The following is a 54,780-nucleotide window of genomic DNA, read 5'->3' as shown; positions in this document are numbered from 1 at the left end:
CTGGCCGACGCCTATTACGCCTCGCGTCCCTTGCAGTCGCGCATCGGCGCCTGGGCCTCGCGGCAAAGCCGGCCGCTGGCCAGCCGCGGCGCGCTGATGGGCGATGTGGCGCGGCTGGGAATCAACCTGGGATTGAATCCGCCACGCCCGCCGCATTGGGGCGGCTATCGAATCCACCCGGTCCAGATCGAGTTCTGGGCCGATGGCGCCTTCCGCCTGCATGACCGTTTTCGTTGGACAAAACGAGGTTTTTCCGGCGAAAACTGCGAGGCAGAGGACAATAGTCAAGAAATTATTCAAAGTTTATGGCAAGTCTGCCGTCTTAGCCCTTGATGCGGGTTCGCGATTTATCCATGGTATGGAAAACCTGACCAATCCGGCTCCACCTTCGTTCAGACGGGATCGAAGGGCGCGGGACCGGAGTTTCGGGTGGTTTCTGGTTTTCTAACGGGTGACAGGACGACATGGAAGAAGACGACGAGCAACAGCGCAAGATTGCGGGCGTCGTGAAATGGTTCGATGGCAGCAAGGGCTTCGGTTTCCTGACCGATCCCGAGGGTGGTGCCGACATTCTTCTGCACGCCAACGTGCTGAGGAATTTCGGCCAGAGCTCGGTTGCCGAGGGCTCTCATGTGGTTGCCATCATCCAGAAGACGCCGCGCGGCATGCAGGCGGTCGAGGTGCTGGAGATCACGCCGCCCGCCAGCGAGCCGATGCCCGCCATCGCCGATCTGTGTTCGGCCACGCCGGAAGAGATCGCGCAGCTGCCGCTGCTGCCGGCGCGGGTGAAATGGTTCGACAAGGCCAAGGGCTTCGGCTTTGCCAATATCTTCGCCGAAAAGGCCGACGTGTTCCTGCATGTCGAGGTCTTGCGCCATTCCGGCTTTGCCGATCTGGCCGTGGGCGAGGCGATCGCGCTGCGCGTGGTCGATGGCCGGCGGGGGATGATGGCCGCACAAATCCTGTCCTGGGAGAAAGCCGCGATCGAGGCGCGGCAGACACAGCCGGGGGGAGCGGCCGCGCTCGCTAAATTGCGGCTGGTCGCGGGCGCGGTATGAAGTTGCGGGCCGTTTCGGTTGTTCTTGCTCTTCTTGTCATAAATCAATCACCGGCCCTTGCGGCCACCTGCCACCCCGACCGGGCGCTGTTCCAGGGTCGGGGGAAGCCGGTCGAGATCGCGGTCGAGATCGCGGACAGCGACGAGGAACGCGCACGGGGCCTGATGTTCCGCCGCGACCTGCCGGCGGGGCAGGGCATGCTGTTCATCTACGAATCGCCGCAGCCGGTCAGCTTCTGGATGCGCAACACGCAGATCGCGCTGGACATGATCTTCATCGATGCGCGGGGCGAGGTGCGCCACGTCCATCCCATGGCCCGGCCGCTGGACGAGACGGCGATTCCCGGCGCCGCGCCCGGCGATCCCGCGCCCGAGCGGCTGATGGTGCTGGAGGTGCGCGGCGGCGACGCGGCGCGGCTGGGCATCCATCCCGGCATGGTGCTGTCGCATCCGCGCCTGCCGCAGCAGGATGCGCTGGCGCCCTGCGACTGAAGGCGCGGGCGGCGCGTCAGTTTTCCCTTTCCCCCCGCGCGGTCAGCCGCTAGACAGCGCGGCAGGTCCGGGGCGTAGCGCAGCCTGGTAGCGCGACGGTTTTGGGTACCGTAGGCCGGAGGTTCGAATCCTCTCGCCCCGACCACTTCCTGCTTTCCCGCACGGGTCCGGCGGCCGCCTCGGCGGATTCCTGCCGAAAAAGCCAGCGTGACTTTGCCGCATCAGCGCCGCTTCATGACTGGATGGGCGTCCCGTTGTTTTCAGGGCGTCACATTCGTCTGATCGAAGGTGTTTTGATGAGTATGCGAGGTTCTCATGAACGCTTGGTGGAGCGCGTCCGTCTGCATCAACCGGACACTTGGGGGACAGCAATCAGAGCCGCTTTGCTCGCGCGTCTATCGTCAGCCGCCGTCGCCCTGGCGCAGCGCCTTCATGGCGCTGATGGACTGCATCTTTTCCGAAACGGCCCATTGCGAGACCATCCATAGCCGCTGGCGCGACCGCCGCGGTGCCTAGCTTTTGGCGGCAAGCTGCCGCTCCAGCTGCTCCAGCGCGGCGATGGTGGCGTCGTAGCTGTTGCCGGCCTTGGGAAAGCGCGCCTTGCGGCCGCGATAGAAGGCCAGCCATTTCGGCAGCTCGTCCAGCGGATAGGTGGCCGACCAGATCTTGCCGGTCAGCGTAAAGGTGGATTCGTCATGCGTCACTTTCATGCCGCCCTTTTGCGGCCCCGCGCCCGCCGCTTCAAGATCCCGGCCGCGCTGGCGGCGGGACGGGCAAAATAATGCACCGGAAAGTTCGGGAAACGCCTGCCGCCCCTTGTTCTTTTCCCGTCCCGACCCTAGAAGGCCCCCCTGAAAACTGGTGATGCTGGGGGCAAGGGAATGCCGCTTCTGGTGATGAAATTCGGCGGCACCTCGGTTGCCGACCTGGACCGCATCAAGAACGCAGCGCTGAAGGTTCAGCGCGAGGTCGAGCGTGGCTATGACGTGATCGTCATCGTCAGCGCCATGTCGGGCAAGACGAACGAGCTGGTCGGCTGGGTCGAGGCCACCTCGCCGCTGTTCGACGCGCGCGAATACGACGCCGTCGTCGCCTCGGGCGAGAATGTCACCGCCGGGCTGATGGCGCTGACCCTGCAGGAGCTGGGCGTGCCCGCGCGCAGCTGGCAGGGCTGGCAGGTGCCGATCAACACCACCTCGCAGCATTCGGCGGCGCGCTTCGTCAGCATCCCGCGCCAGAACATCGACCAGAAATTCGCCGAAGGCATGCGCGTGGCCGTGGTCGCGGGCTTCCAGGGGCTTGGCACCGACAACCGCATCACCACCCTAGGCCGGGGCGGCTCGGACACCACCGCCGTCGCCTTCGCCGCCGCCTTCGGGGCCGAGCGCTGCGACATCTATACCGACGTGGACGGGGTCTATACCACCGATCCGCGCATCACCTCCAAGGCGCGCAAGCTGAAGAAGATCGCCTTCGAGGAGATGCTGGAACTGGCCAGCCTGGGGGCCAAGGTTCTGCAAACCCGCTCGGTCGAGCTGGCGATGCGCTACAAGGTCCGCCTGCGGGTGCTGTCCTCGTTCGAGGAAACCGACGAGAACAGCGGCACCCTGGTCTGCGATGAGGATGAAATCATGGAATCGAAAGTCGTCAACGGCGTCGCCTATTCCCGCGAAGAGGCCAAGATCACCCTGGTCACGGTCGAGGACCGCCCCGGCATCTCGGCCGCGATCTTCGCGCCCCTGGCCGAGGCCGGCGTGAACGTGGACATGATCGTCCAGAACATCTCGGAAAAGGATTATGAGGATCACCCCGGCTCGGTGACCGACATGACCTTTTCCTGCCCGGTGAACCAGGTCGCCCGCGCCCGCAAGGCGATGGAGGATGCCAAGGCCGCCGGCCATATCGCCTATGACGACCTGGTCGTGGACACCGAGGTCGCCAAGGTCTCGGTCGTGGGCATCGGCATGCGCAGCCATGCCGGGGTCGCCGCGCGCATGTTCAAGGCGCTGGCCGATGAAAACATCAACATCAAGGTGATCTCCACCAGCGAGATCAAGATTTCGGTGCTGATCGACCGCAAGTATATGGAACTGGCGGTTCAGGCGCTGCATGATGCCTTCGAACTGGAAAAGCCCTGAATCCGGGCCGATAGGCTGAAGCGGGAGGATTATGCCCGAACGCAAGGACAGCGACTCGCGCAAGCTGCTGCGGCGGCTGCGCGAAACCTTGGCCGCCCCTGGGGGCGGCCAGGACCGTCTGGACCAGATCACCCATCACATCGCCGATTCGATGGGGACCGAGGTCTGCTCGATCTATCTTTTCCGCGACCCCGCCACGCTGGAGCTTTGCGCCACCGAGGGTCTGAAGCCCGAATCGGTCCACAAGACCCGGCTGCGCCTGGGTGAGGGGCTGGTCGGCCGCGTCGCCCGCTCGGGCCGGCACGTGAACACCGCCAATGCCCCGGCCGAGCCCGGTTTCCGCTACATGCCCGAGACCGGCGAAGAGGTCTATTCCAGCTTCCTGGGCGTGCCGATCCAGCGCGTGGGCGAGCGGCTGGGCGTCCTGGTGGTGCAGTCCCGCGATGCCCGCCAGTTCAACGAGGACGAGGTTTACGGCCTGGAGGTCGTCGCCATGGTGCTGGCCGAGATGGCCGAGCTGGGCGCCTTCCTGGGCTCGCAGGCGGACAGCCTGCCGCTCCAGCACCGCTTTCCGGTCATGTTCCGCGGCTCGACCGCGCAGGAGGGCGCGGCCGAGGGCCGTGTCTGGCTGCACGAGCCGCGCGTCGTGGTCACGAACCCGGTCGCCGACGATCCGCTGAAGGAAAAGGCCCGGCTGATCGAGGCGGTGGCCATGCTGCGCACCACGGTCGATTCCATGCTGGCCGCCTCGGACATGGGCTCGGGCGATTCGGCCGAGGTCATGGAAACCTATCGCATGTTCGCCCATTCCCGCAGCTGGCTGCGCCGGATGGAAGAGGCCATCGAGCTGGGGCTTTCGGCCGAGGCGGCGGTGGAAAAGGAACAAAGCCAGGCCCGTGCCCGGCTGGAAAGCGCCGCCGATCCCTATCTGCGCGACCGGCTGCACGATCTGGACGACCTGTCGAACCGGCTCTTGCGCATCCTGACCGGGCAGGGCCGCGACACCGGGGCCGAGATGCCCGACGACCCGATCCTGGTCGCCCGCAACATCGGCCCGGCCGAGCTGCTGGATTACGGCCGGCGCCTCAGGGGCGTGGTGCTGGAGGAGGGCTCGGTCGGCAGCCATGCCGCCATCGTGGCGCGGGCGCTGGCGATCCCGCTGGTGATCCATGCCGAGCGCGTCACCTCCGAGGCGCTGAACGGCGACCTGATCCTGGTGGACGGCGACATGGGCACCGTGCATCTGCGCCCCGAGGAATCGGTCGCCAAGGCGTTCCGCGACAAGATGGCGATGCAGGCCGAGGCGCAAAAGCGCTATGCCGGGCTGCGCGACCTGCCCGCCACCGCGAAATGCGGCACGACGATCCAGCTTTACATGAATGCCGGGCTGATGGCCGACCTGCCCAGCCTGGAAAGCTCGGGCGCCGAGGGGGTGGGGCTGTTCCGCACCGAGTTGCAGTTCCTGACCCGCACCCGCGTCCCCCGCCGGGGCGAGCTGGCGGCGCTCTATGCGCACGTGCTGGACAATGCCCATGGCAAGCCGGTGATGTTCCGCACGCTGGACATCGGTTCGGACAAGGTGCTGCCCTACATGAAGCCGCAGGACGAGCCGAACCCGGCCATGGGCTGGCGGGCGATCCGCGTGGGCCTCGACAAGCGCGGCGTGTTGCGGATGCAGCTCCAGGCGCTGATCCGCGCCGCGGTGGGGCGGCCGCTTTACGTCATGTTCCCCTTCATCACCGAGATGGGCGAGTTCGAAGAGGCGCACAAGCTGTTGATGGAGCAGCTGGCGCGCGAGCAGCGGCTCGGCCATGCCATGCCCTCGGACATCCGCGTCGGCGCGATGCTCGAGACGCCCTCGCTGGCCTTCGCGCCGAAGAAGTTCTTCGAGATGTGCGATTTCATCTCGGTCGGCGGCAACGACCTCAAGCAGTTCTTCTTTGCCGCCGACCGCGAGAACGAGCGGGTGCGGCGGCGCTATGACACGCTGAACAGCTCGTTCATCTCGCTGCTCGACCAGATCGTGCGGCGCTGCGACGAGGCGCGGGTGCCGGTCTCGTTCTGCGGCGAGGATGCCGGACGCCCGATCGAGGCGGTGACGCTGGCGGCGCTGGGTTTCCGGCGGCTGTCGATGCGCCCGGCCTCGATCGGGCCGGTCAAGCACCTGATCCGGCGCGTGGACCTGGGCGAACTGAAGCGGCTGATCGACGACGCCCGCACCCTGGGCGAGACGAACCTGCGCCGCTGCATCACCGACTGGCTGGCGCGGCAGTAGCCGGCCCGCCGGCCGCGCCGTATCGCGGTCGGAGGGCCGTCGCAGGCCACCGCCGCGGCGCTGCCTGCGCCGAATCGCGATGCCGCAAGGCCGAGGTTTTCGGCGCCCATAGTCTTGCTATGACACCACAGGGAGCCACGGTCCATCGCGACGTCCCGGACCCTGCACCGGCGCGCCCGCCGGACAGGTCCGGGCTTTCAAGCATCTTTGGCAGCCGCGGTCGGTGGGCGCCATGCCGCGCCCTCTTTCGACCGCAAGCACGAACTGGCCGGGCGCCCGGCTTTGGCCGAAGCGCGGGACGCCGATTTGCCGCTGCGTGCTCGCCTGCACAGGCCAAACCTCGAAAGACAAGGCCGCCCGAAAGGGGCAATGATGTCTGGAAATTCAATGGCGGACCCGGAGCGATTCGAACGCCCGACCCCCAGATTCGTAGTCTGGTGCTCTATCCAGCTGAGCTACGGGTCCGCTGTGAGCCGGTGATTTAGAGTGAGCGCCGGGGGGGCGCAAGGCCAAAACGACCCGTGTCGAAAACTTTTTTGGAAAACCCGCGGGTGCGGCCTAGCCCGCCGTCGCCTCGGCCTGCGAGGCCAGGCCCGCCAGCTCGCGCGGCAGGTGCAGGATGAACTGCGTGCCCTCTTCGTCGCTGCGCAAAAGCTCCAGCCGGCCGCCGTGGTTGCGCACCAGGTCGGCGGCGATGGCAAGGCCAAGCCCGGTGCCGCCCTTGCGCGAGCCGCCCGAGAACGGCTGGAACAGGAAATCGCGCGCCTTCTTCGGCAGGCCGGGGCCGGTGTCGCCGATGCGGATCCACCATTCCTGCTCGTCCTCGCCGGCGCCGATCTCGATGGTGCCGGGCCGGCGCGTGGCCTCGATCGCCTGGCGGGCATTGCGCACCAGGTTCGACAGCACCCGGAACAGCTGGTCGCGGTCGGCGCGAATCGTCAGGCTCGATGGCACGTCGGTCAGGAATTCGATCGGCTCGGCGCCCTCGGGATGGTCCGAGGCCAGCGCCTCGCCCTCGGTCACTTCGCCCACCAGCGCCGAAAGGTTGAAGCGCGACAGCGAGGGCGCCGGCTCCTCGGCCTTGCCGAAGGCCAGCGTCGTCTCGCACAGGTTCACCGCCCGGCTGATCGAGTTCACCAGCTTGGGCGCGGCGCGGCGCACGGCCGGGTCGGCGCTGGTTTCCAACCGATCGGCGAATATCTGCGCCGTGGTCAGGATGTTGCGCAGGTCGTGGCTGATGCGCGCCACCGCCTGGCCCAGCTGCGCCAGCCGCTCCTTCTGCTTCAGCGCCGAGGTGACGGTGCGCTGCATGGCGGCAAGCGCGGTCTCGGCCTCGTTCAACTCGGTCAGGCGCGCGTCGGGGGTGATGATCGAGCGCGCGTCCTCGGGGGCGCTGGCATAGGCGGTCATGTGGCTGATGACGCGCCGGATCGGCACCAGCAGCAGCCGCTGCGCCGCCAGGTTCAGAAGCAGCGCGGTCAGGACCGAGAAGGCGGCCGAGATCAGCAGGAGCCGCAGCCCGTAGTCGATCATCTCGTTGCGCAGCCGCTGGGTGTCGGTGGTGATCTCGATCAGCTGCCCGGCCTGGTTCACCGGCGCGCCGATGACCCGGATCACCCGGTTCTGCGGATCGGCCAGCTGTGCCAGCCCGTCGCGGATCGAGGTCCAGAACGGCTGTTCGCGCAGATCGTAGGTCGCCGCGATCGGCCCCGGAATCGGCGAGGACAGCACCAGCTGGCGCACGTCGTTGCGCCGCAGCACGACGTTGAAGACGCCGGCGTTCTCCAGCAGTTCCGATTCGAGGTCCGCGGCCAGCGATTCGTCGGTCGCCAGCAGCGCAAGGCTGGCGATCTGCGCGCGCTCCAGCCGCGATTCCAGGAAATCCAGCCGATAGTTCGCGATCGAGGGCAACAGGATCAGCAATTCGGCCAGAAGCACGAAAATGCCCGTGATCACCGCGAATCGGCCCGATAAGCTATTCAGGGACATGGTCGGTTCTGCTATTCCCCTCGTCGCGGCGCCGTTGCATCACATAGTGGCTGACATTGTGCAGTTCAAACCTGCGTGACATGGTCCCGGTTCCCCCGAACCTGCCGCAGCCGCGAAATCCTTTCAATGTGGTTGACTTGGGCTGCGGGGGCGACTATCCAGCGGGCCTCGAATGACCGGCGCGTCCTGCGTGGGCCGATGGCCCATACCCTGACCCGCCCCGACCCGGAGTTGAAAGATGTCGAAACGCACCTACCAGCCGTCGAACCTGGTTCGCGCCCGCCGCCACGGCTTTCGCGCGCGCATGGCGACCAAGGGCGGCCGCCGCGTGATCAACGCCCGCCGCGCCAAGGGCCGCAAGACCCTCAGCGCGTAAGCCCGCGCGCCGCAGGGCGTGGGCTTGCCGTGATGGACAGCACCCCCAAAGCCGCCGCCGCTGACCGGACCCGCGCAGATGCGATGCCGGACAGGGCGGCTTCTGCTGTTTCGGGGCCGCGGCTGGAAACCCTGCGCAAGCGGGCGGATTTCTTGCGCGCCGCCTCTGCCCGGCGGCAGGGCACGGCCGGCTTTCTGCTCCAGGCCCGCCGCCGCCCCGAGGGCGAGGCGGGGCAGGCGATCCGGGTCGGCTTCACCTGTTCGAAAAAGCTGGGCAATGCCGTGACGCGCAACCGTGCCAAGCGCCGGCTGCGGGCGCTGGCGCGCGAGGTCATGCCGGGCGCGGCGCGGCCGGGCTGGGACTACGTGCTGGTCGGTCGCCCCGGCGCCACGGTCGAGCGCGGCTTTGCCGAGCTGCGCGCCGATCTGGCGGCGGCGCTTTCTCGGGTGCATGGCGCGCGGGGGGATGGCACGTGACCCCGCTGGCGCATCTTCTGGCGCTGCCGGTGCGGGCCTATCGGCTGGTGGCCAGCCCCTGGGTCGGGCATGGCTGCCGCTTCCAGCCGACCTGCTCGGCCTATGCGCTCGAGGCGCTCGAGCGGCATGGCGCGGCCAAGGGCGGCTGGCTGGCGGCCCGGCGGGTCTGCCGTTGCCATCCCTGGGGCGGGCATGGCTTCGACCCGGTGCCGGGCAGCGAGACGACGCCGCAGGACTGAGGCGGCGCTTTCATCAGGGCGCAAGGGCGCGACAAGGATCGACAGATGCGGGACGAGACCGGCGAAACCCAGGACCATGAGGCGGAGGAGATCCATCCGCTGTTTCGCGGGGCGTCCGGCTCGACCGAGTTCCGCAAGCTGCGCAAGCGCCTGGTGCGCGAGACCCGCGCCGCGATCGAGACCTATGACATGATCCGCCCCGGCGACCGCTGGCTGGTCTGCCTGTCGGGCGGCAAGGACAGCTATACGCTGCTGGCCGTGCTGCACGAGCTGAAATGGCGCGGCCTGCTGCCGGTCGAACTGCTGGCCTGCAACCTCGATCAGGGCCAGCCGGGTTTTCCGGCGACGGTGCTGCCGCAGTTCCTGACCGAGCGCGGCGTGCCGCATCGCATCGAATACCAGGACACCTATTCCATCGTGAAGGAAAAGGTGCCCGCGGGCCGGACCTATTGCAGCCTGTGTTCGCGGCTGCGGCGCGGCAATCTCTATCGCATCGCCCGCGAAGAGGGCTGCCAGGCCGTGGTGCTGGGCCATCACCGCGACGACATCCTGGAAACCTTCTTCATGAACCTGTTCCACGGCGGCAGGCTGGCCTCGATGCCGCCGAAGCTGCTGAACGAGGAAGGCGACCTGAACGTGTTGCGCCCGCTGGCCTTCGTGGCCGAGGCCGATTGCGACCGCTTCGCCCGAGCGATGAACTATCCGGTGATTCCCTGCGACCTTTGCGGCAGCCAGGAGGGCTTGCAGCGCATGCAGGTCAAGAAGCTGCTGGACGAATGGGAAACGCGGGCGCCCGGCCGGCGCCAGGTCATGTTCCGGGCGCTGATGAACGTGCGCCCCTCGCATCTGCCGGACCCCAAGCTGTTCGATTTCACGTCGCTGATACCGGACATGTCGGATTTTAGCGAAAAAGACGTGCCGATCCTGCGCGAACATTAACGGAACGAAAAGCTTCGTCGGCCTAGGTTGCGATCCGTGCAACAAGATTCGGATCAGGCAATGGCTTACGGAATCGCTGGGGCTGCCTCGGGGCTGGCAAGGCTGGTCAGGGGGCAGGGTGCGGCGCAGTGCAGAACCCGGCTCGCGCTGGTGCTGCGGGTCGAGAATGTCGAGATGCTGCGCGCCAGCATCGGCCCCGCCCTGCTGGAGCAGATGCTGGACAGGCTCTTGCTGCGGCTGGTGGCGGAGCTGCGGCTTTTGCCGCAGGGCCGCAGCCAGGGCTGTGGCGAGATCCTGGGGCTATTCGCCATCGGCCGCCAGCAGGCGGTGCCGGGCCTGCTGGCGCGGCTGCAGGCCATCTGCGCGGAGGGGATCGTGCTGCCGGACCTGCGCATCTGTCCGGTGATGAACGCCGCCATCGTCAGCGACGAGGCCGGCCGGCAGGAGGCCGCGGCGCTTTACGCCCATGGCCGCATGGCCTTGCAGGGGCTGAGCCCGTTTTCGGCCGCGGGCCAGATCCGCTTCGTCGAGACGGGGGCGCAGGTCGAGCCGGGCGGGCTGGCGGTCTCGGCGCTCGACCGGGTGGGGGTGCTGTTCCAGCCCCAGCTTTGCTGCGACACCGGGCAGGTCCGGGCGCTGCGGGCCTTGCCGCGGATGCGGATGGACGATGGCGAGGGCTGCGATCTGGCCGAGGTGGCGCCTCGGCTCGACGACGCGGTGCTGGGGCAGGTCGTGGCCGAGCTGCTGCGCCAGGCTTTCGCCGGCCTGCGCGGCTGGGATCGCCTGGGCAGGCCGGTGCCGCTGCTGTCCCTGCCGCTGTCCGACCGCATGCTGGGCGATGCCGCCATCGCCGACACGATCCTGTGGGAACTGGACCGCAACGACCTGGCCCCGCAGCGGCTGGAAATCGAGGTGAGCGAGCCGATCGGCCGCGGCGGCGGCCGCATGCCGGTGACCGCCAGCCTGCAGCGCCTGACCGCCGCGGGCTGTTCGCTGGCCCTGGGCGGGTTCGGCACCGGCAGCGCCGGCCTGGACGACCTGCGCCGCTTCGGCATCGGCCGGGTGCGGATCGGGCGCGAGTTCATCGCCGGCTGCGACCTGCGTGCCGACCAGCAACGCATGATCCTGGCCATCCTGGCCCTGGCGGAACACCTGGGCCTGGCGACCGTCGCCGACGGGGTGGCCACGCAGGAAGAGAACGCCTTCCTGGCCCAGATCGGCTTCAACGCGGTGCAGGGACCGGCGGTGGCGCTGCCGCTGGACGCATCGGCGGTGGACGATTTCCTGCTGGACCGCGACCATGCGCTGCCCGCGCCCTTCGAGCTGCGCCGCAAGGCATGAAGGCCGGGGGCGGTCGCGCCGCCGGGGGCAGGCTTGGCCCCGCGGGCGGCATGCGCCGAACGCCATCTGACCGCCCCGCCTCATGCGGGACTGGCAAGCTTCGCCCGCGCGGGGCATGCGCTTCGCTGGCCGGGAGCCGAAGGGCGGCTTCACGCCGGCAAGCTTCGCCCTTACGCACGCCATGCGCCTGGGCGCCAGGACGCGCCTTGGCGGCGGCCCGGCAAGTCAGGGGCCGGACGGACAGACCGGACGGGCCGAGTCGAATAGGGGGTCGGGACAGGCGGGGCGTCGCGTCGGGATGGAAACCGACCCGGTTTTCGGGCAAATTCCCTTGACCTTTGCCAGTCGCTTCTGTTGAAGCGGCCCGAACCCTCAGACTGGGTGACGACGAAGGGCTGGTCCGGCATGCAAGACAACAACCGCAACCTCATCCTGGCGATGGTGCTTTCCGCCCTCGTCATGCTCGTCTGGTCGATCTTCTTCGCCCCCGAGCCGGTGCCGCCCGCGCAGGATACGGTGCCGGCCAGCACCCAAGGCGCAGCCCAGCCCGAGACCGGAGCCCCCGCGACGCCCGGCGCGGTGCCGCAGGGCGCGGCGCCGGAACTGGAAGCCGCGGCAACGAGCAGCGACCCTTCCGCCAATGCCGGGCGGGTCAGGATCGAATCCCCTTCGCTCGCGGGCACGATCTCGCTGGCGGGCGGCCGCGTCGACGACCTGGAACTGACCGGCTATCACGAGACGCTGGATCCCCGCTCGCCCTTTGTCCGCCTACTGTCGCCAACCGCGCAGACCACCGTGCGGGCCGAAGGCAGCCCGGTCGCGCCGGGCGGCAATGCCGAGGTCGCGGTGCAGAAACCCTATTACGCGGTCTATGGCTGGATGCCGGCCGCCGGCACCGATCCCGCCCTGGTCCCCGGCCCGGCCACGGTGTGGGAGGTCGAATCCGGCTCGACCCTGGCCCCCGGCCAGCCGGTCACGCTGCGCTGGGACAATGGCGCCGGCCAGATCTTCCGCCGCACCTATGAACTGGACGACAAGTTCCTGTTCACCGTGACCCAGACGCTGGAAAATACTGCGGCCGCCCCCTTCTCGGCGGCGCCCTATGGCATCCTCGCGCGCCACGGCAAGCCCGACACCCAGAACTTCTTCGTCCTGCACGAGGGCGCGGTCGGCATGACCGACGGCAAGCTGCTGGAAGAAAAATACAAGGACATGGCCAAGCTCGACCCGCTGCCGGGCGAGGGGCCGGCGCAGCTGATCGAGGTGCAGGAAAACGGCTGGATCGGCTTTACCGACAAGTACTGGATGACCACGCTGGCGCCTGCGCCCGGCCAGTCCTTTACCGCGGTGGTGAAATACGCCCCCGGCGCCGACATCTACCAGGCCGAGGCGCGGATGCCGGTGCAGACCGTCGCCCCCGGCGCGACCGCCACCAGCGCGAGCTATCTGTTCGCCGGCGCCAAGGTCTGGGAGGTCATCAACGGCTACCAGGAAGCCCCCGGCATCGACCGTTTCGTCGATTCGATCGACTGGGGCTGGTTCTATTTCCTGACCAAGCCGATCTTCCGCCTGCTGCACTGGCTGCACGGCATGATCGGCAACATGGGCTGGGCGATCATCGCGCTGACCTTCGTGCTGAAGCTGTTGGTCTTCCCGCTGGCGCGCAAGTCCTACATCTCGATGGCCAAGATGAAGGAACTCCAGCCCGAGATGGAGGCCGTCAAGCAGCGCACCGGCGACGACCGCATGAAGTTCCAGAAAGAGGTGATGGAGCTTTACAAGCGCGAAAAGGTGAACCCCGCCGCGGGCTGCCTGCCGGTGCTGCTGCAGATCCCGATCTTCTTTGCGCTCTACAAGGTGATCTTCGTCACCATCGAGCTGCGCCACGCGCCCTGGATCGGCTGGATCCGCGACCTTGCCGCGCCCGACCCGTCCAGCCTGTGGAACCTGTTCGGCCTGTTGCCCTGGGCGGCGCCGGGCCAGGGCAGCTTCCTGCACAGCTTCACCCTGCCGGTGCTGGCGATCCTGCTGGGCATCTCGATGTGGATGCAGCAGAAGCTGAACCCGGCCCCGACCGATCCGGCGCAGAAGATGATCTTCGCCTGGATGCCCTGGGTGTTCATGTTCATGCTGGGCGGCTTTGCCTCGGGGCTGGTGCTGTACTGGATCACCAACAACACCATCACCATCATCCAGCAGTACACCATCATGTCGATGCACGGCCACCGGCCCGACTTCTTCGGCAATATCCGCTCCAGCCTGCCGTCGCGGGCCAAGGCTGGGGACAAGGGCGGGGACAAGGGCGGCAAATGACCGCCCGCGTCGCCCGGATACGCCGGCACCCGATCAAGGCGATCGGCGGCGAGGATCTGCCCCGCACCCGGCTGGATGCGGCGCGGCGCCTGCCGGGCGACCGGCTCTGGGCGCTGCTGACCGAAGGGGGCGAGCGTCACGCCGGCGCGGTGCCGCAGCGTTGGCTGCCGAAATCCTGCTTCCTGCGCGGCGCGGCCTCGGCCGGGCTGCAGGCCGTTTGCGGCGGCTGGGGCGAGGGGGCGGAAGGCGGCCGCATCCGCCTGACCCATCCCGACCTGCCCGACCTGGACTTCGACCCCGAGGCCGAGGGGCCGCGGCTGGTCGAATGGGTGCGCCCGCTCTGGCCCCAGGACAAGCCGGCGCCGACGCGGCTGGTGCGCGGCCCGACCGGCTGGACCGACGTGAGCCAGCCCTGGATCTCGATCCTGTCGCTGTCGAGCCTTGCCGATCTGGAAGGGCGGCTGGGCCAGCCCCTTGGCATCGAGCGCTGGCGCGGGAACCTGTGGCTCGAGGGCTGGGCGCCCTATGCCGAGCGCGAGCTGATCGGCCATGTGCTGACCCTGGGCGGGGTCGAGCTGCGCGTGACCGAGACCATCGGCCGCTGCCCGGCGACCAGTGCCGACCCGACGACCGGCCGCATCGACATCGACATGCCCGAGGCGCTGGAGGCCCAGTTCGGCCATCGCGACTTCGGCATCTATGCCGAGGTGGTGACCGGCGGCGACATTGCCCTGGGTGACGAGGTGCGCGCATGAAGGTTGCCTTTCCCATCGCCCCCGAGCCCGATGCAGAAACCGCCGAGGCAGCGCGCAAGCTGTTCGCCGGCCCGGTCGATTTCCTGAAGGGCGTCGTCGCCATGGACGGGCTGCCGCCCGCCGACCGGCCCGAAGTCTGCTTTGCCGGCCGCTCGAATGTCGGAAAGTCCAGCCTGATCAACGCGCTGACCGGCCGCAACGGCTTGGCCCGCGCCTCGAACACGCCGGGCCGCACGCAAGAGATCAACTATTTCACCCTGGGCGAGCAGGCCTATCTGGTGGACCTGCCGGGCTATGGCTTTGCCAAGGCCCCGGTCGCGGTGGTGGCGAAATGGCAGGCGCTGCTGAAGAACTACCTGGCCGGCCGGCCGACCCTGCGCCGCGCCTTCGCGCTGATCGATTCGCGCCACGGCGTGAAGGACGTGGACCACGAGATCATGAAGCTGCTCGACCGCTCGGCCGTGCCTTTCCAGGTGGTGCTGACCAAGGCCGACAAGATCGGTGCGCAGGCCATGGAGGCGACGGTCGCGCAGGTGCAGGAGGCGCTGCAAAAGCACCCCGCCGCCTATCCCGAACTTGTGATCACAAGCTCGGACAAGGGGCAGGGCATCGCCACCTTGCGCGCCATCATAGCCGCTCTGGACTGATCGGCGCCCGCGTCCTAGGGTCGGGTGCGACGAACAGGGGCCCCTGATGAGAAAGCAGAACATGAACCGTGACTGGATCGCCACCGCCCGCACTCTTTCGGAAGCGCTGCCCTATATGCAGCGGTATTCGGGCGCGGTGGTGGTGGTGAAGTTCGGCGGCAATGCCATGGGCGACGACGAGGCGATGGCCGAGTTCGCCCGCGACATCGTGCTGATGCGGCAGGTGGGCATCCATCCGGTCGTCTGCCACGGCGGCGGGCCGATGATCAACGACCTGCTGGGCCGGCTGGGCATCGAAAGCCGCTTCGTGCGCGGCAAGCGCGTCACCACCCGCGAAACCGTCGAGGTGGTCGAGATGGTGCTGTCGGGCCTGGTCAACAAGCGCATCGTGCAGGCGATCAACGATGCCGGCGGCCGCGCGGTGGGGATTTCCGGCAAGGACGACGACCTGATGGTCTGCGAGCCGGACGACCCGGAGCTGGGCTTCGTCGGCCGCCCGGTCGAGATGAACGTGCAGATCATCCGCGACCTCTACAACGCCGGGCTGATCCCGGTCATCGCCCCGGTGGCGACGGGGATGGAGGATAACGAGACCTTCAACGTCAACGGCGACACCGCCGCGGGCGCGATCGCCGGCGCGCTCAAGGCCGACCGGCTGCTGCTGCTGACCGATGTCTCGGGGGTCAAGGACGCCTCGGGCGAGGTGGTGACGGCCATGCATCCCGACCAGGTGCGGGCGATGATCGCCGAGGGCACCATCGCCGGCGGCATGATCCCCAAGACCGAAACGGCGCTGAAGGCGCTGGAGGAAGGGGTGCGCGCCGTGGTGATTCTGGACGGGCGGGTGCCCAATGCCTGCCTGCTGGAACTGTTCACCGAACATGGCGCCGGCTCGCTGATCCGCTCGACCGAGCCGCGGGTCAAGCCGCGCGGCTTGCGCCAGGGCGACAGCGGCCTGTGAGCGGCGCGACGTTGCGCCCCAAAGAGAAGGCTTGCCCGCCCCGCGGAAGCTATGGCAGGCTCGGCGACGTCGCGTAATCTTAACCGCATGGCCGAAAAGGCAATTCGATGACTCCACTCGGGCACTGCCGTCTGATCCTGACCCGCCATGCGAAATCGTCCTGGGACGATCCGGCGCAGCCCGACCATGATCGGCCGCTGAATGCGCGCGGCCGCCGCTCGGCCCGCGAGCTGGGCGACTGGCTGGCCAGCCGCGGCTACGAGCCCGAGGAAGTGCTGTGCTCGACCGCCGAGCGCACGCGCGAGACCTGGGCCGGCATCGCCATGGCCCCGCTGGAGGTGCGGCCGCATATCCGCTACGAGCCCGGCCTTTACCACGCCGCGCCCGAGAAGATGCTGGAGATCCTCCGCAGCGCCTCGGCGCCGACGGTGATGATGATCGGCCACAATCCCGGCATCGCAGAATTTGCCGGTATGCTGCCGGCGCGCGCGCCGCTGGACCCGGATTTCCGCCGCTATCCGACGGCGGCGACGCTGGTCGTCGATTTCCAGATCGACGACTGGTCGGAACTGGCCCCGGCGCAGGGCAGCGTGCTGGACTTCGTGCGCATGGACGGCCGCGGCTAGCGCGGCCCCCGCATCTGCGTCACCACGCGGGCGGCGAACAGCCGCTCGACATCCTCGCCCCGGCACAGCTCGGTCGCCGGCGTCTGCACCGCGGCCGAGGCGGCGGCGGCCGCCAGCCCCAGCGCCTCGCCGACCGGCCAGCCGCGGGCATGGCCCAGGGTGAAGCCGGCAAGGAAGCTGTCGCCGGCGCCGACCTTGCTGACCACCTGCACCCGCGCGGCCTCGGCATGCCAGATGCCCTGGTCGGTGGCGATGATATTGCCGTCGCGGCCGCGCGCCACGATCACCCCATGCGCCGCCCCCGAGGCGACGAGGCTGGCCGCGAAACCCGCGGTGTCGGCGCGATAGGGCAGGGGATGGCCGGCCAGGCCCGCGGCCTCTTCGTCGTCCATGCGCAGGATCTCGACCCGGCGGTCGGTGGCGGCGGCGACCTCGGCCAGCGCCGGCCCCGAGGTGTCCACGACCAGCCGCGCGCCGGTCCCGCGCAGCCGCTCGGCCAGAAGCGCGGCAAAGCCCGCCGGCACGCCCGGCGGGTTCGAGCCGGACAGCACCACCAGCGCGCCGGGCTTGGCGGCGTCGGCGGCGGCCTCCAGCGCGGCCTCGACATCGGCCGCGGACCATTCCGGGCCGGGCATGACAAAGCGGTATTGCTGGCGGATGGTGCGGTCGTCCACGGTCAGGGACTGCCGCGTCTCGCCCGGTGCGGGCAGGGTCATCAGCGGGACGCCGGTTTCCGCCAGCAGTTCGGCGATGCGCTGCCCGGTGGCGCCGCCAAGCGCGACCAGCGCCGTGCTGTCGCCGCCCATGGCGCGGATCGCGCGGCTGACGTTGATGCCGCCGCCGCCCGGATCAAAGCGCGGCGCTTCGCAGCGCAGCTTGATGTCGGGCACCACCTGCCGCACGCCCGTGGTCACGTCCAGCGCCGGGTTCAGCGTGATGGTCAGGATCGGCGCCTGCTCCATCATTCCCACCAGCGGTCGATCGCGGCGATGTCGTCGTCGGACCAGCCGAAGTGATGGGCGAATTCATGCACCACGACATGGGCGACCAGCTGGCCCAGCGTCACGTCCCCGCGACTGGCCCATTCGTCCAGGATGGCGCGGCGGAACAGCCAGACCGTGTCGGGAAAATGCTGCGGGTCGCTGGGCGATTTCTCGGTCATCGGCACGCCGTCGTAAAGCCCGGTCAGCTCCAGCGGGTCGTCGATCTCCAGCTCGTCCAGGAATTCCTCGCTGGCGAAATCCTCGATGCGCAGCACCACCTGGGCGGCGGGACCGGCGAATGCCGGCGGCAGGCCGGCGATGGCCTCGCGCGCCAGTTCCTCGATCATGGCCGCGTCGGGGGCCTCGGCATTCTTCCAGTCCAGCATCGGCTTACCTCTGTCTTTGGTCCCGATATGGACAAAAACCGCCGTTTGTGAAAGAGCGAAGCCGACAGGAGACCTCCCATGACCACCACCCGTTTCGCCCCTTCGCCCACCGGCCACATCCATGTCGGCAACCTGCGCACGGCGCTGATGAACTATCTGATCGCGCGCAAGGCGGGCGGCACCTTCATCCTGCGCCTGGACGATACCGACCGCGAGCGCAGCAAGCAGGAATATGCCGACGGCATCCAGCGCGACCTGGAATGGCTGGGCCTGACCTGGGACCGGATCGAGCGGCAGTCGGACCGCCTGGACCGCTATGCCCAGGCGGCCGAGGGGCTGCGCGCCGCCGGCCGGCTCTACGAGGTGTTCGAGACCCCGACCGAGCTGGACCTGAAGCGCAAGAAGCAGCTCAACATGGGCAAGCCCCCGGTCTATGACCGCGCCGGGCTGAAGCTTTCGCCCGAGGACAAGGACCGCCTGCGTGCTGAGGGCCGCGCCGGCTATTGGCGCTTCCTGCTGGACCAGGAGCGGATCGAATGGGCCGACGGCATCCTGGGCGAGATCTCGATCGACGCGGCCAGCGTTTCGGACCCGGTGCTGATCCGCGCCGATGGGCAGGTGCTTTACACCTTCGCCAGCTCGGTCGACGACGCCGACATGGGCGTGACCCATATCGTGCGCGGTGCCGACCACGTGACCAATACCGCGACGCAGATCCAGATCATCCGTGCGCTGGGGTCCGAGCCGCCGGCCTTTGCCCACCACAGCCTGCTGACCGGCGCGCAGGGCGAGGAACTGTCCAAGCGCCTGGGCACGCTGTCGATCCGCGACCTGCGCGAAAGCGGCGTGGCGCCCGAGGCGCTGTTGTCGCTGATGGCGCGGCTGGGGTCGTCGCAGCCGGTCGAGCTGCGGATGTCGCTGGACGAACTGGCCGAAGGGTTCGACTTGTCGCAATTCGGCGCCTCGCCCACCAAGTTCGACGCCGAGGATCTGTGGCCGCTGACGCGCGAGGCGAACCAGTCGCGCCCCCTTGCCGAGGTCAGGGACCGCATCGCCGCGCTTGGCGTGCCCGACGAGCTGGCCGAGCGGTTCTGGCGCGTCGCCTCGCAGAACATCACCCGGCTGGACGACCTGGCCGGCTGGTGGCAGATCTTCTCGCAGGGGGCCGAGCCGCAGATCGATCCCGAGGACGCCGATTTCATCGCCGAGGCGATGAAGCTGCTGCCGCCGCCGCCCTATACCGACGCGACCTGGGGCGAGTTCACCAATGCGGTCAAGCAGGCGACCGGCCGCAAGGGCAAGGGCCTGTTCATGCCGCTGCGCAAGGCCCTGACCGGCCAGGCGCATGGGCCGGACATGTCCGAGGTCATGCCGCTGTTGCAGGTCGTGCGCGCGCGCGGCTGAGCCCGCGGCGGACCCCATGCGAAAAGGCCGCCTGCAGGGGCGGCCTTTGCCGTTTCAATGTCGATTCAAGGCCGACCGGACCCTGCTGCGAGAGGGGGCCGGTTTCGACCTTTTTGTCTGATATATCCAGATGCGGGAATCGCCAGGGGCGAGTCGGGCCGAACCATGCCCAATAATGACGCAACCAGGACAGAGGGAATCCCGCAATCCCTTGCCGGCGCACAACCGGGCGGGAACAAGGATGCGCACCCGCCCGGTCAGTTTTGAACACATGACCAAAGAACCGTTTACCGAGGTTAACAAACAACCGCTTACGCAACGATGCCTGTATGCACCGCCGGGGCGGGGAAGGGAATATATCCATAAGTTAGGTTGCGTTTGCTGACCTAATAATGGCAGTCCGTTGATATTCCGGCGGCTGCAACTTGCGGCTGCAAGACGGGCCTCCTGGCGGAAGATCGCTCATCCCGGTTGCCCTTGCGTCAACCGATCCGGGCGCATGGGCTAGGGTGGATGAGGCGATAATGCACAATTCAACCAAGAGGTGTGGCGGCGCTTTTCGCTCTCGCGTCGGGGGCGGGGGGGCTGGGCGGTTTCTGGCAGGATACCTGGCGGCGCGCGGCTTGCGACGGCGCGCGAAACCCGGCGGGAGGGCGGCGATTCCCGCCTTCCTCCTTGCTATGCGGGCCGAAATCCCATAGCTAGCGCGCTGAAACAGGCGGAGGCGCGGGACGGCAGGTTCCGGCGCCGGCGAGGCTGTAATGCCTCGGACCCGCACGATGGTTCGTGGATGAAGGAAGACAAATGCAGGTCAAGGAAACCCAGAACGAAGGGCTGAAGCGGGGCTATGAATTCACCCTGCCTGCGGCCGATCTGGCGGCGCAGGTGGATGCGAAGCTGAAAGAGGCCCAGCCCGAGGTCGAGATGAAGGGCTTCCGCAAGGGCAAGGTGCCGATGGCGCTGCTGAAGAAGCAGTTCGGCCAGCGCATCATGGGCGATGCCATGCAGGAGGCCATCGACAAGGCGCTGCGCGACCACCTGGAGAAATCGGGCGACCGTCCCGCCCTTCAGCCCAAGATCGAAATGGTCAACGGCGAGACCTGGAAAGAGGGCGACGATGTCGTCGTCACCGTCGCCTATGAGGCGCTGCCCGCCATCCCGGAAACCGACCTGTCCGGCGTCGAGCTGGAGCGGCTGGTGGTGGAGGCCAGCGAGGAGCAGGTGACCGAGGCGCTGGAGAACCTGGCCAAGAACGCCCAGAGCTTCGAGGACCGCAAGAAGGGCACCAAGGCCAAGGACGGCGACCAGGTCGTGATCGACTTCAAGGGCATGGTCGACGGCGAAGCCTTCGAGGGCGGCTCGGCCGAGGATTATCCGCTGGTGCTGGGCTCGGGCAGCTTCATCCCCGGCTTCGAAGAACAGCTGGTCGGCGCCAAGGCCGGCGACGAGATCAAGGTCGAGGTGAAATTCCCCGAGGATTACGGCCATCCGGCCCTGGCCGGCAAGGACGCCATCTTCGAGACCACCGTCAAGGCGGTGAAGGCCCCGAAAGCGGCCGAGATCGACGACGAACTGGCCAAGAAATTCGGCGCCGAAAGCCTGGACGCGCTGAAGGGCCAGATCCGCGAGCGGCTGGAGGCGGAATACAAGGGCGCCTCGCGCCAGGTTCTCAAGCGTGCGCTGCTGGACAAGCTGGACGAGCTGGTCAAGTTCGACCTGCCCGATTCGCTGGTCGAGGCCGAGGCGCATCAGATCGCGCACCAGCTCTGGCACGAGGAACACCCCGAGGAGCATGGCCATAACCATGGCGAGATCGAGCCGACGGACGAGCACAAGACGCTTGCCGAGCGCCGCGTCCGCCTGGGCCTGCTCTTGGCCGAGATCGGCCAGAAGGCCGAGATCACCGTCTCGGACCAGGAGATGACCCAGGCCGTGCTGCGCCAGGCGCGTCAGTATCCCGGCCAGGAGCGCGCCTTCTTCGAGTTCATCCAGCAGAACCCGCAGGCGCAGCAGCAGCTGCGCGCGCCGCTCTTCGAGGACAAGGTCGTCGACCATATCGTCGAGGGCGCCAAGGTTTCGGAGAAATCCGTGACCAAGGAAGAGCTGGAAAAGGCCATCGAGGCGCTGGATCAGCTCTGATCCGCTGCCTTGCCGCGAAAAGAAGGGCCGTCCCGCGGGGGCGGCCTTTTTCATTGCCGCGCCCCGCTGGCCAGGGCGGGGCGCGGGGCGCGGTGGCGCAGATGGGTATTTATGCAACGAAGAAGCCGGACAGCCGAGCCGCAGCGCGCTGCTGGCGGCACCGGCTGGTCAAGGGCCGTTCCGCGTCAGAGCCGGTGAAGGCGCGGGTCGTGATCGGCCGGGCCGCCGGGGTCCGGGCCCTCCATCGGGTCGTGCAGCAGCGGGTCGTCGCGCAGGTCCGGCATATGCGCCTCGCGGCGCGGCTTGCGGGGTTGCGGCGCGGGTTTGCGGTCGATGATGTCGCGGATGATCGCCGCGGCATCGCCGAATTCCTGCACGATGGCGCTGGCCTGGCCCGCGACCGAGCGGAAGCCGGTCACGGCGGCGGTCAGCGCCTGCATCACGTTCTCGACGCCGCTGGTCAGGTTGGCGGTATTGGCCTCGACCTCTTGCAGCAGGCTTTGCCGCGGCGGGCGGCGCCGGCCCTGCGGGACAGGCCGGGCGGGTTGCGCCTTGGGCCTGGGCTCGTGCGGGGCTTTCGGGGCCTGGCGCGGGGTGCCTGCGCCGCGCGGGCGGGCGGGGCCGTCGTCGTCCGAGACCAGGTCGATCAGGTGCCGCGCCGCGATCACCGTGCCGGCGGTCAAGGTCGCGGCCACCAGCCCGGTGCCGCCCCAGACCAGCCATTTTGCCCCGCGCGAGGGGCGCGGCCATGGATGGCTGCCGTCGGGCGAGACATCGCCATGCGGCGGGATGCGGCGCGATTCCACCGGGCCCGGTGGCCGGCGATGCCCCTCGGGGACCGGGCGGGGACCGAAGCGGGTCTGGCTGGTCTCGTCGGCCGGGGTACGGGTGATGGGCGGCTGGTCGTCCTGGTGATGCATGCCGGCAAATCCTCTGGCGAAGGGCGCTTTGCGTTTCAACCCCGCAGCCCGGCGAATGTTCCGCCGAACCCGCGGCGCAAGCAAGGGGTGCTGCCATGCGGGCATGAAAAAACGCGCCGGTTGCGGCGCGTTTTCCCTGTTCCGGCAAAGGCGCGATCAGTTCGCGGCTTCGTCCTCGTCGCGGCCGGCCGAGCCGATGTCGTCGAAAAGCTCGGCGATCTCGAATTCGGCGGCGGCTTCCTCTTCGGCGGCCAGTTCCTGGATCGACTTGCCCGAGGCTTGCAGCTCGGCCTCTTCGGGCGAGCGGGCGACGTTCAGCTTGATGATGACATCGACTTCCGGGTGCAGATGCACGCGGACCTCGTGCAGGCCCAGATCCTTGATCGGGGCGGTCAGGACGACCTGGCGGCGCTCGATCGCGAAACCTTCGGCATTAGCGACATCGGCGGCGTCGCGCGGCGTGACCGAGCCATAGAGCGCACCCGCGTCCGAGGCGGAGCGGATGATGACGAAGGTCTGGCCGTCGAGCTTCTGGGCGGTCTTTTCGGCTTCGGCGCGGGTTTCGTCGTTGCGCGAGGCGAGTTCGGCCTTGCGGGCTTCAAACGCCTGGATATTGGCGTCCGAGGCGCGCAGCGCCTTGCCCTGCGGCAAGAGGTAGTTGCGCGCGAAACCGTCCTTGACCTTCACGACTTCGCCCATCTGGCCCAGCTTGGCCACGCGTTCCAGCAGGATGACTTGCATGATCGTCTCTCCTTACTTCACGGCATAGGGCAGCAGGGCGAGGAAGCGGGCGCGCTTGATGGCGCGCGCCAGTTCGCGCTGCTTCTTGGCCGAGACGGCGGTGATGCGCGAGGGCACGATCTTGCCGCGTTCCGAGATGTAACGCTGAAGCAGGCGCGTGTCCTTGTAGTCGATGGCGGGGGCGTTGTCGCCCGAGAAGGGGCAGACTTTCCGGCGGCGGAAGAAGGGTTTGTTGGCCATGATCCTGGTTCCTTTCCCTTAGTTCCGGTCGTCGCGGTCGCGACGCTCGCGACGCTCGCCGCGATCCCCGCGGTCGCCACGATCCCCGCGCTCGCGCTCGTCGCGCTTCTGCATCTGGACCGAGGGGCCGTCCTTGTGCTCGTCCACGCGGACGGTCAGCACGCGCATGACGTCGTCATGCAGGCGGGCCAGGCGCTCCATCTCCTGCACGGCGGCCGAGGGGGCGTTCGAGCGCAGGAAGGCGTAATGGCCCTTGCGGTTCTTGTTGATCTTGTAGGCAAGCGTGCGCACGCCCCAGTATTCGTTGTCCACGACCTTGCCGCCATTGTCGGCGATCACGGTCGAGAAATGTTCGATCAGCCCCTCGGCCTGCGCGTTCGACAGGTCCTGGCGGGCGATCAGCACATGCTCGTAAAGCGGCATGTCTGCACCTTTCATCGGGGCGCACTTCAACGGCGGGACAGCCCTTCCGCGCCCCGCCACGAGAGGCTGCGCCGGTTTCGCATTTGCGGAAGGATGCGGCCTTATAGCGGGCAGGCCGGGGAATGCAAGGATAAATGCCCGGAAACCCCGGAAAGTCGCCCCTGCGGCGATACTGTTTCCGCGCTGCGGCGAAACACGAAAATGTCAGGAAACCCTTGTTGATGCGCGGGCATTTTCTGGCAGAACCATCATGATCTTTTTCAATCGGGAGTTCAGCATGAAATCCATCCTCGCCCCTGTCGCCGCGATCGGCCTGCTTGGCGCCAGTGCCGCGATGGCCGAGCCCGTGGTCTATGACTTCGACCCCTCGCACAGCCAGGTCGTCTTTGAATACAACCACATGGGCTTTTCGAGCAGCACCGGCATCATCAACGGCGTCACCGGCAAGTTGACGCTGGATGCCGAGAACCCGGCCAATTCCAGCGTCGAGGCGACCATCCCGCTGTCCGGGCTGCGCACCGTCTCCGAGGAGCTGGACAAGCACCTGTTCGGGCCGGATTTCTTCAACACCGATGCCAGCGGCGCCGTCGCGACCTTCAAGTCGACCAAGGTCGAGCCCGAGGACGACAAGGAGGCGAAGGTCACCGGCGATCTGACGCTGAACGGCGTGACCAAGCAGGTGGTGCTGGATGTCGACCTGAACCAGATTGCCGCCCATCCCATGACCGGCAAGGAGGCCGCCGGCTTCGATGCCGAGGCCGAGATCAAGCGTTCCGAGTTCAACCTGGGCAAGTTCGCCCCGGCGGTCGAGGACGAGGTCGAGATCAAGATCACCGTCGAGGCCGTCAAGGCCGAGTGATCCGCCGGCCGGACCGCAAGCAAAAGGGGCCCCGCGAGGGCCCCTTTTCGTGTCTCGCCTGCCGCGCCTTACATCGGCGTGGGCAGCGGCGTGGAGTCGGTGCGCACCGGCAGGATCGGGTGGTCGATCACCGGCTGATCGCCGGTCAGCGTGCCCAGGAAGGCGGTGATGTCGTCGGCCTGCTCATCGGTCAGCTCGGTGCCAAGTTGCGCCGAGGACATGATCTGCACCGCTTCCGCCAGATCCCAGACCACGCCCGAGTGGAAATAGGGCGCGGTCAGCGCGACGTTGCGCAACGGCGCGGCGCGGAAGACATATTCGTCGTCAACGGTCTGGCTGATCTCGTAGCGGCCCCTGTCGCCGGCGGGCAGCACCTCGGCGCCGGGCTTGGCGATCAGGCCGAAGGGATGATAGTCCTGCCCGCCGAAGTTCACGCCATAGTGGCAGGCGGTGCAGCCGGTTTCGATGAAGGCTTGCAGCCCGCGTTTTTCCTGGTCGGTCATCGCTGCATCGTCGCCGGCAAGGAAGCGGTCGAAGGCGCTGTTGGGCGTGACCAGCGTGGCCTCGAACTGCTCGATCGCGATGGCGAAATTGTCGAAGGTCACCGGGTCCGCTTCGTCGGGGAAGGCGGCCTTGAAGGATTCGACATATTCCGGCATCGAGTTGATGGTCTTGACCACCTGGTCGGGGGTGTTGCTCATCTCGACCCCGGCCTGGACCGGACCCTTGGCCTGTTCGGCAAGGTCGCCGGCGCGGCCGTCCCAGAATTGCGCGGCGTTGAAGATCGCGTTCAGCATGGTGGGGGCGTTGCGCGGCCCTTTCTGCCAGCCGTGCCCGATCGAGGTCGGCAGGCCGTCCACACCGCCAAGGCCGACGTTGTGGCAGGTCTGGCACGAGATCAGCCCGGAGCTGGACATGCGCGGGTCGAAGAACAGCACCTTGCCCAGTTCGATCTTCTCGGCGGTCAGAGGGATGCCTTCGGGATTGTCCTCGGTCTGCTTGATGGCGGTCATCTTTTCGGGAATCGCCTCGAACACCCCCTTGGCTTCCTCGCGCAGGGCGCCGTTGTCGATGGCTTCAGTCTGCGCCATGACCGGCAGAGCGGACAGGGCAAGACTCGTCGCTGTCAGAAAGGGGACGAGTTTCACGTGGGGCCTCCTTTGGCTTGGTGGGCGCGTCTTGCAGCAATCTGCACCAAGACGGCCGGCCTTGCTTTGATCTGGGTCAGATGCCTGCAAGGTTCCGCCTTGTCGGCCCGCGGCTCAACAGCTAATTGCATCAAATGCTGCCGGAAGACCGCCTTGCCCAGATCGTCGCGCGTTTCGAATATCTCGAAGCGCGGCTGCACGCCGGGCCGGCGGCCGAGGAAATCGCCGCGATCAGCCGCGAATATGCGGAACTGAAGCCCGTGGTCGCGCAGATCGGCGAATGGCGCGCCGCGCAGGACGGCATCCGCGAGGCCGAGGCCCTGCTGGCCGATCCCGAGATGCGCGAGCTGGCGCAGGACGAATTGTCGCGCCTGCGCGCCGCGCTTCCCGAGCTGGAACATGCGCTGCGCATCGCGCTGTTGCCGCGCGACGCCGCCGATGCCCGCCCGGCCATCCTGGAGATTCGCCCCGGCACCGGCGGCGAAGAGGCGGCGCTGTTCGCCGGCGACCTGCTGGCCATGTATCGCCGCTTTGCCGAATCGCAGGGTTGGCAGTTCCAGATGCTCGAGTTGGCCGAATCCGACCTGGGCGGCGTGCGCGAGGCGGTGGCGCGGATCGAGGGCGAGGGGGTCTTCGCCAAGCTGAAATACGAATCGGGCGTCCACCGCGTCCAGCGCGTCCCCGAGACGGAATCGGGTGGCCGCATCCATACCAGCGCCGCCACCGTCGCCGTGCTGCCCGAGGCCGAGGCGGTGGATATCGACATCCCCGCCAGCGACATCCGCATCGACACCATGCGCGCCAGCGGCGCCGGCGGCCAGCACGTCAACACCACCGATTCGGCGGTGCGCATCACCCACCTGCCGACCGGCATCGTCGTGACCAGTTCGGAAAAGTCCCAGCACCAGAACCGCGCCAATGCCATGGCCGTGCTGCGCGCGCGGCTTTACGACATGGAGCGGTCGCGCGCCGATGCCGAGCGCGCCGCCGACCGCAAGAGCCAGGTCGGCTCGGGCGACCGCTCGGAACGCATCCGCACCTACAACTTCCCGCAGGGCCGGATGACCGATCACCGCATCGGCCTGACGCTCTATGCGCTTGACCGCATCATGCAGGGCGAGATCGGCGAGATCGTGGCGGCGCTGACCGCGCACGACCAGGCCGCGCGCCTGGCCGCGCAGGGCGCGTGATTCCATGACCGGGGCCGAGGCCCTGCGGCAAGGCGCCGCACGACTCGCCCAGGCCGGCGTGCCCGGCGCGGCCGAGGATGCCCGGCTGCTCCTGGCCCATGCCCTGGACCTGCCGCGCCACCACCTGGCTGCCGCGCTGGCTGCGCCGCTGCCGCCCGAGGCTCTGCGACGTTTCGACGCAACCCTGGCCGCCCGCGCCGCGCGCCAGCCGGTCAGCCAGATCCTGGGACGCCGCGCCTTCTGGAAGCACGAGTTCCGCGTGACCCGCGACACGCTCGATCCCCGCCCGGAAACCGAGACCCTGGTCGAGGCGGCGCTGGCCGGACCCTTTGCCTCGGTGCTGGACCTGGGCACCGGCACGGGGGCGATCCTGATCTCGCTTCTGGCCGAGCGGCCGGGTGCGCGCGGGCTTGGCACCGACATCTCGGCCGCCGCGCTGGAGGTGGCGCGGGAAAATGCCCGGACCGTGGGGGTTTGTGCGGATTTCCTTGAATCCGACTGGTTCGCCTCGGTCGCGGGGCAGTTCGACCTGATCGTCTCGAACCCGCCCTATATCGCGCTGGACGAGATGGCGCAGCTTGCGCCCGAGGTTCGGGAATGGGAGCCGCGGCAGGCCCTGACCGACGGGGCGGACGGGCTTTCCGCCTATCGCGCCATCGCCGCCGGGGCGCCCGCGCATCTGTCGCCCGGCGGCCGGCTGATGGTCGAGATCGGCCCCACGCAGGGCGCGGCCGTGGCGGCGCTGATGCGCGCAGCCGGGCTGGCCGAGCCCCGGATCCTGCCCGACCTGGATGGGCGCGACCGGGTCGTCGCCGCCCGCAAGCCGCTTTGATCCGGCAAGCTTCCGCGCCTTTCGCGGCTTTTGACGAAATTTTCGCTTGTAAGCGGCGCTGCGGCGTGTTTATTCGCAATTGTGACGGGGGCGCACCGCCCACGCACGGGTCAGTCATACTCAGATAATCCAGTTTTACTGGTGACGCGGGAGCCGGAGCAAACGCTGCGCCTGCGCTGACACCCGCCTTCGGAATGACCCCAACCTTAGCCGGCCCTTGCCGGACATAAACTGACAACAAGCTGATGAGATCATCCAAATCCCGTTCGCGTAACAAGTCGAACCGCCAGCGTTCGCTGGGCAATATCGTCAACCGCGTCTTCGATTCCTCGGGCCCCGAGGGCAAGGTGCGCGGCACGCCCCAGCAGATCATCGAGAAATACCTGACGCTCGCCCGCGACGCCCAGCTTTCCAACGACCGGGTGGCCGAGCAGAGCTTTCTTCAGCACGCAGAACATTACACCCGCATGCTGGGCGAGGCGCAGCGCGAGCAGGCCGAGCGCCAGGGCCACCAGCACCAGGGCCGCGACGACGATGCCCAGGACGGCAATGGCTCGGCTGCGTCCGAGAACGGCAATGGCCAGAACGGCCATCACGGCCACCGCCAGGACCGTCACGACCGGCGCGAGGATCGCCGCGACGAGCGTCGCGATGACCGCCGCGAGGAACGCCAGCAACCCGCCCCCCGCGCGGAAGAACGCGCCCAGCCCGCCGCCGCGCCCGCCGATTCCGGGCTGCCGCCGGTGATCGCTGCCGACGAGGATGCCGCCGGCCCGGTGGAAACCCCGGAAAGCGCCGTCCGGTCCGAAACCCCTGCCGAACCGACCCCGGCCGCACCGGCCCCCGCCGAGAACGCGGCAGCCGGGGAACCGGCCGCCGAGCCCGCCCCTGCGGCGCGCCGGCGCAGCAGCCGCACCACCGGGACGGCCGCGCCGCGCAGCCGCAAGAAACCGGCCGAGGAAGGTGCCAAGCCCCCGGCGAAAACCGGCCGCGGACAGGGTGCCAGGACGGCAAAGACCCAGGCCGAAAGCGCCTCCGGCGAATGATGCTCAGCGCGGCGCGGCGGCCAGGCCCCGCGCCAGCGCGCAGAATTGCTCCAGCCCGACCTCTTCGGCGCGGGCGGTGGGGGCGATGCCGGCCTGGAGCAGCAGCGATTCGATCTCGGGATGCAGCCCCTTCAGCGAGGCGCGCAGCATCTTGCGGCGCTGGTTGAAGCCCGCCGCCACCACCCGGTTCAGCACCGCCGGATCGGCCGGATAGCGCGGCTCGGGCAGGGCGGTCAGGTGGACGACCGCCGAATGCACCTTGGGCGCGGGAACAAAGGCTTCGGGCGGCAGGGTCATCACCACCCGCGCCTCGCTGCGCCATTGCGCCAGCACGGCCAGCCGGCCGTAAGCCTTGCCGCCCGGCTGCGCCACGATGCGCTCGGCCACCTCTTTCTGGAACATCAGCGTCAGCGACTGCCAGAAGGGCGGCCAGGCTGCCGGCGTCAGCCAGCGGATCAGCAATTCGGTGCCGACATTATAGGGCAGGTTCGCGACGATGCGGATCGGCGGCGACAGATGCGCCAGCGGATCGACCTCCAGCGCATCGCCATGGATCACCTCCAGCCGGCCGGGATAGGCGGCGGCGATCTCGGCCAGGGCGGGCAGGGCGCGGGCGTCCTTCTCGATCGCCAGCACATGCCGCGCGCCCTCGGCCAGCAAGCCGCGGGTCAGCCCGCCCGGACCGGGGCCGACCTCGATCACGTCGCAGCCGGTCAGGTCGCCGGCGGCGCGGGCGATCTTGGCGGTCAGGTTCAGGTCCAGCAGGAAATTCTGCCCCAGCTGCTTCTTGGCGCGCAACTCATGGCGCGCGATCACCTCGCGCAGCGGCGGCAGCCCGTCGATGGCGCTCATCGCCGCGCCGCCATCTCATGCGCCATGCGCAGGGCGGCGACGACGCTTTGCGCATCCGCGATGCCCTGGCCGGCGATGTCGAAGGCGGTGCCGTGATCAGGCGAGGTGCGCACGAAGGGCAGGCCCAGGGTCACGTTCACCCCGCCGGCGAAATCCAGCGTCTTGATCGGGATCAGCGCCTGGTCGTGATAGGCGCAGAGCGCTGCGTCGTAACGCGCCCGTGCTGCCGGATGGAACATGGTATCGGCCGGCAGCGGCCCGCGCAGGTCGAACCCCTCGCGCCGCAGCCGCTCGACCAGGGGCACCATCCAGCGTGCTTCCTCGTCGCCCATGACGCCGTTCTCGCCGGCATGGGGGTTCAGCCCGGCGATGGCCAGCCGTGGCTGCGCCAGGCCGAAATCGCGCCGCATCGCGGCATCGGTGGTGCGGATCGCCTGCTCCAGCCGCAGGGGCGTCAGCGCCAGCGGCACCTCGGACAGCGGGATGTGGATCGTCACCGGCACCACCCGGCAGGGCGGCTCGACACGGGTCGAGGCCAGCATCATCACCACCGGCACGTCGCCCGCCAGATGCGCCAGATATTCGGTATGGCCGGGAAAGCCGAAGCCGGCGCCGCGCTTCAGCGCCTCCTTGTTGATCGGCAGGGTGCAGATGCCGCCGGCCGCGCCGGACATGGCCAGGTCGACCGCGCGGGCGATGACCTCGACCACCGCCGGCGCATTGGCGGGATCGGGCCGGCCCGGCACCGCCGGCGCCGGGAAGTCATGGCGCAGCACCGCCAGCACGCCCTCGGCCACCGGCTCGCCCGGCGCCGCGACCTCGGCCCAGGCGGTGCCCTCGGGCAGATGCTGCGGATCGCCCAGGAACACGAAGGGCACGCCCGAGGCCAGCGCCTTGGGCGCAAGCTCCGGCCCGACGCCCGCCGGCTCGCCGCAGGTCAGGATGATGGGGCGGGCTTCAGTCATCTTCTCCGTTTCCCAAATACCCTCTGGGGGTCCGGGGGGCGAAGCGCCCCCGGTGGCTCAACCGGGCTCAAGGCCGCCGGATGATTGCATTGGCCCGCAACTCGGCCAGGTAGTTGTCGGCTGCCTGGCCGACCTTGCGGCTGAAGATCTGGCTGCGCATCTCTTCACGGTCCGGCAGCGTGTCGGGATCGGGCGCGGCGGCCGCCTCGCCCTCGGCCGTCACCGCCACCGCCACCGGCGCCTCCGCCGCGGCGCCGGAGGCCAGCAGCGCGGACTGGCGCTTGCACAGCATCAGCAATTCGGCCGCGCCGCCCTGGCTGACCACCGAGGTCTCATTGTCGTCCAGCACCGCCAGCCGCAGCGCCTCGGCGGCCGGGATCTGGCCTTGCGGCAGGGTCTGGCGCTGGATCTGCTCGGGCGGCAGGCCGCGGGCATGGACGAAAAGATCGGCGCAGCTGTCGGAAAGCGCCGCGATCCGGTTCGCCTCGGCCAGGCTGGCCAGCCGGAAGCGCACGTAGTCCAGCACCTGTTCCCTGGCGCCGGGACGCAGCGCGCCGCGGCTGTCGCGCAGGAAGAACAGCACCACCGCGCCCTCGACGGTCAGGGGCTGGCTGATCTGGCCGGGCTTCATCGACAGGATGATCGGCCGCAGCGAGGGCGGCAGGTTCTCCAGCGGCATCCAGGGCAGCCGCCCGCTTTCCTCGGCCGAGGGCGTCGCGGAATGCTGCCGCGCCGCCGCGGCGAAATCCGCCTCCGAGCGCACGCTCTGCACCAGCGATTCCGCCAGGCCCATGGCCTGCGCCTCCTGGCCGGGCGGCGCGGGGATGATCAGTTCGGACAGCGCGACATGGGTGATGCGCGGCGTCTCGATCAGGCGCTGCATTTCCTGGTCCAGCTCGGCGTCGCTGACCTGGACCTGCGGCACCAGGCGCTGGCGCACCACCTCGCGCCAGACAATGCCGGCGGCGACGAAATCGCGGAAGGTCTGCTGTTCGACCCCGGCCTGGGCCAGGGCGCGGGTGAATTCCTCGACGCCAAGATTGGCGCGGCCGGCGAACTCGGCCAGGCCGGCGTCGATCTGGGCGTCGCTGGCGGTGATGCCCATCTGGTTCGCGGCAAACAGGCGCAGCCGGTCGTCGATCAGCGCCTGCTCGGCCGAGGCGCGGTCGGCATCGGGCGCGCGCAGGATCTGCAGGAAGCGGATGCGCTGTTCCAGCTCATAGCGGGTGACGGCCGAATCGTTGACATAGACCAGCGGCTGGAACGGATTGCCCTGCGCAAAGGCCGGGGCCACCCCGCCTGCTGCCAGCATCGCGGCCATGGCCGCCCCCAGAAGAATTCGCCGCATCAGCTCCCTCGCCGCATGGTTTCGCCGGACATTAGCGCAGGCAGGCGCGGCGCGCCACCGTTCCCGGACCGGGCTTTTGCTGGCCGAAGCCGCCCAGCCGGATGCCCAGGTCCAGCCGGGTGTCCGGCCGCACCTCTTCCGATGAGGTAAAGCGCCGCTCGACCGACATTTCGACGGTTATGCATTCGTTGCGGTATTCCAGGCCCAGCTGCGCCTTTTGCGCGCGATCGGCGGTGAAGTCATACCGCGTCTCGGTCGTGGCCCACCAGCCGGGCGCGACCTGCCAGCCCCCGGCCATGGTCAGTTCCGACACATCCTTGTCGCGGCTTTCGCCTTCATCCGAATCAAGCCAGAGATAGCCGGCCGAGACCTGCAGTCCCGGCCTGAACCAGCCCAGCCGCAGCTCGTTGCGGCTGATCGAGAAACCGTCGTCGAACAGCGCGCGGTTGGCGATGGCAAGCCCGTTCGACCCCGAGTAATGCGCCGCCAGCAGCCAGTCCGAGCGCTTGCCGCCCAAGGGGCCGCCGTCCCAGAACCCCGGATCGGTGGCGCCGCTTTCGAAGGCCGCGTCGGCCTCGTCGCGAAAGACGCGCCCGGCGGTCAGGCCGATGGACCAGCCGGCCGGGTCGATCCGGGTCCAGCCGATGCCCAGGTTGGCGCGCCAGCCCGATTCGCGCGCATCCCAGCCCGGAAAGCGGTTCAGCGCGAACAGGTTGCCCTCGTCGAATTCGATCAGCTGGCTGTCCTCGTTCGGCACCTTGTCCTCGGCGTCGCGTTCGGGCGACCAGACCAGCTGCGCCACCGGCTCGACGATATGGGTGACGCCGCCGGAATGGCGGGCGAAGGGCCAGCGCAGCTCGGCCGCCAGCACCGGATCGGCCCGCACCACCCAGTCGTCATAATCGCTGTCCTGGTTGATGCGGTAGAAATCGGCGTCCAGCCGGGTCTCGACCGTGCCGACCAGCCCGCCAGGCAGGATCGCGCTGCGATACCAGTCCAGCGCGACCGAGCCGCGCGCCATGTCGCGGCCGTCGCGATCCAGCGAGGACGAGCGGCGGTGGGCGTGCAGCGACCATTCCAGGCTGGCGATGCCGCCGATCCGGCCGGGCGTCCAGCGCCGCTTCCACAGCGCATCGGCGACGACCGAGGGGGTGAACTCATCGGCCTCGTCCTCGCGCAGCGATTCGTAATTGCCGATCCGCGCCATCATCATGCGGTCGCGGCGCACGCGGTCCAGCGTCAGCCCGCTCCACAGCCGGTCGGCGCTGGAGATGTCGTAATCCAGCAGATAGGCGCGGTTGCTGGCCATCTGGATCTGCAAGCCCAGCATGTAGCCGCGCGGCAGCTCGAACCGCGCGCCGCCGAACAGATAGCCGCGGGTGCGACCCTGCTCGATGCTGTCGCGCGAGATGGCGCCGTTCCATTCCATCGCGCCGTTGCTGAAGGCCTGGCGATAGCGCAGCTCCAGCGTGCGGGTGCGCGAAACGGCGACATAGGGCGTCAGCGTGATGTCCGCATGATCGCCCAGCGTGACGAAATAGGGCAGCTTGATGCCGAACCCCAGCCCCGAGGTGGTGCGGAACTGCGGCCGCAGGAATCCGGTCATGCGCTCGACGCTGGGATCGGGCGCGGTCAGCCAGGGCAGGCTGGCGATGGGCAGGCCAAGCGCGCGCAGCTGCGGGCGGTCGAAATGCAGCTTGTTCGTGCGCGCATCATGGGTGATGGCCTGGGCGCGGATTTCCCACAGCGGGATCGGGTTCTCGGCGCAGATCTGGCAGCTGGAGGCGACGACATTGTCCAGCCGGGTGACGGCGCCGTTCTCGCTGCGGCGCATCTCGCGCGCGGCCATCTGCATCTCGCGCGCCAGCACCAGCCGGGCGCCGCGCAGGATGCCGTCCTGCATGTTCGGGTCCAGCTGGGCGCTGTCGGCGATCAGGATGGTTTCCTGGGGCGTGCCGGCGCGGGCCGGTTCGGTCAGGTGGATCGGCCCCTCGATCAACGCCGCGCCGGTTTCGTTGTCATAGACCACGCGCGAGGCCACCAGCCGCGCGCCGCGATACCAGATCACCACCCCGCCCGAGGCGGTCAGCCGGTTGTCCGCGCCCAGCGTGACCTGGTCGGCCAGCAGCGTGGCCGGGCTGCCGGTGCCCTCGGCCTCGCTGCCGGTGATGCGCAGGCCGCCGGACCGGGCGGCGACGCGGGGCGTCTGCGACGCCTCGGTGCCGTCGGCGAAGCGGGCGCTGTCATCGGGGCTTTCGGTCGGGGCCAGCGCCGGGCCGGCGGGGCCCTGCGGCACCTCTTCGGGCTGGTCATAGACCGGCAGGGTCTGGCCCTCGGGCGTCAGGCTTTGCCCCAGCGCCATGCCGGGCAGCATGGCCGCCAGCAGCGCCGCGCGCGCCGTTTTCGCAGTCTTGCGTCCCTTGTGCCTGCGCGCCATCAACCGTCCTCCAGCCGCAAGAGTGCCCCGAGGGCGAAAAGCAGCGCCACGACGGGCGGCGCCCAGCCGGCCAGCGCCGGCGGGATGCCGCCGTTGTCGCCCAGCACCTGCGCCAGGTTGCGCAGGAAGAACAGCGCGATGCCGCAGCCGAAGGCGCCCAGCACCAGAAGCCCCATCCGGCGCCCGCGCATGTGGCGCATGGTGAACACCGCCGCGATGGCGATCATGGCCGCCATCAGCAGCGGCCGGGCCAGTTCCATCTGGAACCAGACCTTGTGGCGCTGGGCGGAAAAGCCCGCCCGCTCCAGCCCCTGGATAAAGGTCGGCAACTGCCAGACCGGGATCGCCTCGGGCCGGCCGAAACTGTCGCGGATGCGGGCGGCGGTCAGGTCGGTCGGCAGCTCCAGCCGCGGCGCGGTGCGGGCCATGGCCTCGGGGTTGGGCTGGGTCAGCGGCCATTCCTTGGTGTCCGTCAGCTCCCATGCGCCCTGGGTCAGCCGCGCGGTGGCGGCGTCGATACGGCGGGTCGGCCCGGTCTCGGGCGAATACACCATGAAGGTTGCGTCATACAGCGTCGTGGCATCGGGGCTGGCGCGGCTGGCGCGGATGACGACCTGGCCCGCGGTCTCGGCCCCGTTCGCGTCCAGCTCGGGCAGGGCCTGGCGCAGCCAGACCGCATTGTCGCCGACGCTGACGGTCTGGCCGCCGCCGCTGCGCATCTGCGCGACCGCGTCGTCATAGCGCTTGGTCGTCGCCGCCACCATCGGGTTCAGCACCGCGACCGCCAGCATCCCAGCCAGCGCCGCCGTGATCGCCGGGGCGCAAAGCACCCGGATGCCCGAACGCCCCGAGGCGCGGATCGCCACCAGTTCCGAGCTGCGCGACAGGCCCAGGAACAGCGCGATCCCCGCCAGCACCGTGATCAGCGGCAGGATGGAATAGAAGCTGGCGGTGATGTTCAGCAGCGACAGGCCCGCCGCGCCGGAAAGCCCGATATTCTCGTCCGAGAAGCGGCGGATCTGCTCGACCACGTCGATCAGGAACAGGATGGCGCCGAAGATCGCCGCGATCATCACCAGCATGCGCAGGAAGCGCCGCGCGACATAGGTGGACAGGATCATGCCGCGCCCCCTTTTGCCGCGGTCGCCTTGGCGGCGCCGCGCAGCCGCCGCGGCCGGGCGGCAAGCCACAGCACCGCGGCGCAGATCGCCGCGCCGACCAGGGGCGAGACATAGATCAGCGGCCAGCGCGCGGCGTTGCCGGCGACCTGGTTCTCGGCCGCCGTGCTGAGGAACTGCACCACGATCAGCGCCACCACCGCCCAGATCACCTGCCGCCAGACGCCGAAGCGGCTGAAGCCGCCCAGCAGCAGCATGCCAAAGCCCAGCAGCGCCGCCACCGGCGCCTGGAAGGGCTTGGCCAGCCGTTCATGCGCCTCGGCCAGGGCGCGGTCGGGGGTGGCGCCGGTCGCGGCCAGCAGCTCGGGGTCGGGATCCAGCAGCCGCGGCGTCGAATAGGCGCGCAGGTCGCGCTTGCGGCTGGCGCCCGTGTCGATCAGCGTGCCGAGGTCATAGGCCAGTTCGGAGAACCGCGTCACCGACAGGCTTTGCCGGTCGCCGGCGTGGCGCAGGTCCTGCACCATGCCCTGCATCATCACCAGCCGCGGCCCCTCGTCGGTCCTGACCAGCAGCGCCTCGGCCGCGGTATAGGTGGTCTGGCTGCCCGGGTCGCGGGCGTCCTCGAGGAAGAAGTCCACCAGACGCCCGTCCGCCGCGATGTCGCGGATGTAAAGCGTGACCCCCTGCACCGGATACTGGAAGGCGCCGGCGCGCAGGAATTGCGCGGTGACGTTCTGCGCGATCTCGGCCTGGCGGTCGGCCAGCCGTCCGCGCGCCATCGGCACCACGGCATGGACCAGCAGCGCCACCATCAGCCCGACCAGCACGCCAAAGACCAGCACCGGCCGCGCCAGCCGCCAGGGCGACATGCCCGTCGCCTGCATCGCCACCAGCTCGGATTCCGAGGCCAGCCGGTTGGTGCCATAGGCGCTGGCCGCGAAGGCCGCGATCGGCAGCACGACCGAGATCACCAGCGGCAGGGTCAGCGCGGTGAACTCCAGCACCACCAGCGCCGTCTGCCCGTCCGAGATCAGCTGCTCGAACAGCGAGACGGCGCGGTTGATCCAATAGACCGAGACCAGCACCAGCGCGAAGAACCCGAACAGGGTCAGCAGTTGCGACAGGATGTAGCGGTCGATGCGGGGCATGGGGGCTTTCGCGGGCTCGGACCCCGCCTGATTAGCCGCTGCGCGGCGGTTGGGAAAGCCCCGGCTCTGGTCAAGCCGCGCGGGCGTGACTAGTTTCCGCCAAGACAGAGCAACGCGAGGGGCGGGACCATGACTCATCCGGTCGAAATTTCCTTTACGGCGACGGATGTCGCGGGGCTGGCCGAGCGGCCCGGCCGCGTCGCCATCCTGGTGCCCAAGGCGGGGCGGTTGCCCGCCGGACTGCCGCGCGCCACGCGCGAGGCGCTGGGGCGCGCCTTCGCCTCGGAGGCATGGAAGGCGGTCAAGCCCGGCAAGGCGCTGGAACTGGCCTTTCCCGCTGGGCTGAAGGCCGAATCGCTGCAGCTCGTGCTGTTGCCGGCCGATGCCGACGTGGCGACGGCGCGGGCGGCGGGCGCCAGCATCGGCGCCAAGCTGGGCAAGGCCGAGACGCTGGTGCTGGCCGGCAACCAGGCGCGCGCGGCCGAGGTGGCGCTGGGGCTGGCGCTGCGGGCCTATGACTTCTCGGCCTACAAGACGAAGAAATCCGGCAATGGCGCTGCCGCCGAGGGAGAGGCCCCGGCCGAGCCCGCCGCGACCACCAGCCGCACCGGCGCGCCCCAGGATGCGCGGCTGTCCGATGCGGCAGGCACCGACGATCCGGCATCCGAGCCGACCCAGGGCGCCACGCCGCGCGGCCGGGTGATCTTCATGCACCAGAACCCCGAGGCGCTGGCGCGTGCCGCGGCCGATGGCGCCGCCCTGGCCGAGGGGGTGTTCTTCACCCGCGACCTGGTGAACGAGCCCGCCAACGTCCTGACCACCGGCGATTTCGCCGACCGGCTGCTGGCCATGCGCGAGCTGGGCCTCGAGGTCGAGGTGCTGGAAGAGGACGAGCTGGCCAAGCTGGGGATGCGCGCGCTGCTGGCCGTGGGGCAGGGTTCCGAAAGCCCGTCCAAGGTCGTGGTCATGCGCTGGAACGGCGGCGGCGATGCCGCGCCGCTGGCGCTGGTCGGCAAGGGCGTGGTCTTCGACACCGGCGGCATCTCGATCAAGCCCGCCGCCGGCATGGAAGAGATGACCATGGACATGGGCGGCGCGGGCGTGGTTGCCGGCGTCATGCGGGTGCTGGCGCTGCGCCGGGCCAAGGCCAATGTCGTGGGCCTGGTCGGCCTGGTCGAGAACATGCCCGACGGGCGCGCCCAGCGTCCGGGCGACATCGTCCGCTCGATGAAGGGCGACACGATCGAGGTGATCAACACCGATGCCGAGGGCCGGCTCGTGCTGGCCGATGTGCTTTGGTATGCGCAGCAACGCTTCAAGCCCGCCGCCCTGGTCGACCTGGCGACGCTGACCGGCGCCGTCATCATCGCGCTGGGGCATGAGAATGCCGGCGTGTTTTCCAACGACGACGCCTTCGCCACTGCGGTGCTGGACGCCGCCAAGGCCGAGGGGGAGGGCGCCTGGCGCCTGCCGCTGGGCCCGGCCTATGACAAGCTGATCGATTCGCGCCTGGCCGACATCAAGAACACCGGCGGTCGCGCGGCCGGCTCGATCACCGCGGCGCAGTTCCTGCAGCGTTTCGTGGGCGAGGGCCTGCCCTGGGTGCATCTGGACATTGCCGGGGTGGCGCTGCCGCCCGCCGAGACCGGGCTTGCGCCCAAGGGCGCATCCGGCTGGGGGGTGATGACGCTGGACCGGCTGGTGCGCGACCGTTTCGAAAGGCGGGGCTGATGGGCTCGGCCCTGTTCTATCACCTGACCCGCTCGGGCCCGGTGCAGCTCTTGCCGATGCTGATCGGCAAGAGCCTGCAGGCGGGCTGGCGGGTCGAGCTGCGGGGCAGGGACCGGGCGCGGCAGGTGGCCCTGGACGAACGGCTGTGGCTGGGCGAGGGCTTCCTGCCGCATGGCCTGGCCGGCGGGCCGCATGACGCCCGCCAGCCGGTGCTGCTGACCGTCGAGGGCCAGGCGGCCGCCAATGACCCGCGCTGCCTGATCGCGCTGGACGGGGCCGGGGTGTCGGGTGCCGAATGCCTGGCGCTGGAACGCGCCTGCATCGTCTTCGACGGCAATGACGCAGAGGCGCTGGAGCGCGCCCGGACGCAATGGCGGGCGCTGAAGGCCGAGGATGTCGCCGCGGAATACTGGTCCGAGGCCGGCGGCCGCTGGGAACGCAAGCAGTAGGGCGGGGCGGACGCCTCCGGGCTTCTCGCCGGACCATCCGCCCTGCCGCCGACGCGACGGACAGGGCTCAGGGGCGGGAACAGCATCCCCGCGACCTCGCCGCCACAAGGTCGCGCAAGGGCGAGGCGGCCGTCTTCAAGGGGCTGCGTAACCCACAGGACACGCCGGAAATCGCGGCGCTTTTCCGTCGAGGAGATCGTGGCAGAGGGCCGGGGGCTTCCTGCCCCGGAACCGGCTCGGAAACGGGCCTGCGAGCGGGCACCGCTTGCGTTTCCGGGCCGCCCGTCGGCAGCTGCGACAGGGTCGGCAGGCTTGCACGGCTAATCCGAAAACTGCGCCCCGGCACGCATCAACTGCACCGGCCAGCCGCTGCAATGCAGGAAGTCCCAGGGTCTGCAGGCCAAGATGTGAAGGGATGGGATGGTGCTGCGAGAGAGGATTGAACTCTCGACCTCTCCCTTACCAAGGGAGTGCTCTACCACTGAGCTACCGCAGCGCCGTGGACGGGGCTTTAGACCGACTGTGCCGGGCGTGCAAGGGGGAAGATCGGGAAAAATGCATTTCGCCGATCGTTGCCGATCGCCGCGCGGCCAGGGCGCCGCCGCTGGACGCAAGCCGGCAAGGACGCTAACAGAAAGGCATGACAAGAACACCCCGCGATCCCCAGGACGATACACGCGAAGCGCGGCTCAAGGCCGCGTTGCGGGCCAATCTCGCGCGGCGCAAGGCGCAGGGGCGCGCGCGGGCCGGGACATCGGCGGAAACGACGAACGAGCAGCATGGGCCAGGGATGCCGCCAAGCCGGCAAGCGCCCACGAACGAGGAATAGATGGACCAGATCATTGTAAGGGGGAACGGGCCGCTCAAGGGCGAGATCCCGATCGCCGGCGCCAAGAACGCCTGCCTGGCGCTGATGCCGGCGACCCTGCTGACCGACCAGCCGCTGACGCTGACCAATGCGCCGCGGCTCTCGGACATCCGCACCATGACCGCGCTCCTGCAATCGCTGGGGGCCGAGGTCGCCAGCCTCCAGGACGGGCAGGTGCTGGCGCTGTCGAGCCACGACCTGACCAGCCACCGGGCCGATTACGACATCGTGCGCAAGATGCGCGCCTCGATCCTGGTGCTGGGGCCGATGCTGGCGCGCGACGGCCATGCCGTCGTGTCCCTGCCCGGCGGCTGCGCCATCGGCGCCCGGCCGGTGGACCTGCACCTGCGCGCGCTCGAGGCGATGGGGGCGGAACTCGACCTGCGCGAGGGCTATGTCCATGCCAAGGCGCCCTCGGGCGGCCTCAGGGGCGCGGTGATCGACTTTCCGCTGGTCTCGGTCGGGGCGACCGAGAACGCGCTGATGGCGGCGACGCTGGCGCGGGGCACGACCGTGCTCAACAACGCCGCGCGCGAGCCCGAGATCGTGGACCTGGCCGAATGCCTGCGCCGCATGGGCGCGCAGATCGAGGGTGAAGGCACCTCGACCATCACCGTCGAGGGCGTGCAGGCACTGGGCGGCGCCACGCATCCGGTGGTGACGGACCGGATCGAGCTGGGCACCTACATGCTGGCCCCGGCGATCTGCGGCGGCGAGGTCGAATGCCTGGGCGGCCGCATCGACCTGGTCGCCGCCTTCTGCGAAAAGCTGGACGAGGCCGGCATCGAGGTGGTCGAAACCGGGCGCGGGCTGAAGGTCGCGCGCAAGAACGGCCGGATCCGCGCGGTCGACGTGGTGACCGAACCCTTCCCCGGCTTCCCGACCGACCTTCAGGCGCAGATGATGGCGCTGCTCTGCACCGCCGAGGGCACGTCGGTCCTGGAGGAGCGGATCTTCGAGAACCGCTTCATGCATGCCCCGGAACTGGCGCGCATGGGCGCCCGGATCGAGGTTCACGGCGGCCACGCCACCGTCCACGGCGTCGAAAAGCTGCGCGGCGCCCCGGTGATGGCCACCGACCTGCGCGCCTCGGTCAGCCTGATCCTCGCCGGGCTCGCCGCCGAGGGCGAAACCATCATCAGCCGCGTCTATCACCTGGATCGCGGCTATGAGAAGGTGGTGCGCAAGCTGCGCGGCGTCGGTGCCGATATCGAACGCATCAAGGAGACCCCCGCCGATGGCTGACGCCCGTTTCACCGATGCCGATCCCGCGCCGCTGGTGCTGCTGGCCGGCGATGCCGACGACCTGACCGTGATCTCGACGCTTACGCAGGATGCGATCCTGCCGGTGACCGAGATCGCCTATGACAGCCGCCACCGCCAGCTGGCGCTGCTCCTGAACCGCTTTCGCTGGGAGGATGCCGAACTCGCGCGCCGCGACGGCCGCCCCTATGAGCGGGTGCGCTCCGTGCTGCTGATCTCGGACGTGCAGCGGGTGCTGAGCGACGGCATCGACCGCAAGGACAAGGATCTGGTCCTGGAACTGCTGGCCCTGACATGGCAGGCGGGCGAGGATGGCACCGGCCGTCTGCTGCTGGAGTTCGCCGGCGACGGCACGCTGGCCATCGACGCGGAATGCCTGAACGTCGAGCTGCGCGACGTGACGCGGCCCTATGTCGCCCCCTCGCGCCGCGCGCCCCAGCATTCCGACACTTGATCCGCCGCGCACTTCAGGGTGCGCGTACGCCGGTTTCGCGGCCGGATGGGTATTTGGGGAACGAAGAAGACGAGCGCTTCTCTGTTCCACAAATACTCGAATCCGGCCTTGCATCCCGCGCTGAACCGGCAGGTTCAGCGCTGCCATAGCCGCTTGAGCCCCTTGCCCGCAGCGGCTAACAAGGGCGGGTCATTGAAGGCTCGAGCCATGCCCATCCACCTTTCGACCGCCCAGCCCGATTTCGCCGAACGCTTCGCCGCGCTTCTTTCGATGAAGCGCGAGGATGCGGCCGATGTGAACGATGCGGTGGCGGCGATCATCGCCGATGTGCGCAGCCGGGGCGATGATGCGCTGGTCGAGTTGACCGGGCGTTTCGACCGCCTGGCGCTGACGCCGGAAACGCTGGCCTTCTCGCGCGAGGAGATCGCCGCGCAGACCGCGAAGGTCTCGGCCGAGGATCGCGCCGCCCTGGCCATGGCTGCAAGCCGCATCCGCGCCTATCATGCCCGGCAGATGCCCGACGATCTCAGCTGGACCGATCCCGAGGGCGCGACCCTGGGCTGGCGCTGGACGCCGGTCGCGGCCGCGGGGCTCTATGTGCCGGGCGGGCAGGCGAGCTATCCCTCGTCGGTGCTGATGAATGCCATTCCCGCGCGGGTGGCGGGGGTCGAGCGGCTGGTGGTCTGCGTGCCGACGCCCGGCGGCGTGGTGAACCCGCTGGTGCTGCTGGCGGCCGAACTGGCCGGGGTGGACGAGATCTATCGCATCGGCGGGGCGCAGGCGATCGCCGCCATGGCCTATGGCACCCGGACCATCCGGCCGGTGGACAAGATCACCGGCCCCGGCAATGCCTATGTCGCGGCAGCCAAGCGGCAGGTTTTCGGCCGTGTCGGCATCGACATGATCGCCGGCCCTTCGGAGGTGCTGATCATCGCCCAGGGCGCGCAGAACCCCGAATGGCTGGCGCTGGACCTGTTGGCCCAGGCCGAGCATGATGCCGATGCCCAGTCGATCCTGGTCACTCCCGACGAATCCCTGGCCCGCGCCGTGGTGGCCGAGGTCGAGCGCATCCTGCCGGCCCTGCCGCGCGCCGAGGTGGCGGGCGCCAGCTGGCGCGATTATGGCACGGTGATCGTGACGCGCGACCTCGACGAGGCGGCGGCGCTTTCGGACCGGCTCGCCCCCGAGCACCTGGAGCTTTGCGTCGACGATCCCGAGGCGCTGGCGGAAAAGACCCGCCATGCCGGGGCGATCTTCCTGGGCGGCTGGACGCCCGAGGCGGTGGGCGATTATGTCAGCGGTCCCAACCATGTCCTGCCGACGGCGCGCTCGGCGCGGTTCTCGTCGGGCCTGTCGGTGATGGATTTCCTCAAGCGCAGCACCATCGCCCGGCTCTCGCCCCAGGCGCTAGGGGCGATCGGCCCGGCCGCGGTGCGGCTGGCCGAATCCGAGGGGCTTTCGGCGCATGGCCGCTCGGTCTCGGCGCGGCTGGCGGTTCTGAACGGGGGGCAGCCATGAGCCAGTCCACGAACCGGCTGTGCCGGATCGACATCGACGACAGCGCCCTGCCGCCGCCCACGCCCGAGATCGAGCAGGACCGCCGCGTCGCGGTCTTCGACCTGCTCGAGGACAACAGCTTCATCCTGCCCGGCCGCGAGGGGCAGGAGGTTCCCGCCGGCCCCTATGCCCTGGCGCTGGCGGTGCGCGAACGCCGCCTGGTCTTCGACATCGCCACCGAAGCGGGGGACAAGGTGGCCGAGTTCCACCTGTCGCTGGGTCCGTTCCGGCAGACGGTCAAGGATTACTTCCAGATCTGCACCAGCTATTTCGACGCGGTCAAGCGCCTGCCGCCGGCGCAGATCGAGGCGATCGACATGGCCCGGCGCGGCATCCACAACGAGGGCGCCCGCACCCTGCAAGAGCGGCTGGAGGGCAAGGCCGAGGTCGACATAGACACGGCGCGGCGCCTGTTCACCCTGATCTGCGCGCTCGTTCCGGGGTGATTCGTGGTCGGACCGATTCCCCATTCGGTGCTGTTTTGCTGCGACCACAACGCCATCCGCTCCCCCATGGCCGAGGGGATGATGAAGAAATTCTACGGCCGCGCCGCCTATGTGCAGTCGGCCGGGGTCAAGAACGACATGGAGATCGACGGCTTCGCCATCGCCGTCTGCAAGGAGATCGGGGTCGAGCTTTCGACCCATCGCGCCCGGTCCTTCGAAGAGATGAAGGCCTGGGGCGACGACCTGACCAGCTTTGATCTGGTGATCGCCCTTTCGCCGGCCAGCCAGAGGCAAGCCCTTGAACTGACGCGGGTTTCGCATCTGGACGTGGAGTATTGGCCGATCATGGACCCCAGCGGCCTGGCCGAGGGGCGCGAGGCCAAGCTGGCGCTTTACCGCACCGTGCGCGACCAGATCCGCAAGCGGATGATCGAGCGTTTCGGCCCGCCGACCGAAGGCTGAAGAAAACTTCCGCGCGCTAACGGAATCTTAGCCTATTGGCGCAATGCTGCCGGAAATCCCTTGCAGGAGGTTTCCCGGATGACCGAAATCCAGCGGCTTCACCACGATCTTGAATGGGCCATGCGGGCGATGGGCTCGCATCGCGCGGTGCTGATCCTCGACCTTGCCGGGCATATCGTCGCGGTGAACCAAAGCTACCTGGGCATGTGCGGCTATCGGCGCGAGGAGTTGATCGGCCGGCCGGTGGTGATGCTTCTGGATCCCGTGGACAAGGTGCCGGACCGGCTGTGGCGCATGCTCGAGACGCCGGACGGGCGCGAGGCGCGGCTGCACGACCTGGCGCAGGTGGCCAAGTCGGGGCGGCGCTTCCGGGTCGATGCCCGCATCTGCCCGATTCGCGACGAGGGGGGCCGGGTCTGCCTGACCGTGCTGTTCCTGCGGGAAGCGGCGGACGAGGCGGGGCCGCAGCACCCGGACCTGCCGCGGATCGCGGGCATGGCACAGATCCTTCGCCTGCCGCCGCGCCGGCTGGCCGAGCCGCGGTCGCGGACGGGCCGATGCGGCCGGTCGGGGACCGGCATCGCCCTGTGCGTCCCGGCGCGGCGCGACCATTGACGGATGCCGCGCGGCGGGTGTCTCGCAGGGGGGCGGTCAGACGACGACCGCCGCGCCCTCGGTGGCGGGGCCGACATTGCGGCGGAAGGCGGCGAAAAGCTCGCGCCCCAGCCCTTCGGCCGAATGCGAGGGGTCATGCATGGCCGCCGGCCGGTCCTCGAAGCCGGGGGCAAGGCAGGTCAGCGTGCCGGCCACCGCGTTGAGCCGGACGGGATCGCCGTCGCGCAGCCGCGCCAGCGGCCCGCCATCGGCCGCCTCGGGCGAGATGTGGATCGCCGCGGGAACCTTGCCCGAGGCGCCGGACATGCGGCCATCCGTGACCAGCGCCACCCGCAGCCCGCGATCTTGCAGCACGGCAAGGGTGGGGGTCAGCGAATGCAGCTCGGGCATGCCATTGGCGCGGGGGCCCTGGAAGCGGACGACGACCACCACGTCCTCGGTGAACTCGCCGCGCTTGAAGGCGGCCTTCACCTCTTCCTGGTCGGCAAAGACGCGCGCGGGGGCTTCGATGACATGGCGTTCTGGCGCCACGGCCGAGACCTTGATGACGCCGCGGCCCAGGTTGCCCGACAGCTGCTTCAGCCCGCCGGTCGCGGCAAAGGGATCGGTGGCCGGGCGCAGGATCTTGTCGTTCAGCGTCTCGCGCGCGCCGCCGACCCATTCGATCCGGCCGTCCTTGAGGCGGGGTTCCTGCGCATATTGCCCCAGCCCGCCGCCGGCGATGGTGCGCACGTCCTCGTGCAGCAGCCCCGCCTCCAGCAGCTGGCCGATCATGAAGCCAAGGCCGCCCGCGGCATGGAAATGGTTCACGTCGGCCAGGCCGTTGGGATAGACGCGGGCCATCAGCGGCACGGTCTCGGACAGGTCGTGGAAATCCTCGAGGTCCAGGATCACGCCGGCCGCCCGCGCCATCGCCGGCAGGTGCAGCACCAGGTTGGTCGAGCCGCCGGTCGCCATCAGCCCGACGATGCCGTTGACGAAGGCGCGTTCGTCCAGCACCTCGCCCGCAGGCAGGTAGTCGTTGCCCAGCCGGGTGATCGAGGCCGCGCGCTGCACGGCGGCGCTGGTCAGGGCATCGCGCAGGGGCGTGTTCGGATTGACGAAGCTGGAGCCCGGCAGATGCAGGCCCATGAACTCCATCAGCATCTGGTTGGTGTTCGCCGTGCCGTAGAAGGTGCAGGTGCCCGGCGCGTGATAGCTGGCCATCTCGGCCGCCATCAGCGCCTCGCGGCCGACCTCGCCGGTGGCGAATTGCTGGCGGACCTTGGATTTCTCGTCGTTGGGCAGGCCCGAGGGCATGGGGCCGGCCGGCACGAAGACGGCGGGGATATGGCCGAAGGTGGCGGCGGCGATGATCAGCCCCGGCACGATCTTGTCGCAGACGCCCAGGTAAAGCGCCGCGTCGAAGGTGTCATGCGTCAGCGCCACGCCCGAAGCCAGCGCGATCACATCGCGCGAGAACAGCGACAGCTCCATCCCCGGCCGGCCTTGCGTCACCCCGTCGCACATGGCCGGAACCCCGCCCGCGACCTGGGCCGTGGCACCCGCGGCATGGGCGGCCTGGCGGATCAGGTCGGGATAACGCTCATAGGGCTGGTGGGCCGAAAGCATGTCGTTATAGGCGGTGACGATGCCGATGTTGGGCTTGCGCGTTTCGGCGAAGTCCTGCTTGTCGGGCATGGCGGCATAGGCATGGGCCTGGTTGCCGCAGGACAGGTGGGCGCGGCGCGGCCCTTCCTCGGCGGCGCGGGCGATCTTGGCCAGATAGGCGCTGCGGCTATGGATCGAACGCTCGCGGATACGGTCGGTCACCCGGTCGATGGTGGCGTGCAGGGTCATGGCTGGCATCTCCTTTGGCGCCAATGTAAGCCGTTAGCGTTAACAAGGCAACCGGCCGGCTCTTGCCCGCGGCCGCGCGGCGTGGCAATCCTGCGCCGTTTTGCACGAGGCCGCCATGACCGCCGATCTGCCCATCATCCGACTGCGCCCGAAATCCAAGCCCCAGGCGATCCGCCACGGCTTTCCCTGGGTCTTTGCCGACGAGCTGGTGACGGACCGGCGCACGCGGGCGATCCCGCGGGGCAGCTTCGCCGTGCTGGAGGATGCCGAGCGCCGCCCCCTGGGGCTGGTCACGGTCAACCCCGATTCGCGGATCATCGCCCGCGTGATGGACCCCGACCCGCAGGCGCGGATCACCCGCGACTGGATCGCGGCGCGGCTGGACCGGGCGCTGGCGCTGCGGGCGCGGCTGTTCGACCGGCCCTTTTACCGGCTGGTCCATGCCGAGGCCGACGGGCTGCCCGGCACCATCATCGACCGTTTTGGCGATGCCGCGGTGATCCAGCCCAATGCCGCCTGGGCCGAGCGCATGGTCGGGGAGATCGCCGCGGCGCTGCGCGAGGTCGCGGGCGTCGCGACGGTGATCCTGAACGGGCAGGGCCGGGCGCGGGCGCTGGAGGGGCTGGACGAGCGGACCGAGATCCTGTCGGGCGCCGTCGACGGCCCGGTCGAGGTGCCGATGAACGGCGCGATCTACCTGGCCGACCTGACGCAGGGGCAGAAGACCGGCCTGTTCTATGACCAACGCCCGAACCATGCCTTTGCGCAGCGGCTGGCCCAGGGCCAGCGCGTGCTGGACGTGTTCTCGCATGTCGGCGGCTTCGGCCTTGCCGCCCTGGCGGCCGGCGCCACCCATGCCACCTGCGTCGACGGCTCGGCCGCCGCGCTGGAGCTGGCACGGGGCGGCGCGCGCGCCATGGGCGCCGAATCGCGGCTGACCATCCGCCAGGGCGACGCCTTCGAGCAGATGGAGGCGCTGGCTGCCGAGGGCGCGCAGTTCGATCTGGTGATCTGCGACCCGCCGGCCTTCGCGCCCTCGAAACCGGCGCTGGAGGCGGGCTTGCGTGCCTATGAGCGGGTGGCGAAGCTGGCCGCGCCCCTGGTCGCGCCGGGCGGCTATCTGGGGCTGTGTTCCTGCAGCCATGCCGCCGATCTCAACGCCTTTCGCAATGCCAGCGCCCGCGGCATCGGCCGCGGCGGGCGGCGGATGCAGCTTCTGCATACCGGACAGGCCGGCCCGGACCACCCCACGCTGCCGCAATTGGCCGAGACCGGCTATCTCAAGGCGCTGTTCTTCCGGCTGGACGGATGAAGGCAGTCCTGGACGCCTGCGTGCTGTTTCCGACCGTGCTGCGGGAGATCCTGGCCGACACGGCGGCGGCGGGGCTGTTCCAGCCGCTCTGGTCGCGCCGCATCCTGGACGAATGGCGCCATGCCGCAACCCGCCAGGGCGTCGAGGCCGGGGTCGAGATCGCGCTGCTGGAATCGCGCTTTCCGCAGGCGCTGGTCGAGCCGGGGCAGGAGATCTTCGGGCTGGACCTGCCCGATCCGGCCGACCGGCATGTGGTGGAATGTGCGCTGGCCGCCGGGGCACAGGCGATCGTCACCGCCAATCTGCGCGACTTTCCGCGCAGGGCGCTGGCCCCGGTCGGGCTGCGGGCGATTCATCCCGACGAATTTCTGCGCGACCTCTGCCTGCGGGCCCCCGAAACCGTGCTCGCGGCCGTGCAGGCGACCGAGGCGCGCGCCCGTGCCGCCGGCGGCGACATGACCCGCAAGGAGCTGATGCGCCGCGCCCGCCTGCCGCGCCTGGCCAAGGCGATGGCGCGTCTTGATGCAACCGAAACCGCGCCCTTCCCGTTGCATGGCGCGACCCCGCGGGAACAGGATTGAAAGGGGACGGATTTGAAGGACTTGATGTTATCGCTAACATCCGCTAATCGGCAGAGCAGCGATGAGGAGGCAGCGATGGTTTCACGCGTCATTCCGGTTGAGGATTTCGACCTGGTGATCTTTGGTGCAACCGGCGACCTGGCCCGGCGCAAGATCGTGCCGGGGCTGTATCGCCGCTTTGTGGCCGGGCAGGTTCCGGCCAGCGCGCGCATCATCGGCGCCGCCCGCACCCGCCAGGACGACGAAGCCTTCCGCGCCGAGATGCGCGAGGCGATCGAGGAATTCATCGGCCCCGGCCAGGACCAGGCGCAGCTTTCGGCCTTTCTCGACATGCTGGGCTATGTCGCCATCGACGCGCGCGGCACCGATGGCTGGGCCGAACTCAAGGCGCGGGTGCGTCCCGGCGTGGTCCATGCCTTCTATTTCTCGGTGGCGCCGGCGCTGTTCGGCGACATCGCCGAGCGCCTGGCCGGCAACGGCATCGCCGATGCCGACAGCCGCATCGTTGTCGAAAAGCCCTTCGGCCGCGACCTTGCCACTGCTCGCGCGCTGAACGCCACGCTGGCCCGGCATTTCGACGAGAACCAGATCTATCGCATCGACCATTACCTGGGCAAGGAAACCGTCCAGAACCTGATGGCGGTGCGCTTCGCCAACATCCTGTTCGAGCCGCTGTGGAACGCGCAATACGTGGACCATGTCCAGATCACCGTGGCCGAGACGGTGGGCGTCGGCGGGCGCGGCGAATATTACGACCATTCCGGCGCCATGCGGGACATGGTGCAGAACCACCTGATGCAGCTTCTGTGCCTGATCGCGATGGAGCCGCCCTATCATTTCGACCCCGATGCGGTGCGCGACGAAAAGCTCAAGGTGATCCGGGCGCTGGAGCCGCTTGCGCCCCAGGACATCGTGCGCGGCCAGTATCTGGCCGGCCCCGACGGCCCCGGCTATCTGGAGGATTCCGAGAACCCGCAGTCCCGCACCGAAAGCTTCGTGGCGCTGAAGGTGCGGATCGCCAACTGGCGCTGGACCGGCACGCCTTTCTACCTGCGCACCGGCAAGCGGCTGCGCGCGCGCACCAGCGAGATCGTCGTGACCTTCAAGGAGCCGCCGCATTCGATCTTCGACGACGGCGGCACGCACAAGGCCAACCAGCTTGTCATCAAGCTGCAACCGAACGAAGGCATGCACCTGACCGTGATGATCAAGGAGCCGGGGCCGGGCGGCATGCGCCTGGTGCAGGTGCCGCTGGACATGAGCTTTGCCGATGCGCTGGGGGCCGAGGGCTCCGACATGCCCGATGCCTATGAGCGGCTGATCATGGACGTGATCCGCGGCAACCAGACCCTGTTCATGCGTGGGGACGAGGTCGAGGCCGCCTGGGCCTGGACCGACCCGATCATCGCCGCCTGGGAATCTGGCTCGAAGCGGCCCGAGCCCTATGATGCCGGCTCCAGCGGCCCCGAAGAGGCGCTGCGCCTGCTGCATCGCGACAACCGCCGCTGGAGGGAGATCCGGCCATGACGCTCGAGTTCATCGAATATCCCGACCGCGAGATGCTGTTTTTGTCGCTGGCGGACCGCGTGGCGGGGCAGCTGTCGCAGCATTTGCGGGTGAACGACAGCGCCAGCCTCTGCGTGCCGGGCGGCACCACGCCGGCGCCGCTTTACGACTATCTCTCGGGCAGCGAGATCGACTGGCCGCGCGTCACCGTGCTGCTGAACGACGAGCGCTGGGTGGATGGCGAGCATCTGCGCTCGAACGGCCGGCTGCTGCGCCGCCACCTGCTCAAGGACAAGGCGGCGGGGGCGCATTACATCGACCTCTATACCGGCGACGAGCGCCCCGAGGACGCGGTGCCGGCGCTGGCCGAGGCGATTGCCCCGCACCTGCCGCTGACCGTGCTGCTTCTGGGCATGGGCACCGACATGCATACGGCAAGCCTGTTCCCCGCGGCTTCCGAAACCGTCCTGGCGCTGGCGCCGGACGCGCCGGTGGTGATGGCGATCAACAGCGTCAAGGACGAGCCGCGGATCACCCTGACCGCCTCGGCGCTGAAGGGCGCGATCAACACCCATCTGCTGATCGCCGGGGCCGACAAGCGCGAGGCATTCGAGCGCGCGCAGGGCCTCGACCCGACCGAGGCGCCGATCCGCGCCTTCCTTGGCGACATTACCGTGCATTGGGCAGAGTGACATGACCATCTGGAGCAGGTTGCAAGACCACCGCAAATCCCAGGGCGCGCTACGTATCGAGGCGCTGTTTGACGCCGATCCGACCCGCGCCGCCACCTTCTCGACCCAGGCCGAGGGGCTGGTGCTGGACTGGTCCAAGACCAGCATCGACGCGGGCGCGCGCGAGCTGCTGCTGGAACTGGCCGCGCCGGTGCCCGAGCGCCGCGAGGCCATGTTCGCCGGCCAGCGCATCAACGAGACCGAGGACCGCGCCGTGCTGCACACCGCGCTGCGCAACCTCGAAGGCAGCGTCGCGGTGGACGGCCGGGACGTGATGCCCGAGCTGCGCCGCACCCATCGGCGGATGTGCGATTTCGCCCGCGCCATCCGCGACGGCAGCTTCGCCGGGCAGGGCGGCCGCATCACCGATGTCATCAACATCGGCATCGGCGGCTCGGACCTCGGCCCGGCCATGGCCACGCGGGCTCTGGCGCTCTGGCATGACGGGCCGCGGGTGCATTTCGTCTCGAACGTGGACGGGGCGGACATCGCCGATACGCTCAAGGGGCTCGACCCGGCGACCACGCTGGTCATCGTCGCCTCCAAGACCTTCACCACCATCGAGACCATGACCAATGCCAGGACGGCGCTGGACTGGATGGCCAAGGCCGTGGCGCAGCCGGCGGCGCAATTCGCCGCGCTCTCCTCGGCGACCGACCGCACCGCCGAATGGGGGATCGAGCCCTCGCGCGTCTTCGGCTTCGAGGATTGGGTCGGCGGGCGCTATTCCATGTGGGGGCCCATCGGCCTTTCGCTGATGATCGCCATCGGGCCCGAGAACTTCGACCGCTTCCTTGCCGGCGGCGCGGCCATGGACCGCCATTTCCGCGAGGCGCCGCTGGCCCAGAACCTGCCGGTGATCCTGGCGCTGGTCGGCATCTGGCACCACCAGGTCTGCGGCTACGGCACCCGCGCCGTCTTGCCCTATGACAACCGCCTCGCCCGGCTGCCGGCCTATCTGCAGCAGCTGGAAATGGAATCGAACGGCAAGCGCGTGGCCATGGACGGCAGCGACCTGGTGCTGCCCTCGGGCCCGGTGGTCTGGGGCGAGCCGGGCACCAACGGCCAGCATGCCTTCTACCAGCTGATCCACCAGGGCACGGCGGTGGTGCCCTGCGAATTCATCCTCGCCGCCCGTGGCCACGAGCCCGAGCTTGCGCATCACCACCTGCTGCTGATCGCCAATTGCCTGGCGCAATCCGAGGCGCTGATGCGCGGCCGCTCGCTGGACGAGGCGCGCGCGCTGATGCAGGCCAAGGGCCTGACCGGCGCCGAACTGGAACGCCAGGCCCGCCACCGCGTCTTTCCCGGCAACCGCCCGTCGACCACGCTGCTGATCCCCGAACTCGACCCCTACACGCTGGGCCAGATCGTCGCGCTCTACGAGCACCGCGTCTTTGCCGAGGGGGTGATCCTGGGCATCAACAGCTTCGACCAATGGGGCGTCGAGCTTGGCAAGGAACTGGCGCTGAAGCTGGCGCCGCTGCTTCAGGGCAAGCCCGCGCCCGGCCACGACCCCTCGACCGAGCATCTCGCGGCGCTGATCCGCGACGCGCGCGGCTGAACGCTTCTCTGTTCCCCAAATACTCCAGGGACGGCGCCACCAGCGCCGCCCTCGCCGATTCGATCCCCTTGCGCATTCCGGGATTGACCCCCGGCGCATCCCGGCTAGCCTTGGCCTGCGCAGACGGGAAGGAAAGCGATGGATCTTCTGGCCAGGGCGACAGCCGCCATCGGCGGCGCGATGGTGCTGATGCGGCGGATGGGCGCGCCGCGGACGGCGGCGTTCGGGCCAAGCCCCGCCATCCCCGAGGCGAAGAAACAGGGCATCATGACGCTGAAGATGCCCACCGCCCGCGGCTGGGCGCCGGGCCAGCGGCCCAAGGCCGCGCCGGGCCTGCGCGTCGATGCCTTCGCCCGCGACCTGCAACATCCGCGCTGGATCGAGGTGCTGCCCAATGGCGACGTGCTGGTGGCCGAGGCCCTGCAAGAGGCCAGCCCGCCGCAATCCCTGCTCGACCGCGCCGCCCAGGCCACCATGCGCCGCGCCCGCGCGCTGGGCACCAGCGCCAACCGCATCACGCTGTTGCGCGACGGCGATGGCGATGGCGTCGCCGAGACGCGCGAGGTTTTCCTGGCAGGCCAGCGCCAGCCCTTCGGCATGGCCCTGGTCGGCGACACCTTCTATGCCGGCAATACCGACGGCATCGTCGCCTTTCCCTATGCGCCCGGTGCCACGCGGCTGGACGGGCCGGGCCGCCGGCTGGTCGATTTCAAGCCCGGCGGGCATTGGACGCGCAGCCTGATCGTCTCGCCCGACCGCAAGCGGCTTTATTGCGGCGTCGGCTCGCTGACCAATATCGCCGACGAGGGCATGGAGGCCGAGGAAGGCCGCGCCGCGATCTGGGAACTGGAACTGGAGACCGGCCAGGCCCGCATCTTCGCCTCGGGCCTGCGCAACCCGGTCGGCCTCGCGTGGGAGCCCGCGACCGGCGCGCTCTGGACCGTGGTGAACGAACGCGATGGCTTGGGCGACGAGACGCCGCCGGACTACCTGACCTCGGTGCAGGAGGGCGGCTTCTACGGCTGGCCCTGGTCCTATTGGGGACAGGTGGTGGACGACCGCGTGCCCCAGGACGCGGCCGAGGTCGCCCGCGCCATCACCCCCGATTATGCGCTGGGCGGCCATACCGCCTCGCTTGGCCTGTGCTGGATGCCCGAGGGCACGCTGCCCGGATTCCCCGACGGCATGGCGATCGGCCAGCACGGCTCCTGGAATCGCTCGACGCTGTCGGGCTACAAGCTGATCTTCGTGCCCTTTCGGGACGGCCGGCCCGCCGGGCCGCCGCGCGACATCCTGTCGGGCTTTCTTTCCGAGGACGAGAAATATTCCCATGGTCGCCCGGTCGGCGTTGCCATCGGCCCGGACGGCAAGTCGCTTCTGATGGCCGATGACGTGGGCGACGTGATCTGGCGGGTCAGCGCGGCCTGAACCGGCCCGCTTGCGTCAGAACCACTGGCCCGGCTCCATCAGCCCCAGGTCCATCAGCTGCTGGGCGTTCCAGCGGAAGGGATGCGAGTTGCGCCAGCGGAAGCTGCGGATATGCCCGCGCGAGCCGGGGTTCTTGGCCAGCCCCTTGGCCACCCGGAACGAGGCGACGGCGGCGGTCAGGTTGTTGTGCCAGGGGCAGGCATAGGTGTTGTATTCCTCGGCGTTGAAGCGCAGGTCTGGCAGCAGCCGCAGTCCCGGCTGGCTGCGAAACAGCGCGATGCGGTCGATGCGGCGGCGATCCTGGGGCAGGTGCTCCTCGAATCGCCAGCGCAGCCCGCCGTGGAAATCCAGCTGCCGTTCCTTGTGGCGGCCGTCGCGGTCCACGCGGCCAAGCGCGTAATAGCCGGTGCGGTCGAACATCGCCTCGTCCAGGCTGACCGCATCGGGGAAACGCTCCAGGTCCGGGGCATAGAGGTCGATGACATAGGTCAGCATCGCCCGCCGGCGTTCCTCGGCGTGAAAGGCCAGCATCTCGCCCACGCTGCGGCTTTCCGAGAAGGGATAGAACAGGAACTCGGCATTATAGCCGTAGTAGAGCCAGGTATCGGCGGGCGCGGCCTCGATCACCGCATTGACCGCCTCGACCTGGGCCCGGCTGCGGCGGGAATCGTGGCGCAGGTTGAGGATCCGGTCCGCGCCCTCGCCGGGCAGGACATGGGCGGGCAGCGGCTCGGGCGACAGCGCCAGGATCAGCCGGAAACCGGCCGCAAGGTGATGCGCCAGCGTCCGTTGCACCGCTGCCTCGTCCTCGATCAGCAAAACCGCGACCGGCCCCTTGTCCAGCCGGCCGCCCGGTGCCTTCAGGAAATCCGCCAGGCTGGGAAAGCTCATGGCAGGGCGGCCTTGATCTGTTCCAGCGCCTGCGCCAGCGCCGCCGGGTCAAGCGCCGCGCGATCCAGCAGGGCCAGAAGCTCGGCCTTGCGTTCGGGCGCAAGGGACGAGCCGTCGATCATGGCGCGCACCTTGGCGGCATCGAAGCCCTGCGGGGTCAGGGCGGCATCGATCCCGACCGCCTCGCCGGCCGCGGCGCCGGCTTCGCGCGTGGCGCTGGCCGCCTCGCGGGCGGCGGTGCTTGCGGCGATGGCGGCGGCCTCGGCCTGTTCGGGGGTGG

Annotated in this window: 53 protein-coding genes, 3 tRNA genes and 2 pseudogenes (1 of these 58 only partly in view); 37 read left to right on the top strand and 21 right to left on the bottom strand. The window is 69.1% G+C overall.

The genetic code is table 11. The features are described from left to right. From pdxH to FE811_RS07940, 4 genes are all read left to right on the top strand, one after another. Positions 1-333, top strand: the 3' portion of a protein-coding gene (gene pdxH / locus FE811_RS07955) for a pyridoxamine 5'-phosphate oxidase (protein ID WP_116222903.1). 330 nt of this gene lie to the left of the window's left edge; the window shows 333 of its 663 coding nt (coding positions 331-663); the start codon falls outside the window, past its left edge; the stop codon is at positions 331-333. Positions 334-464: 131 nt separating this feature from the next. After that, positions 465-1,058, top strand: coding sequence for a cold-shock protein (locus tag FE811_RS07950; RefSeq protein ID WP_024844983.1), 594 nt, complete (start codon positions 465-467; stop codon positions 1,056-1,058). Beyond that, positions 1,055-1,549 (top strand): DUF192 domain-containing protein, encoded by a 495-nt coding sequence (locus tag FE811_RS07945; protein WP_036751792.1) that lies wholly within the window; start codon positions 1,055-1,057, stop codon positions 1,547-1,549. The genes FE811_RS07950 and FE811_RS07945 overlap by 4 nt, the downstream gene beginning before the upstream one ends. A 68-nt stretch (positions 1,550-1,617) precedes the next feature. Then, positions 1,618-1,694, top strand: a tRNA-Pro gene (locus tag FE811_RS07940). Between the two features lie 367 nt (positions 1,695-2,061). Here FE811_RS07940 and FE811_RS07935 read toward each other — a convergent pair. After that, positions 2,062-2,259, bottom strand: coding sequence for a hypothetical protein (locus tag FE811_RS07935; RefSeq protein WP_116222902.1), 198 nt, complete (start codon positions 2,257-2,259; stop codon positions 2,062-2,064). A 171-nt stretch (positions 2,260-2,430) separates the two neighbouring features. On the opposite strand from FE811_RS07935, the gene FE811_RS07930 reads away from it, so the two are divergent. Both FE811_RS07930 and ptsP read left to right on the top strand, forming a co-directional pair. Next, positions 2,431-3,687: an aspartate kinase gene (locus FE811_RS07930; protein WP_036751790.1), complete on the top strand. Its 1,257-nt coding sequence runs from the start codon at positions 2,431-2,433 to the stop codon at positions 3,685-3,687. A gap of 31 nt (positions 3,688-3,718) precedes the next feature. Then, positions 3,719-5,962 (top strand): phosphoenolpyruvate--protein phosphotransferase, encoded by a 2,244-nt coding sequence (gene ptsP / locus FE811_RS07925; protein ID WP_036751788.1) that lies wholly within the window; start codon positions 3,719-3,721, stop codon positions 5,960-5,962. A 388-nt stretch (positions 5,963-6,350) separates the two neighbouring features. Here ptsP and FE811_RS07920 read toward each other — a convergent pair. Beyond that, a tRNA-Arg gene (locus tag FE811_RS07920) sits at positions 6,351-6,427 on the bottom strand. Positions 6,428-6,520: 93 nt separating this feature from the next. Further along, on the bottom strand, positions 6,521-7,951 hold the full coding sequence (locus FE811_RS07915; RefSeq protein ID WP_116222901.1) for an ATP-binding protein: 1,431 nt from the start codon (positions 7,949-7,951) through the stop codon (positions 6,521-6,523). 238 nt (positions 7,952-8,189) lie between these two features. On the opposite strand from FE811_RS07915, the gene rpmH reads away from it, so the two are divergent. The 10 genes from rpmH (at position 8,190) to FE811_RS07865 (ending at position 16,624) form a co-directional block, all read left to right on the top strand. Further along, positions 8,190-8,327 carry a 50S ribosomal protein L34 gene (rpmH, locus tag FE811_RS07910; protein WP_011747211.1) on the top strand — a complete coding sequence of 46 codons (138 nt, stop codon included), beginning with the start codon at positions 8,190-8,192 and terminating at the stop codon, positions 8,325-8,327. 32 nt (positions 8,328-8,359) lie between these two features. Continuing rightward, positions 8,360-8,803, top strand: coding sequence for a ribonuclease P protein component (rnpA, locus tag FE811_RS07905; protein ID WP_036751784.1), 444 nt, complete (start codon positions 8,360-8,362; stop codon positions 8,801-8,803). After that, positions 8,800-9,042: a membrane protein insertion efficiency factor YidD gene (gene yidD / locus FE811_RS07900; protein ID WP_036751782.1), complete on the top strand. Its 243-nt coding sequence runs from the start codon at positions 8,800-8,802 to the stop codon at positions 9,040-9,042. The genes rnpA and yidD overlap by 4 nt, the downstream gene beginning before the upstream one ends. Positions 9,043-9,087: 45 nt before the next feature. Further along, complete coding sequence (gene ttcA, locus FE811_RS07895; protein WP_116222900.1) at positions 9,088-9,981, top strand: tRNA 2-thiocytidine(32) synthetase TtcA; 894 nt, start codon at positions 9,088-9,090, stop codon at positions 9,979-9,981. Positions 9,982-10,041: 60 nt separating this feature from the next. Next, complete coding sequence (locus FE811_RS07890; RefSeq protein WP_116222899.1) at positions 10,042-11,322, top strand: EAL domain-containing protein; 1,281 nt, start codon at positions 10,042-10,044, stop codon at positions 11,320-11,322. Positions 11,323-11,727: 405 nt separating this feature from the next. Beyond that, a complete protein-coding gene (gene yidC / locus FE811_RS07885; protein ID WP_072461572.1) occupies positions 11,728-13,635 on the top strand; it encodes a membrane protein insertase YidC in 1,908 nt (635 codons plus the stop codon). After that, positions 13,632-14,390, top strand: a complete 759-nt coding sequence (locus FE811_RS07880; protein ID WP_116222897.1) for an MOSC domain-containing protein — start codon at positions 13,632-13,634, stop codon at positions 14,388-14,390. The genes yidC and FE811_RS07880 overlap by 4 nt, the downstream gene beginning before the upstream one ends. Continuing rightward, on the top strand, positions 14,387-15,037 hold the full coding sequence (gene yihA, locus FE811_RS07875) for a ribosome biogenesis GTP-binding protein YihA/YsxC (protein WP_036751778.1): 651 nt from the start codon (positions 14,387-14,389) through the stop codon (positions 15,035-15,037). The genes FE811_RS07880 and yihA overlap by 4 nt, the downstream gene beginning before the upstream one ends. 61 nt (positions 15,038-15,098) lie before the next feature. Then, on the top strand, positions 15,099-15,998 hold the full coding sequence (gene argB / locus FE811_RS07870; protein WP_036751776.1) for an acetylglutamate kinase: 900 nt from the start codon (positions 15,099-15,101) through the stop codon (positions 15,996-15,998). A 107-nt stretch (positions 15,999-16,105) separates the two neighbouring features. Then, positions 16,106-16,624 carry a histidine phosphatase family protein gene (locus FE811_RS07865; protein WP_036751774.1) on the top strand — a complete coding sequence of 173 codons (519 nt, stop codon included), beginning with the start codon at positions 16,106-16,108 and terminating at the stop codon, positions 16,622-16,624. Here FE811_RS07865 and FE811_RS07860 read toward each other — a convergent pair. Together FE811_RS07860 and FE811_RS07855 are read right to left on the bottom strand one after the other, a co-directional pair. Beyond that, positions 16,621-17,586 (bottom strand): 1-phosphofructokinase family hexose kinase, encoded by a 966-nt coding sequence (locus tag FE811_RS07860; protein ID WP_036751848.1) that lies wholly within the window; start codon positions 17,584-17,586, stop codon positions 16,621-16,623. The two genes, FE811_RS07865 and FE811_RS07860, sit on opposite strands and share 4 nt — an antisense overlap. After that, positions 17,586-17,993: a metallopeptidase family protein gene (locus FE811_RS07855; protein WP_036751772.1), complete on the bottom strand. Its 408-nt coding sequence runs from the start codon at positions 17,991-17,993 to the stop codon at positions 17,586-17,588. The genes FE811_RS07860 and FE811_RS07855 overlap by 1 nt, the downstream gene beginning before the upstream one ends. A gap of 78 nt (positions 17,994-18,071) precedes the next feature. Here FE811_RS07855 and gltX point away from each other — a divergent pair, with 78 nt between their 5' ends. Both gltX and tig read left to right on the top strand, forming a co-directional pair. After that, the gene (gene gltX, locus FE811_RS07850) at positions 18,072-19,397 is read left to right on the top strand and encodes a glutamate--tRNA ligase (protein WP_116222896.1); all 1,326 of its coding nucleotides are present in this window, start codon (positions 18,072-18,074) and stop codon (positions 19,395-19,397) included. An 804-nt stretch (positions 19,398-20,201) separates the two neighbouring features. Continuing rightward, positions 20,202-21,536, top strand: a complete 1,335-nt coding sequence (gene tig / locus FE811_RS07845) for a trigger factor (RefSeq protein ID WP_036751768.1) — start codon at positions 20,202-20,204, stop codon at positions 21,534-21,536. Positions 21,537-21,721: 185 nt separating this feature from the next. On the opposite strand, the gene FE811_RS07840 is transcribed toward tig, so the two are convergent. The 4 genes from FE811_RS07840 to rpsF all read right to left on the bottom strand — a co-directional run bounded on the left by FE811_RS07840 (position 21,722) and on the right by rpsF (position 23,860). Continuing rightward, positions 21,722-22,456: a hypothetical protein gene (locus FE811_RS07840; RefSeq protein ID WP_116222895.1), complete on the bottom strand. Its 735-nt coding sequence runs from the start codon at positions 22,454-22,456 to the stop codon at positions 21,722-21,724. Positions 22,457-22,612: 156 nt separating this feature from the next. Next, complete coding sequence (rplI, locus tag FE811_RS07835) at positions 22,613-23,197, bottom strand: 50S ribosomal protein L9 (RefSeq protein WP_036751763.1); 585 nt, start codon at positions 23,195-23,197, stop codon at positions 22,613-22,615. A gap of 12 nt (positions 23,198-23,209) precedes the next feature. After that, positions 23,210-23,437 (bottom strand): 30S ribosomal protein S18, encoded by a 228-nt coding sequence (gene rpsR, locus FE811_RS07830; protein WP_011747229.1) that lies wholly within the window; start codon positions 23,435-23,437, stop codon positions 23,210-23,212. Positions 23,438-23,455: 18 nt separating this feature from the next. Then, on the bottom strand, positions 23,456-23,860 hold the full coding sequence (gene rpsF, locus FE811_RS07825) for a 30S ribosomal protein S6 (RefSeq protein ID WP_036751761.1): 405 nt from the start codon (positions 23,858-23,860) through the stop codon (positions 23,456-23,458). Positions 23,861-24,137: 277 nt separating this feature from the next. Between rpsF and FE811_RS07820 the strand changes: the two genes are divergently transcribed. Beyond that, on the top strand, positions 24,138-24,719 hold the full coding sequence (locus FE811_RS07820; RefSeq protein ID WP_072461593.1) for a YceI family protein: 582 nt from the start codon (positions 24,138-24,140) through the stop codon (positions 24,717-24,719). Between the two features lie 68 nt (positions 24,720-24,787). Here the strand turns inward: FE811_RS07820 and FE811_RS07815 are convergent, their stop codons facing one another. Then, positions 24,788-25,810, bottom strand: coding sequence for a cytochrome-c peroxidase (locus tag FE811_RS07815; protein WP_052095761.1), 1,023 nt, complete (start codon positions 25,808-25,810; stop codon positions 24,788-24,790). A gap of 191 nt (positions 25,811-26,001) precedes the next feature. Between FE811_RS07815 and prfA the strand changes: the two genes are divergently transcribed. The 3 genes from prfA (at position 26,002) to FE811_RS07800 (ending at position 28,935) form a co-directional block, all read left to right on the top strand. Next, entirely contained in the window at positions 26,002-27,057 is a 1,056-nt protein-coding gene (gene prfA / locus FE811_RS07810; RefSeq protein ID WP_036751759.1) for a peptide chain release factor 1, read from the top strand. A 4-nt stretch (positions 27,058-27,061) separates the two neighbouring features. Continuing rightward, complete coding sequence (gene prmC / locus FE811_RS07805) at positions 27,062-27,889, top strand: peptide chain release factor N(5)-glutamine methyltransferase (RefSeq protein WP_116222894.1); 828 nt, start codon at positions 27,062-27,064, stop codon at positions 27,887-27,889. Between the two features lie 245 nt (positions 27,890-28,134). Next, the gene (locus FE811_RS07800; RefSeq protein WP_116222893.1) at positions 28,135-28,935 is read left to right on the top strand and encodes a DUF4167 domain-containing protein; all 801 of its coding nucleotides are present in this window, start codon (positions 28,135-28,137) and stop codon (positions 28,933-28,935) included. Between the two features lie 3 nt (positions 28,936-28,938). On the opposite strand, the gene rsmA is transcribed toward FE811_RS07800, so the two are convergent. The 7 genes and pseudogenes from rsmA to lptF form a co-directional block, all read right to left on the bottom strand. Continuing rightward, entirely contained in the window at positions 28,939-29,787 is an 849-nt protein-coding gene (gene rsmA / locus FE811_RS07795) for a 16S rRNA (adenine(1518)-N(6)/adenine(1519)-N(6))-dimethyltransferase RsmA (RefSeq protein WP_072461566.1), read from the bottom strand. Continuing rightward, complete coding sequence (gene pdxA / locus FE811_RS07790) at positions 29,784-30,752, bottom strand: 4-hydroxythreonine-4-phosphate dehydrogenase PdxA (protein WP_116222892.1); 969 nt, start codon at positions 30,750-30,752, stop codon at positions 29,784-29,786. Before pdxA ends, rsmA begins: the two co-directional genes overlap by 4 nt. Before the next feature lie 67 nt (positions 30,753-30,819). Next, positions 30,820-31,635 carry a peptidylprolyl isomerase gene (locus FE811_RS28215; RefSeq protein ID WP_255469689.1) on the bottom strand — a complete coding sequence of 272 codons (816 nt, stop codon included), beginning with the start codon at positions 31,633-31,635 and terminating at the stop codon, positions 30,820-30,822. 75 nt (positions 31,636-31,710) lie between these two features. Continuing rightward, positions 31,711-32,112, bottom strand: a pseudogene (locus FE811_RS28210) (SurA N-terminal domain-containing protein); the annotation flags it as partial. 19 nt (positions 32,113-32,131) lie between these two features. Next, positions 32,132-34,537: an LPS-assembly protein LptD gene (locus tag FE811_RS07780; RefSeq protein WP_072461563.1), complete on the bottom strand. Its 2,406-nt coding sequence runs from the start codon at positions 34,535-34,537 to the stop codon at positions 32,132-32,134. Beyond that, positions 34,537-35,658: an LPS export ABC transporter permease LptG gene (lptG, locus tag FE811_RS07775; RefSeq protein ID WP_072461592.1), complete on the bottom strand. Its 1,122-nt coding sequence runs from the start codon at positions 35,656-35,658 to the stop codon at positions 34,537-34,539. The genes FE811_RS07780 and lptG overlap by 1 nt, the downstream gene beginning before the upstream one ends. Beyond that, the gene (lptF, locus tag FE811_RS07770) at positions 35,655-36,803 is read right to left on the bottom strand and encodes an LPS export ABC transporter permease LptF (RefSeq protein ID WP_036751744.1); all 1,149 of its coding nucleotides are present in this window, start codon (positions 36,801-36,803) and stop codon (positions 35,655-35,657) included. The genes lptG and lptF overlap by 4 nt, the downstream gene beginning before the upstream one ends. Before the next feature lie 129 nt (positions 36,804-36,932). Here lptF and FE811_RS07765 point away from each other — a divergent pair, with 129 nt between their 5' ends. Together FE811_RS07765 and FE811_RS07760 are read left to right on the top strand one after the other, a co-directional pair. Next, on the top strand, positions 36,933-38,534 hold the full coding sequence (locus tag FE811_RS07765; RefSeq protein ID WP_116222890.1) for a leucyl aminopeptidase: 1,602 nt from the start codon (positions 36,933-36,935) through the stop codon (positions 38,532-38,534). Next, positions 38,534-38,983 carry a DNA polymerase III subunit chi gene (locus FE811_RS07760; protein ID WP_114535848.1) on the top strand — a complete coding sequence of 150 codons (450 nt, stop codon included), beginning with the start codon at positions 38,534-38,536 and terminating at the stop codon, positions 38,981-38,983. The genes FE811_RS07765 and FE811_RS07760 overlap by 1 nt, the downstream gene beginning before the upstream one ends. 421 nt (positions 38,984-39,404) lie before the next feature. Here FE811_RS07760 and FE811_RS07755 read toward each other — a convergent pair. Continuing rightward, positions 39,405-39,479 (bottom strand) — tRNA-Thr (locus FE811_RS07755). Positions 39,480-39,623: 144 nt separating this feature from the next. Between FE811_RS07755 and FE811_RS28205 the strand changes: the two genes are divergently transcribed. The 7 genes from FE811_RS28205 to FE811_RS07720 all read left to right on the top strand — a co-directional run bounded on the left by FE811_RS28205 (position 39,624) and on the right by FE811_RS07720 (position 44,648). After that, complete coding sequence (locus FE811_RS28205; RefSeq protein WP_114535847.1) at positions 39,624-39,812, top strand: hypothetical protein; 189 nt, start codon at positions 39,624-39,626, stop codon at positions 39,810-39,812. Further along, a complete protein-coding gene (gene murA, locus FE811_RS07745) occupies positions 39,813-41,096 on the top strand; it encodes a UDP-N-acetylglucosamine 1-carboxyvinyltransferase (protein ID WP_036751737.1) in 1,284 nt (427 codons plus the stop codon). It abuts the gene before it with no gap. Next, positions 41,089-41,568: a DUF2948 family protein gene (locus FE811_RS07740; RefSeq protein ID WP_116222889.1), complete on the top strand. Its 480-nt coding sequence runs from the start codon at positions 41,089-41,091 to the stop codon at positions 41,566-41,568. Before murA ends, FE811_RS07740 begins: the two co-directional genes overlap by 8 nt. 207 nt (positions 41,569-41,775) lie before the next feature. Further along, positions 41,776-43,086: a histidinol dehydrogenase gene (gene hisD / locus FE811_RS07735; RefSeq protein ID WP_116222888.1), complete on the top strand. Its 1,311-nt coding sequence runs from the start codon at positions 41,776-41,778 to the stop codon at positions 43,084-43,086. Continuing rightward, positions 43,083-43,571: a UPF0262 family protein gene (locus FE811_RS07730; protein WP_114535844.1), complete on the top strand. Its 489-nt coding sequence runs from the start codon at positions 43,083-43,085 to the stop codon at positions 43,569-43,571. Before hisD ends, FE811_RS07730 begins: the two co-directional genes overlap by 4 nt. A 3-nt stretch (positions 43,572-43,574) precedes the next feature. Further along, positions 43,575-44,033, top strand: coding sequence for a low molecular weight phosphatase family protein (locus FE811_RS07725; RefSeq protein WP_036751729.1), 459 nt, complete (start codon positions 43,575-43,577; stop codon positions 44,031-44,033). A 78-nt stretch (positions 44,034-44,111) separates the two neighbouring features. Then, a complete protein-coding gene (locus tag FE811_RS07720; RefSeq protein ID WP_116222887.1) occupies positions 44,112-44,648 on the top strand; it encodes a PAS domain-containing protein in 537 nt (178 codons plus the stop codon). A gap of 36 nt (positions 44,649-44,684) precedes the next feature. Here the strand turns inward: FE811_RS07720 and edd are convergent, their stop codons facing one another. Further along, positions 44,685-46,487 (bottom strand): phosphogluconate dehydratase, encoded by a 1,803-nt coding sequence (gene edd / locus FE811_RS07715; protein ID WP_116222886.1) that lies wholly within the window; start codon positions 46,485-46,487, stop codon positions 44,685-44,687. A 115-nt stretch (positions 46,488-46,602) separates the two neighbouring features. On the opposite strand from edd, the gene FE811_RS07710 reads away from it, so the two are divergent. The 6 genes from FE811_RS07710 (at position 46,603) to FE811_RS07685 (ending at position 53,609) form a co-directional block, all read left to right on the top strand. Continuing rightward, positions 46,603-47,799, top strand: a complete 1,197-nt coding sequence (locus FE811_RS07710; RefSeq protein WP_116222885.1) for an RSP_2647 family RNA methyltransferase — start codon at positions 46,603-46,605, stop codon at positions 47,797-47,799. Next, entirely contained in the window at positions 47,796-48,380 is a 585-nt protein-coding gene (locus FE811_RS07705; protein WP_116222884.1) for an RSP_2648 family PIN domain-containing protein, read from the top strand. The genes FE811_RS07710 and FE811_RS07705 overlap by 4 nt, the downstream gene beginning before the upstream one ends. A 75-nt stretch (positions 48,381-48,455) precedes the next feature. Beyond that, positions 48,456-49,907, top strand: a complete 1,452-nt coding sequence (zwf, locus tag FE811_RS07700) for a glucose-6-phosphate dehydrogenase (RefSeq protein WP_072461553.1) — start codon at positions 48,456-48,458, stop codon at positions 49,905-49,907. Next, on the top strand, positions 49,904-50,578 hold the full coding sequence (gene pgl / locus FE811_RS07695; protein ID WP_036751719.1) for a 6-phosphogluconolactonase: 675 nt from the start codon (positions 49,904-49,906) through the stop codon (positions 50,576-50,578). The genes zwf and pgl overlap by 4 nt, the downstream gene beginning before the upstream one ends. A 1-nt stretch (position 50,579) precedes the next feature. After that, positions 50,580-52,181 carry a glucose-6-phosphate isomerase gene (gene pgi / locus FE811_RS07690; RefSeq protein ID WP_116222883.1) on the top strand — a complete coding sequence of 534 codons (1,602 nt, stop codon included), beginning with the start codon at positions 50,580-50,582 and terminating at the stop codon, positions 52,179-52,181. A 138-nt stretch (positions 52,182-52,319) separates the two neighbouring features. Further along, positions 52,320-53,609, top strand: coding sequence for a sorbosone dehydrogenase family protein (locus FE811_RS07685; RefSeq protein WP_116222882.1), 1,290 nt, complete (start codon positions 52,320-52,322; stop codon positions 53,607-53,609). 15 nt (positions 53,610-53,624) lie between these two features. On the opposite strand, the gene FE811_RS07680 is transcribed toward FE811_RS07685, so the two are convergent. Then, positions 53,625-54,500, bottom strand: coding sequence for a glycosyltransferase family 2 protein (locus tag FE811_RS07680; RefSeq protein WP_116222881.1), 876 nt, complete (start codon positions 54,498-54,500; stop codon positions 53,625-53,627). Continuing rightward, positions 54,497-54,780 (bottom strand): annotated as a pseudogene (locus FE811_RS07675) (hypothetical protein); the annotation flags it as partial. The gene FE811_RS07680 and the pseudogene FE811_RS07675, both read right to left, overlap by 4 nt.

It is taken from the genome of Paracoccus sp. FO-3, assembly GCF_006386455.1.
Classification (GTDB): domain Bacteria; phylum Pseudomonadota; class Alphaproteobacteria; order Rhodobacterales; family Rhodobacteraceae; genus Paracoccus; species Paracoccus versutus.
The sequence above is the reverse complement of the archived record's forward strand: the minus strand, read 5'-3'. Positions and strand labels throughout refer to the sequence as shown.

Excerpts from the sequence above, each read along its gene's own strand:
- FE811_RS07950 (WP_024844983.1), top strand. The coding sequence starts at position 465 with ATGGAAGAAGACGACGAGCAACAGCGCAAGATTGCGGGCGTCGTGAAA.
- FE811_RS07945 (WP_036751792.1), top strand. The coding sequence starts at position 1,055 with ATGAAGTTGCGGGCCGTTTCGGTTGTTCTTGCTCTTCTTGTCATAAAT.
- FE811_RS07935 (WP_116222902.1), bottom strand. The coding sequence starts at position 2,259 with ATGAAAGTGACGCATGACGAATCCACCTTTACGCTGACCGGCAAGATC.
- FE811_RS07930 (WP_036751790.1), top strand. The coding sequence starts at position 2,431 with ATGCCGCTTCTGGTGATGAAATTCGGCGGCACCTCGGTTGCCGACCTG.
- ptsP (WP_036751788.1), top strand. The coding sequence starts at position 3,719 with ATGCCCGAACGCAAGGACAGCGACTCGCGCAAGCTGCTGCGGCGGCTG.
- FE811_RS07915 (WP_116222901.1), bottom strand. The coding sequence starts at position 7,951 with ATGTCCCTGAATAGCTTATCGGGCCGATTCGCGGTGATCACGGGCATT.
- rpmH (WP_011747211.1), top strand. The coding sequence starts at position 8,190 with ATGTCGAAACGCACCTACCAGCCGTCGAACCTGGTTCGCGCCCGCCGC.
- rnpA (WP_036751784.1), top strand. The coding sequence starts at position 8,360 with ATGGACAGCACCCCCAAAGCCGCCGCCGCTGACCGGACCCGCGCAGAT.
- ttcA (WP_116222900.1), top strand. The coding sequence starts at position 9,088 with ATGCGGGACGAGACCGGCGAAACCCAGGACCATGAGGCGGAGGAGATC.
- FE811_RS07890 (WP_116222899.1), top strand. The coding sequence starts at position 10,042 with ATGGCTTACGGAATCGCTGGGGCTGCCTCGGGGCTGGCAAGGCTGGTC.
- yidC (WP_072461572.1), top strand. The coding sequence starts at position 11,728 with ATGCAAGACAACAACCGCAACCTCATCCTGGCGATGGTGCTTTCCGCC.
- FE811_RS07880 (WP_116222897.1), top strand. The coding sequence starts at position 13,632 with ATGACCGCCCGCGTCGCCCGGATACGCCGGCACCCGATCAAGGCGATC.
- yihA (WP_036751778.1), top strand. The coding sequence starts at position 14,387 with ATGAAGGTTGCCTTTCCCATCGCCCCCGAGCCCGATGCAGAAACCGCC.
- argB (WP_036751776.1), top strand. The coding sequence starts at position 15,099 with ATGAACCGTGACTGGATCGCCACCGCCCGCACTCTTTCGGAAGCGCTG.
- FE811_RS07865 (WP_036751774.1), top strand. The coding sequence starts at position 16,106 with ATGACTCCACTCGGGCACTGCCGTCTGATCCTGACCCGCCATGCGAAA.
- FE811_RS07860 (WP_036751848.1), bottom strand. The coding sequence starts at position 17,586 with ATGGAGCAGGCGCCGATCCTGACCATCACGCTGAACCCGGCGCTGGAC.
- FE811_RS07855 (WP_036751772.1), bottom strand. The coding sequence starts at position 17,993 with ATGCTGGACTGGAAGAATGCCGAGGCCCCCGACGCGGCCATGATCGAG.
- gltX (WP_116222896.1), top strand. The coding sequence starts at position 18,072 with ATGACCACCACCCGTTTCGCCCCTTCGCCCACCGGCCACATCCATGTC.
- tig (WP_036751768.1), top strand. The coding sequence starts at position 20,202 with ATGCAGGTCAAGGAAACCCAGAACGAAGGGCTGAAGCGGGGCTATGAA.
- FE811_RS07840 (WP_116222895.1), bottom strand. The coding sequence starts at position 22,456 with ATGCATCACCAGGACGACCAGCCGCCCATCACCCGTACCCCGGCCGAC.
- rplI (WP_036751763.1), bottom strand. The coding sequence starts at position 23,197 with ATGCAAGTCATCCTGCTGGAACGCGTGGCCAAGCTGGGCCAGATGGGC.
- rpsR (WP_011747229.1), bottom strand. The coding sequence starts at position 23,437 with ATGGCCAACAAACCCTTCTTCCGCCGCCGGAAAGTCTGCCCCTTCTCG.
- rpsF (WP_036751761.1), bottom strand. The coding sequence starts at position 23,860 with ATGCCGCTTTACGAGCATGTGCTGATCGCCCGCCAGGACCTGTCGAAC.
- FE811_RS07820 (WP_072461593.1), top strand. The coding sequence starts at position 24,138 with ATGAAATCCATCCTCGCCCCTGTCGCCGCGATCGGCCTGCTTGGCGCC.
- FE811_RS07815 (WP_052095761.1), bottom strand. The coding sequence starts at position 25,810 with ATGGCGCAGACTGAAGCCATCGACAACGGCGCCCTGCGCGAGGAAGCC.
- prfA (WP_036751759.1), top strand. The coding sequence starts at position 26,002 with ATGCTGCCGGAAGACCGCCTTGCCCAGATCGTCGCGCGTTTCGAATAT.
- prmC (WP_116222894.1), top strand. The coding sequence starts at position 27,062 with ATGACCGGGGCCGAGGCCCTGCGGCAAGGCGCCGCACGACTCGCCCAG.
- FE811_RS07800 (WP_116222893.1), top strand. The coding sequence starts at position 28,135 with ATGAGATCATCCAAATCCCGTTCGCGTAACAAGTCGAACCGCCAGCGT.
- rsmA (WP_072461566.1), bottom strand. The coding sequence starts at position 29,787 with ATGAGCGCCATCGACGGGCTGCCGCCGCTGCGCGAGGTGATCGCGCGC.
- pdxA (WP_116222892.1), bottom strand. The coding sequence starts at position 30,752 with ATGACTGAAGCCCGCCCCATCATCCTGACCTGCGGCGAGCCGGCGGGC.
- FE811_RS28215 (WP_255469689.1), bottom strand. The coding sequence starts at position 31,635 with ATGCAGCGCCTGATCGAGACGCCGCGCATCACCCATGTCGCGCTGTCC.
- FE811_RS07780 (WP_072461563.1), bottom strand. The coding sequence starts at position 34,537 with ATGGCGCGCAGGCACAAGGGACGCAAGACTGCGAAAACGGCGCGCGCG.
- lptG (WP_072461592.1), bottom strand. The coding sequence starts at position 35,658 with ATGATCCTGTCCACCTATGTCGCGCGGCGCTTCCTGCGCATGCTGGTG.
- lptF (WP_036751744.1), bottom strand. The coding sequence starts at position 36,803 with ATGCCCCGCATCGACCGCTACATCCTGTCGCAACTGCTGACCCTGTTC.
- FE811_RS07765 (WP_116222890.1), top strand. The coding sequence starts at position 36,933 with ATGACTCATCCGGTCGAAATTTCCTTTACGGCGACGGATGTCGCGGGG.
- FE811_RS07760 (WP_114535848.1), top strand. The coding sequence starts at position 38,534 with ATGGGCTCGGCCCTGTTCTATCACCTGACCCGCTCGGGCCCGGTGCAG.
- FE811_RS28205 (WP_114535847.1), top strand. The coding sequence starts at position 39,624 with ATGACAAGAACACCCCGCGATCCCCAGGACGATACACGCGAAGCGCGG.
- murA (WP_036751737.1), top strand. The coding sequence starts at position 39,813 with ATGGACCAGATCATTGTAAGGGGGAACGGGCCGCTCAAGGGCGAGATC.
- FE811_RS07740 (WP_116222889.1), top strand. The coding sequence starts at position 41,089 with ATGGCTGACGCCCGTTTCACCGATGCCGATCCCGCGCCGCTGGTGCTG.
- hisD (WP_116222888.1), top strand. The coding sequence starts at position 41,776 with ATGCCCATCCACCTTTCGACCGCCCAGCCCGATTTCGCCGAACGCTTC.
- FE811_RS07730 (WP_114535844.1), top strand. The coding sequence starts at position 43,083 with ATGAGCCAGTCCACGAACCGGCTGTGCCGGATCGACATCGACGACAGC.
- FE811_RS07720 (WP_116222887.1), top strand. The coding sequence starts at position 44,112 with ATGACCGAAATCCAGCGGCTTCACCACGATCTTGAATGGGCCATGCGG.
- edd (WP_116222886.1), bottom strand. The coding sequence starts at position 46,487 with ATGACCCTGCACGCCACCATCGACCGGGTGACCGACCGTATCCGCGAG.
- FE811_RS07710 (WP_116222885.1), top strand. The coding sequence starts at position 46,603 with ATGACCGCCGATCTGCCCATCATCCGACTGCGCCCGAAATCCAAGCCC.
- FE811_RS07705 (WP_116222884.1), top strand. The coding sequence starts at position 47,796 with ATGAAGGCAGTCCTGGACGCCTGCGTGCTGTTTCCGACCGTGCTGCGG.
- zwf (WP_072461553.1), top strand. The coding sequence starts at position 48,456 with ATGGTTTCACGCGTCATTCCGGTTGAGGATTTCGACCTGGTGATCTTT.
- pgl (WP_036751719.1), top strand. The coding sequence starts at position 49,904 with ATGACGCTCGAGTTCATCGAATATCCCGACCGCGAGATGCTGTTTTTG.
- pgi (WP_116222883.1), top strand. The coding sequence starts at position 50,580 with ATGACCATCTGGAGCAGGTTGCAAGACCACCGCAAATCCCAGGGCGCG.
- FE811_RS07685 (WP_116222882.1), top strand. The coding sequence starts at position 52,320 with ATGGATCTTCTGGCCAGGGCGACAGCCGCCATCGGCGGCGCGATGGTG.
- FE811_RS07680 (WP_116222881.1), bottom strand. The coding sequence starts at position 54,500 with ATGAGCTTTCCCAGCCTGGCGGATTTCCTGAAGGCACCGGGCGGCCGG.